The following is a 40,578-nucleotide window of genomic DNA, read 5'->3' on the forward strand; positions in this document are numbered from 1 at the left end:
GTGCAGCGTGCCGTCGTCCATCTTCAGCGCGATGACGCCGCGGCAGACGCCCTGATCGTCCATGATCAGGTCGATGGCGAAATATTCGATGAAGAACTCGGCGGCGTGACGCAGCGCCTGGCCATACATCGTGTGCAGCATGGCGTGACCGGTACGGTCGGCCGCGGCGCAGGTGCGCTGCGCCTGGCCCTTGCCGTAGTCCATGGTCATGCCGCCGAACGGACGCTGATAGATCTTGCCGTCTTCGGTGCGCGAGAACGGCACGCCCCAGTGTTCGAGCTCATAGACGGCGTCCGGCGCGTTGCGCACCATGTATTCGATGGAGTCCTGATCACCCAGCCAGTCCGACCCCTTCACGGTGTCGTACATGTGCCAGCGCCAGTTGTCCTCGTGCATGTTGCCGAGCGAGGCCGAGATGCCGCCCTGCGCCGCAACCGTGTGCGAGCGGGTCGGGAACACCTTGGTGATGCAGGCGGTGCGGAGGCCCGCTTCGCCGCAGCCGACGGTCGCGCGCAGGCCGGCGCCGCCGGCGCCCACGACAACGACGTCATAGGTGTGATCTTCGATGGGATAGGCGTAGCCGTTGGTGGCGGGGCCGCCAACGCCGTTCGCGCCATTGCCGTTCACGGCCATGCGCTACACTCCAGATGAAAGTTTGAAAATGGCGTAGATCGCGGCAAGCGCCACGGAGACCGAGAAGAAGTTGTTGCCGATCACGGCAAGCAGCTTCAGCTTCTCGTCATGCACATAGTCTTCGATGGCGATCTGCACGCCGATCTTCATGTGCACCGTGCTGGCGACGATGAAGAGCAGCATGATGATGGCAACCAGCGGCGAGCCGAGGATCTGCGCAGCGCCGGCCTGGTTGCGGCCCATGACCGACATCACGACGAAGATGACCGGAATCATCAGCAGCAGCATCGCCACCGCGGTGATGCGCTGGCGCCAGTGATCCGAGGTACCCGAATGGGACGAACCGTGATTGCGGACGCGGCCGAGCGGCGTGCGCATGGATTTCGGGGACAGGCTCATCGGCCACCTCCGATCGCGTAAGCGATGATCCAGAGGACGATGGTGATGACGATGCCGCCGATCAAGGCGGCCCAGGTCAGCCATTCACGCTCGGACGGTTTGAAGCCGTAACCGAGATCCCAGACCAGGTAGCGGACACCGCTGAGCGCGTGATGAACCAGTGCCCAGGTGTAGCCGAACGCGATCAGGCGCCCGATGATGCTGCCGGAAAAGGCCTGCACATGGGCATAGGCCGCGGGGCCCGAAGCGGCGGCGATCAGCCACCAGACGAGGAGGAGTGTGCCAAAATACAAGGCAATGCCGGTAGCGCGATGCACGATGGACAGCGCCATCGTCAACGTCCAGCGATAGACTTGCAAATGCGGCGAAAGGGGGCGTTCGATCCTGGCGGCCATTCAACAACTTTGACAGGTTAATGGGCAATCTCTGCCCGATATGGGATCGCGTAGAGCAATTCTATTTACGAAGTCGATACGACGAGTGCAATCGCGAAATGACATAAACGGAATTCGCATTCAAAACTTGAAACCAGCATTGCGCGCGGCGGGATTGACTGTTGGCATGCCACGGCGCACAGCCGATGAAGCGCGATTCAGGCAAACTTTATGGCGCAATAGCAAATACTGATCGGGGCGGGAATGGCGGGGCTGGATATCACCGAGGTTGTCGAACTGGCAGTCCTCCTGGTGGCGGTGGGTGGACTGAGCGGTTTCCTTGCGGGCGTGTTCGGGATCGGCGGCGGGGCTATCCTAGTGCCCGTATTTTACGAGTGTTTTCGGATTGCCGGCGTGCCGCTGGAGGTACGGATGCCGCTCTGCATCGGCACTTCGCTGGCCATTATCATCCCGACGTCGCTGCGCTCGTTCCGCGCCCACCTGGCGCGCGGTGCGGTGGACATGGAGATCCTCCGCAAGTGGTGGCTGCCGATCCTGATCGGTGTCGCCGTCGGCAGCGTGACCGCCCGTTTCGCCCCGGAAAAGCTGTTCAAGATCGTCTTCGTGCTGGTGGCCTGGTCCGCTGCTGCACGGCTGCTATTCGCCCGTGAGGGGTGGAAACTGGGGAATGATCTTCCCGACGGCCCCCTGATGAAGCTCTATGGCTTCTTTGTCGGCCTGCTCTCGACCCTGATGGGCATCGGCGGCGGGCTGTTCTCGAATCTGCTGATGACCTTCTACGGCCGCCCGATCCATCAGGCGGTGGCGACGTCATCGGCGCTGGCGGTGCTGATCTCCATCCCCGGCGCGCTCGGCTATATCTATGCCGGATGGCCGGCAGCCGCGACCTATCCCGACGTCGCGCCACTGCAGCTGCCGTTTGCACTCGGTTACGTCTCGCTGATCGGCGCGCTGCTGGTGATGCCGACGAGTTTGCTCACCGCGCCGCTCGGCGTGAGGGCGGCGCATGCTATGTCGAAGCGCACGCTGGAAATCGCGTTCGGCGCCTATCTGTTCATCGTCGGAAGCAGGTTCGTGGTGGCGCTGCTGTGAGCTACAGGCCCGCGTAATACTATCCGTAATAGTATCCAGACGCAGGCTTGCTATGGATCACAGATGGCTCACGCTCATCACCACGATCATGCGCATGATCACGACGACCACGCCGGACACGCACATGGCCCGGGCGGACACGTCCATGCGCCCGCCGATTTCGGCAAGGCCTTTGCCATCGGCATCACGCTCAACACCGTCTTCGTCGTGGTCGAAGCGGTTTATGGCTATGCGGCCGGCTCGATGGCGCTGGTCGCGGACGCCGGTCACAATCTCTCCGACGTCCTCGGCCTGATCGCCGCATGGGTTGCGGCAGTGCTGACCAAGCGCGCCGCCACGCCGCGCTATACTTACGGCCTCAAGGGCTCCTCGATCCTTGCAGCCCTGTTCAACGCCGTCTTCCTGCTGGTCGCCGTCGGCGCCATCGCCTGGGAAGCCGTGCACCGGCTGTTCAATCCGGAGCCGGTGACCGAAATCACGGTCATCGTGGTCGCTACCATCGGGATCCTCATCAATGGCATCACTGCCTGGCTGTTCGCCTCCGGCCGCAACAGCGATCTCAATATCCGCGGCGCCTATCTGCACATGGTTGCGGATGCCGCCGTCTCCGTCGGCGTCGTCATCGCGGCGATCGTTATCATGTTCACCGGCTGGCTATGGATCGATGCGGTCACCAGTCTCGTGATCTGCGTACTGATCGTCTGGGGCACCTGGAGCCTGTTGCGCGACTCCACCGCCATGTCCCTCGCCGCGGTTCCGCGTGGCATCGATCCGGCTGCCGTGCGGGCTTGTCTGGAGAAATTCCCGGGCGTCGCCGACGTGCATGACCTGCACATCTGGCCGATGAGCACGACGGAGGTGGCGCTGACCTGCCATCTCGTCATTCCATCAGGCGCGCCCGGCGATGCCTATCTGATGGACATCTGCGAGCTGCTGAAACGGGATTTCGGGATCGAACATGCGACGATCCAGATCGAGACCGATCCGAATGTGGCCTGTGCGCTCGCGACGGCGCATTAGAACATGGTGTCATCCCGGCGAACGCCGGGATCTATAGACACCGGAATAAAGAGGCGGACAGGTCGAGAGACTTTCGCGTCGCCACGCGCTCGGAGGCTATGGGTCCCGGCGTTCGCCGGGACGACAAGAGATCGGAAGCCGCATGCAGCGAGATCTTACTTCGCGTAAATATCCTTATACGTCTCGCGCAGTACGTTCTTCTGCACCTTGCCCATCGTGTTGCGCGGCAGGTCGTCCACGAAGATCACGCGCTTCGGCATCTTGAATTTTGCGATCTGGCCATCGAGTGCCTTGATCACCGCAGCCTCGTCGATCGCCGTCTTCTTGTCGGACACCACCACCGCCGTGACGCCTTCGCCAAAATCTGCATGCGGCACGCCGATCACGGCGCTTTCCACCACGCCAGGCATGGCGTCGATCTCGCTCTCGATTTCTTTGGGGTACACATTGAAACCGCCGGAGATCACCAAGTCCTTGCCGCGGCCGAGGATGTGGACATAGCCCTTGGCGTCGATCTTGCCGAGATCGCCGGTGATGAAGAAACCATCGTCGCGGAATTCCGACTTGGTTTTCTCCGGCATGCGCCAATAGCCCTTGAACACGTTCGGGCCCTTCACCTCGATCATGCCGATGGTGTCGCGCTCGAATTCCTTGCCGGTCTCGGGATCGGTGACGCGCACGGAGACGCCGGGCAGCGGAAAGCCGACCGCGCCGGGCACGCGCTCGCCATCATAGGGATTCGAGGTGTTCATGTTGGTTTCGGTCATGCCGTAACGCTCGAGCACCGCATGGCCGGTGCGCGCGAACCATTCGCGATGCGTGTCGGCGAGCAGCGGCGCCGAACCGGAGATGAACAGCCGCATGTGGCTGCACGTATCTTTCGACAGGTTCGGCGACTGCAAGAGGCGCGTGTAGAAAGTCGGCACGCCCATCAGCACGGTCGCGCGCGCCATCAGCTGGATGATGCGCTCGGGATCGAGCTTCGGCAGGAAGATCATCGCCGCGCGCGAGAACAGCGTGACATTGCTCGCCACGAACAGGCCATGCGTGTGATAGATCGGCAGCGCGTGGATCAGCACGTCGTCCTTGCTGAAGCGCCAGTAGTCGACGAGCGACAGCGAATTCGATGCGAGATTGTCATGGCTCAGCATCGCGCCCTTGGAGCGGCCGGTCGTGCCCGACGTGTAGAGGATCGCAGCGAGATCGTCATTGCCGCGCGCGACGGTCGCGAAGTCCGCCTTCTCCTTTTCGGCCGCATCCGTGAGCGAGCCCTTGCCATCAGCGCCGAGCGTCTCGACCTTCGCGCCGACCTTGGCGGCGATCGCTTCGATGCCGTCCTTCTTCGACGGATCGCAAACGATCAGCGACGGCTCGGCATCGGTGATGAAGTAATCGAGCTCGTTCAGCGTATAGGCCGTGTTTAGCGGCAAATAGACCGCACCGGCGCGCACGGTGGCAAGATACAGAACGAGGCCCGGCACCGACTTCTCGGTCTGTGCTGCAACGCGGTCGCCGGGCTTGACGCCGCGCGCCACCAGCACATTCGCCATCTGCCCCGCCAGGCCGACCAGATCACCGTAGCTGATGTGCTTGCCTTCCGGGGTCTCGATGGCGAGACGCGACGGATCTTCAAGCTTGTCGAACAGGCGGGAAAACAGATTCATGGCATTCACACAGTGATTTGGAGGAGCCAGACAATCGCACCGATAGCGCCTGCGCGATTGCGTCAAATTGTCTGCTGTCTTTAGCAAGAACCCGCTACCCAAGGCAACGCGCGCACGAACGCAGCGCGTGCCGGAAAGTTTCAGGATCGACGAAAAATATAGGCTGAAACTGCCTCCGAGACCTCGCGTAGCTCGGCCATCGACGACGGACACAGCCATGCGGGCGACGGCGTCGAGAGCCTTTCAGCGCACCGGTGCAGATGCACCGGCCATCAATGAACTCGGGAGACGATCCATGTCCAAGCGTATTGCCCTTCTGTCCGCTGCCGCCATCGGCGCCTTCGCCCTCACCTCGACGGCACTCGTCCCGGCCTATGCCAAGGACAAGATGGTGAAGTCGGAAATGTCCGGCGAGAAAACCGTGATGGTCGGCGGCGCCGCGATGTATCCCTCGAAGAACATCGTCGAGAATGCCGTCAATTCGAAGGATCACACCACGCTCGTCGCTGCCGTGAAGGCCGCCGGTCTCGTCGATACGCTCGCCGGCCCCGGCCCGTTCACCGTGTTCGCGCCAACCAATGCCGCCTTCGGCAAGCTGCCGAAGGGCACCGTCGACAACCTGGTGAAGCCGGAGAACAAGGCGACCCTCACCAAGATCCTCACCTATCACGTGGTGCCCGGCAAGCTGAACGCCGCCGACCTGAAGGATGGCCAGAAGCTCACCACCGTGGAAGGCGAGCAGCTGACGGTGAAGAAGTCCGGCGGCAAGGCGATGATCGTCGATGCCAAGGGCGGTTCGTCCACCATCACGATCCCCGACGTGAACCAGTCGAACGGCGTCATTCACGTCATCGACACCGTCGTGATGCCGAAGGCCTAAGGCGCTCGGATAGCGCCAAAGCGCCGCATCCCGCTTCCCCTTCGGGATGCGCGTGACGAGAGCGAGCCGGGGCAACCCGGCTCGCTTTTTTGTGATCGCAGGGATAAATGCAGATACCCGGTGGTTTATGTGACCAACGTAACGATTGCCCGTTCCGCCCGTAAGGCTGATAAGGGCCAGACCACGGATCATGCCATGACCAGCGTTTCCATGAGCGACACGCAACGCACCGCCAGCAAGAGCAAAGTCATCCAGCCCGCCTGGGTGCGCGTGCTGCACTGGATCAACGCCGTCGCCATGGTCATCATGATCATGTCGGGCTGGCAGATCTACAACGCCTCGCCGCTGTTCGGCTTCGTGTTCCCGCCCAGCGTCACGCTTGGCGGCTGGCTCGGCGGCGGCATCATGTGGCATCTCGCCGGCATGTGGCTGCTGGTGATCAATGGCCTGCTCTATGTCACGCTCGGCTTCATCACCGGACGCTTTCGCAAAAAGCTGCTGCCGATCTCCGCATCGGGCGTGATCGGCGACACCAAGGCCGCGCTCACCGGCAAGCTCTCGCATGCGGATCTCTCCACCTATAACCAGGTGCAGAAGCTGCTTTATGCCGGCATCCTCATTGTCGGCGTGCTCATCGTGCTGTCCGGCCTTGCGATCTGGAAGCCGGTCCAGTTCCAGTATCTCACCGCCATCTTCGGCGGCTACGACACGGCGCGCTATGTTCATTTCGTGATGATGGCATCCATTGTCGGCTTCCTCGTCATCCATGTCGCGCTGGCGCTGCTCGTACCGAAGAGCCTGCGCGCGATGATCATCGGTCGCTGAGGAGCACGTCATGCTGAAGAAAATGCGCTCGCTCATCATTCCCGGCGTCGACAAGCAGTTGCTGGTGAAGGACGCCGTCAAGCTGATGCCCGATCTGTCGCGCCGCCGCTTCATCGCTTCGGGCGCGAGTTTTGGCGCGCTGACGCTGCTGACCGGCTGCAACGTGTCGGACAGCGTCTCTGCCGAGAGCCTGCTCACACAGATCTCCAAGTTCAACGACATGGTGCAGGCGAAGATCTTCAATCCGAACGTCTTGGCACCGACCTATTCGGAAAAGGACATCAAGCGCCCGTTCCCGTTCAACGGCTTCTACTCGGAAGACGAAGCGCCGGTCATCGACGGCAAGGAATGGAAACTGGAAGTGTCCGGCCTCGTCGACAACAAGAAGTCGTGGACGCTGGAAGAACTGCACAAGCTGCCTGAGGTGTCGCAAATCACGCGCCATATCTGCGTCGAGGGCTGGAGCGCCATCGGCTCATGGCAGGGCACGCCGCTGCGCGATTTCCTGAAACTGGTCGGCGCGGATACCAATGCCAAATGGGTGTATTTCCGCTGCGCCGAGGATTATTCGTCATCGCTCGACATGCCGACCGCTCTGCATGCGCAGACGCAGATGACGTTCAAGTTCGATAACCAGATCCTGCCGCAGGCCTATGGTTTCCCGATGAAGATCCGGGTGCCTACGAAGCTCGGCTTCAAGAACCCGAAATATGTGACGTCGCTGGAAGTAACCAATGACTACAAAGGCGGCTACTGGGAAGATCAGGGCTATAATGACTTCAGCGGGAGCTGATACTCGCGACCGTAGCGGCGGATGAGGCGAAGCCGTAATCCGCCGCGGAGTCTCAGTTTTGAACTCGGCCGGCGGATTACGCTTCGCTCATCCGCCCTACGCTCGGAGCTCCTTCTGAAACGCCGACAACACCGCACCGACACCCAGCGTCGCGGCTGACACCACCAGCGCCGACGTCAAACTTCCCGTCGCATCTGATATCGCACCCACCGCGATCGGTCCCATCGTCTGGCCGATGCCGAACACGATGGTCACCACGGCGATCGCCTTCGGCCAGGCTTCCTTCGGATAGTTGAACCGCACGAAGGCAGTCGTCGCCGCGACCACCGCAAAGAAGGCGACGCCGAACACCGCGGCCGATATGCCGAGAATGATCGGCGAATGGCCAAGCAGCGGCATTGCTGCGCCGACGGCATTGGTGCCGAGAATGATCGCCATCGCGCGCCCAGTCTGCCCGCGCGCCAGCACGCCGCGCCATGCCCAGGGCGAGGCGAAGGAGCTGACACCGATCACGCACCAGAACGCACTCTGAGCAATCGCGCTGCCGCCGCCGTCGCGCACATAGGCGATCATGAAGGTCATATAGGCGATGTAGCCGGCGCCGAACATGAAATAGCCGACCAGGAAGATGGTCATCGGCCAGATGGCGATCGACGGCACCGGCGCATTCGACGTGTGATCGGCGGCATCGATCAGACGCCGCAACAGCGGCAGGCCCATCACCACCGAGACCGCACCCAGCACCAGCCAGACGATCCACCACGAGCCCGGACCAAAGCCCTGCAGCACAAAGGGCGCGATCAGGCCCGACAGCAGGATGCCCATGCCCGGGCCCGCATAGAACAGGCTGAGCAGATAGGCGGAGCGTTCGGGATGCGTGAGGCCGATACTGGCCGCGAGCGCGCCGCCCGCCACGAAGGAGATGGCGGCGCCAAAACCGGTGACGAAGCGGGCGATGCTGAGCAGCGTGAAATCCGTCGTGACGCCGCAGAGGAGCAGCGAGGCGATGCAAGCTACCGTGCCGATCTGGATCACCGCAAACAGGCCATAGCGCTTGCCGAGGCTGGACGCGGCCAGCGCGCCGAGCAGGTAGCCAGCGGCATTGACGGTATTCATGAAGCCTGCGGACGAATAGGACCATTGCAGGCTGTCGCGCATGTCCGGCAGGACCAGCGAATAGGCGAAGCGGCCGATGCCAAGCCCGATCGCCGGCGCGAGCGACAAAATGAGAATGAGCAACGCCGGATTGCGGCGCATCAGCGAAGTGTCAGGCAAGGTCAGGCGTCTCCCGCCTGCACTGTCGCAGCTTTCGCAGCGCATGCAATCGACACGTGCAGCAGGGCTGTCTTGCCAATACAGCAATGACGGCTTAGCACTCGGCCGAAATTCGGCTTTCAGAGAAGGAAACGATCATGGCGGCGCATAAACTGCTGGTTCTCCCCGGCGACGGTATCGGCCCGGAAGTGATGGCGGAGGTGACGCGACTGATCGACTGGATCGACGCGGCTGGCATCGCCAAGTTCGACACCGAGACCGGCCTTGTCGGCGGCGCCTCCATCGATGCGGACGGCGTGCCGATTACCGACGCGACCATGGCCAAGGCCGATGCCGCCGACGCCATCATTTTCGGCGCCATCGGCGGACCGAAGTGGGATGGCGTGGCCTATGAGAACCGCCCGGAAGCCGGCCTGCTGCGCCTGCGCAAGGATCTCGGCCTGTTTGCCAATCTGCGCCCGGCGGTCTGCTATCCCGCGCTGGCGGATTCCTCGAGCCTGAAGCGCGAGGTGGTCGAGGGCCTCGACATCATGATCGTGCGCGAGCTCACCGGCGGCGTCTATTTCGGCGAGCCGAAGACCATCACCGATCTCGGCAACGGCCAGAAGCGCGCCATCGATACCCAGGTCTACGACACCTACGAGATCGAGCGCATTGCCCGCGTCGCCTTCGATCTGGCCCGCAAGCGCCAGAACAAGGTGACGTCGATGGAGAAGCGCAACGTCATGAAGTCGGGCGTGCTCTGGAACGAGGTCGTCACCCAGGTGCATGGCCGCGAATACAAGGACGTCACGCTGGATCACCAGCTCGCCGATTCCGGCGGCATGAATCTGGTGAAGTGGCCGAAGCAGTTCGACGTCATCGTCACCGACAACCTGTTCGGCGACATGCTGTCGGATATCGCGGCGATGCTCACCGGTTCGCTCGGCATGCTGCCGTCGGCCTCGCTCGGCGAGGTCGATGCCAAGACCGGCAAGCGCAAGGCGATGTATGAACCGGTGCATGGTTCAGCGCCGGACATTGCCGGCCAGGGCAAGGCCAACCCGCTGGCGATGATCGCCTCCTTCGGCATGGCGCTGCGCTATTCGCTCGATCTCGGCGATCTCGCCGACAAGATCGACCAGGCGATTGCCGCCGTGCTGGCGAAGGGTTTGCGTACCGCCGATCTGAAGTCGGAAGGTGCGACGATCATCTCGACGGCGCAGATGGGCGAAGCGGTGCTGGCGAAGCTGCAGGCGCTTTGTAAGTGAGGTTGTCGTCCCGGCGAACGCCGGGACCCATAGCCTCCGACGAGGTCAGGAAGCTGGATCGTCACAACTAGCTCGCTCTCACTAATTTGACAGCGTGTATGGATCCCGGCGTTCGCCGGGATGACAAAAAAATGCCCGGCGCGAGCCGGGCATTTTCGTATCTGTCGCTGACGCGCTGGTTCAGTAGTACGAATAGGGCGGCAGCGGAATGCGGTTCGGGTAACCGCCGAGATCGTAGTCGCTATACAGCGGCTGGCGGTCGATCGGGCGGTTCAGGTTTTCGCGGCTGAACGACTGGCCGGGCGGATAGGCGTAATCGGTGAACTTGCGGTCGCCGGGCAGCACTTCGGTGCCGGCATCGAGCCACGAGCGGCGCGAGATGTAGACGCGGGTGCGCGGACCCTGCTGATAGGACACGTTCGGGCCACGGGCACCGTAATTGAAGCGGCCGTTGTCGGCGGTGACCTGCTTGCGCTTGGTCTGCTGGGCTTCCGCCGGGGTGGCGACGCCGATGGTGATGACGGCAGCCGCCGCGAGCAGTGCACCGGTCAGTTTGGCGGCGGAGAATTTCAAGGTCATCGAGTCCTCATGGCAGTCTGATTCTTGTTGCAAGAATCGCAAATTCCGAGTTCCCGGCAATTTAGCTGGCCGGGTGGCAGCCCTACAAGGTCAAACCGGTCACACCTTCGGAGAATAATGCGCGGTGTGGCCGAATGTTGCATGCATTCCAAGGTCTTGGTCGTCGGAGCGTCACAGGCTGCCCCGCAAGGACGGGTTCTGGGCGCCGGTGACCCAGTCTGAACCGGCCGCCGACAGTGCCGGGCCGCTTGCACAGCCGGTCCGCTTCAATTCGGCATGGGCGAACAGTTCTGCAAGCTTGGGCTCGCCGCCGGCGGTCAAAAGAACGAGACGGTCGAGCATGCAGGCAACCGCCGCGCGGCGCGCCGGCAGACCGTCGCCCTGGCATGAAAAGCCGGAAATGCGCAGATTTGCCGCATCCAGATTGCGGGTGAAGCCGAGGCAGCGCTTGGTGTCCTGACGACGATCCGCAAAGCCGAACAGCGCCACCGGGCCGAACTTGCTGTCGATGATGCCCTCGCCGACCGTCTCGCGCGGACCGCTCGGGTCCATCCTCAGGGCAATGTCGGCGACAGCGGCGTCTTCGAGTGCTTCGCCGCCGAGCCGATACAGTTCGAGCTCGGCCACCGGACGACCTTCCGCCGGCAGCCAGCGCAGAACGTCCTTGCGGCCAGCCGCCGGATGCCGCTGGATTTCATAAGCCGCTGTAATTCCAGCCGTATCCGGCTGCCTCACGGCGAAGGCGGGATAGGAGCGATCGGCCACGGTCCAGCCGGGCTTCGAAGCCGCAGCCGGCGTCCAGTCGAGTTCCAGATGGTTGAACGCCGCCACCGCTGCCATGGCAAGCAGGGCCAGACAGCCCATATAGGCAAGCATGCGCCCTGCCACCGCCGTGCATTCGTCGGCGAAGCTGTACACCGCCGGACGGAAATCGAATTCCCGCTCGCGGTTGTAGGGTGCAGGTCTTGAACGCATCAAAGTACGGAAAACGCTTATGACGTTGTGTTTGCGGCGTTTCTCGCATAGAAGCGCTCGCGCTTCGGTTTCCGCGGACGGCGGATCGAAGGCATTTTTCTTCGGAGAGTGAACGATGGGTTACAAAGTCGCGCTGGTCGGAGCGACCGGCAATGTCGGGCGTGAAATGCTCAGCATTCTGGACGAACGTAAATTCCCTGCTGACGAGGTCGTGGCGCTTGCGTCCCGCCGCAGCATGGGCGTTGAGGTTTCCTTCGGCGACAAAACCCTGAAATGCAAAGACCTCGAGACCTACGACTTCAGCGACGTCGATATCTGCCTGATGTCGGCCGGCGGAGCCGTGTCCAAGGAATGGTCGCCGAAGATCGGCGCAGCCGGTGCCGTGGTCATCGACAATTCGTCGACCTGGCGCATGGATCCGGACGTGCCGCTGGTCGTGCCGGAAGTGAATGCGGCTGCGGTCGATGGCTTCACCAAGAAGATGATCATCGCAAACCCGAACTGCTCCACGGCGCAGCTCGTGGTGGCGCTGAAGCCGCTGCATGACAAGGCGACCATCAAGCGCGTCGTCGTGGCGACCTATCAGTCGGTGTCGGGCGCCGGCAAGGATGCGATGGACGAGTTGTTCTCGCAGACCAAGGCCGTCTACACCAACAGCGAGATCGTCAACACCAAGTTCCCGAAGCGCATCGCCTTCAACGCGATCCCCCATATCGATGTCTTCATGGAGGATGGCTACACGAAGGAAGAGTGGAAGATGATGGCGGAGACCAAGAAGATTCTTGATCCCAAGATCAAACTTTCCGCCACGGCCGTGCGCATTCCGGTGTTTGTCAGCCACTCGGAAGCGGTCAATGTCGAATTCGAGAATCCGATCTCGGCCGACGAAGCCCGCGACATCCTGCGCAATGCGCCGGGTTGCCTGGTGATCGACAAGCGCGAACCCGGTGGCTACGTCACGCCGTATGAAGCGGCCGGCGAAGACGCGACCTATATCAGCCGTATCCGCGAGGATGCGACGGTGGAGAACGGTCTCGCCTTCTGGTGCGTGTCGGACAATCTGCGCAAGGGCGCGGCCCTCAATGCCGTGCAGATCGCGGAATGCCTGATCAATCGCAAGCTGATCACCGCCAAGAAGAAGGCGGCCTAAGAGACTGATGTCGGAGCCGGATCAAAACGAGACTGAACCGGCTCCGCGTCGCCCGCACCCGATCCTGAAGGGTGTCGAGCTGATCATCGAGCATGTGCTGTTCAACAGCCGCTGGCTGATGGCGCCGTTCTATCTCGGCCTCGTCATCGCGCTGGTCGCGTTGCTCTACAAATTCGGCGTCACGCTCGTCGAATTCATCATCTACACCCCGACCGCCAAAGAGACCGACACGATCCTCGGCGTACTCAGCCTGATCGACCTGTCACTCACCGGCAACCTGATCCTCATCGTGGTGTTTTCCGGCTACGAGAATTTCGTCTCGCGCATCGATCCGCGCAACCATCCGGACTGGCCGGAATGGATGACCAAGGTCGACTTCGCTGGACTGAAGCAGAAGCTGCTGGCCTCCATTGTCGCCATCTCGGCGATCCAGGTGCTGAAGGCCTTCATGAATCTGGATGGCGTGTTCGAGCCGCAGAAACTCGGCTGGCTCGCGGGGATTCATCTGCTGTTCGTGGTGTCAGCACTGCTGCTGGCGCTGTCCGATCGCTGGAACACGGACGATCACGACGGCAAGGCGGATAACAAGAAGCATTAAAACCGTAGCCCGCATAGAGCGAAGCGTCATGCGGGGACTATAGAGACAGTTGAAACGTCGGTCCCCGGATTGCGCTGCGCTCCATCCGGGCTACGACGAGCTCAATCCGCCGACTTCGCCTGCCCGACCGGCTTGAACACCTTCTCAACCTTGTCCAGCACCGACAGCGATCCCACCGCCACGCCGAAATAGGCGCCGTGCAGCAGCAGATCGCCGGCATCGACGCGCTTCTTCACGAAGGGGAAGGTCATCAGGTTCTCGAGGCTGCGGAACACCGCCGCCTTCTCGATGCGGGTAACGAAATCCTGCATCGTCTCGTGGTCGCGGATCTCGACGGTCTCGCCGGGCTTGGTGAACATCGACATCCAGCGGCCGATGAAATCACCCGGCGACAGCGGCGCGGCCTTGTCGACGAAAGCGCGGATGCCGCCGCATTGCGCGTGGCCGAGAATGACGATGTGCTTCACCTTCAGCACCTGCACCGCATATTCCAGCGCGGCAGAGACGCCGTGTGCGTTGCCGTCGGGCTGATAGGGCGGCACCAGATTGGCGATGTTGCGCACCACGAACAATTCGCCGGGCGACGCGTCGAAGATGACCTCCGGCGACACGCGCGAGTCGCAGCAGCCGATCACCATCACTTCGGGGAACTGGCCCTTTTCCGACAGCTCGCGAAAGCGCGCCTGCTCGGTCGGCAAGCGATCGGACGAAAACGTCTGGTAGCCGGTGATGAGTTGCTGCGGAAATGTTGCGGTCATGATGTTTGCCTCTTGGGTCCTCACGGATAACCATAGCTCGCCAGCGCCGACAAGCCTTCCGGGCGCCTGAGCAAGATGCTAGTGCGGCATGGAACCCATAAGTAGACACCTACCCCGAGGAAATGACGCCATGACCACCCGTCCGCGCCGCAGCCACCTGTTCATGCCCGGCTCCAATCCGCGTGCGCTGGAAAAGGCGCGCACGGTGGCCGCCGACGGTATCATCCTCGATCTCGAAGACGCCGTGGCGCCGGATTCCAAGGGCACCGCGCGCGACGCCATCGCCGAGACGCTCGGCAAAGGCGGCTTCGGCAAGCGCGAAATGCTGATCCGCATCAACGCGCTGGATTCGCCGTGGTGGATCGACGACGTCGCCATGGCGGCCAAGGCCAAGCCCGATGGCATTCTGGTGCCGAAAATCTCCAGCGTCGAAGACCTCAATGCGGTGGCCGATCGCCTCGCCGATCTCAATGCCGACGTATCGATCAAAGTCTGGGCGATGATCGAGACCTCGCGCGCAATCCTGCATGCGGAAGAACTCGCCGCCTGTGCGAAGGATGCGGAGATCCGACTGGCCGGTTTCGTCTGGGGACCGAACGACATCGCCCGCGAGACGCGCATCCGCATGACGCCGGGCCGCGCATCGATGCTCGGCATGATCACCCATTGCGTGCTCGCGGCACGCATGTATGGCCTCGACATCCTCGACGGGCCCTACAGCAATTTCAACGACAATGACGGCTTCATCGCCGAGGCCGAACAGGGCCGCGACATCGGCTTCGACGGCAAGACGCTGATCCATCCCGCGCAGATCGAAGCCAGCAACAAGGTATTCACGCCGCCGGCCGAGGATGTCGCACAGGCCCGCCGCATCATCGCGGCCTTCGAGCAGCCGGAGAATGCGAGCCGCGGCGCGATCCAGATGGATGGCAAGATGGTCGAGCGCCTGCATGCGGAAATGGCGAAGCGGACCATCGCGATTGCGGATGCGATCGCGGCGATGGGCTGAGGCGTTCTTCCTTATCCCTCCCCCAAGCGGCGAAGCCGCGCCGTGGGGCGGGTGGCGTGCGCGAAGCGCATGACGGGTGGGGTGTTTCCCCAAACTCCGACGTCACGTGGGGAGAGACCCCACCCGGCGCTACGCGCCACCCTCCCCATTCGCTGCGCTCCGGGGAGGGACACCACGCGCTTCTGCGCGTCATTGCCTGATCGACCTGTCAAACAGCCCCGTCATTGATGCGCTCATGAGTATTCTCTCTCGCGGCGCCCGAGGCGTCCGAGGTGTGAGCATTCCTCCCTCCAGACATGAGGGGAGGTGGCACGCCGCAAGGCGCACTTGAGTGGACTTGACGCTGTCCGTTCAACGCTGGATCGCCAGCGAGCCCAAACAGCGCAACGCCTTACGGCGCGCCACCGCGACGTTTTTCCAGTCGAAGGACCGTTCTTCCGGGTACTGGCAATCCCTCCTTGGTTCGCTCGCGAACCCTGGAGGGATTCATCCAACGGATTTCTCCGCCTTCGCCCGCACCACGTCCAGCCGCGCAATAGCGGCAGAGCCCCGTAGTGGGCCCGGACGGTGACCCCCGACCACCCGAGTGCGAGGGATACGTCCTCCCCCACCCGCAGGCGCCGCATCCTGCTCCGCTCAAAGACGCCTCATGAGAGCGCCCCTCGCGAACAAGACGGGAGGGAGTATGGCGACGATGGGAATTTTGTCAAGAACAAAACAGGAACAAGCGCTCAGTCTGTCATCCCTGCGAAAGCGGGGATCCAGTATGCGCCGACCGAGCGGCTGAAGCCGGGATGCCAGCGTCTACTGGGTTGCCCGGTCAAGCCGGGCAATGACAGGAAGAGCCAGAGGCGCACTATCGCGCCCATAACGACAACGACCAGCCGGAGCGTGGGCGCAGCGCCCGGCTCACGCCCAGGCGCGTTCGGCCTTCAGCTTATCTTCATAGCTATCGATGGAGGTCTTCTTCTCCATGGTCAGGCCGATATCGTCGAGACCGTTGATCAGGCAGTGCTTGCGGAACGGATCGATCTCGAATTTCACGGTGCCGCCATCGGGGCCACGGATCTCCTGGTTCGGCAGATCGATGGTGACGGTGGCATTGGCGCCGCGCTCGGCATCGTCGAACAGCGCGTCGAGATCCTTCTGCGAGACGCGGATCGGCAGCACGCCGTTCTTGAAGCAGTTGTTGTAGAAAATGTCGCCGAACGAGGTCGAGATCACGCAGCGGATGCCGAAATCCAGCAGCGCCCAGGGCGCGTGCTCGCGCGACGAGCCGCAGCCGAAATTGTCGCCGGCGACCATGATTTTCGCCTGGCGATAGGCCGGCTTGTTGAGCACGAAATCCGGATTCTCGCTGCCATCGTCATTGTAGCGGGCATCCGCGAAGAGACCCTTGCCAAGGCCGGTGCGCTTGATGGTCTTCAGATACTGCTTCGGGATGATCATGTCGGTGTCGACATTGATCACCTTCATCGGAGCTGCGACGCCTTCCAGCGTGGTGAACTTGTCCATGGCGAGTCCTCGGCAATTGAGCGCGCTTTTTAGCGCGGGAGGGCGAAGGGTCCAAGGGGCATTTCTGCAGTGCTGGGATCAGCTTAACCCGGCCAACTCATGGTTCGAGACGGCGCTTCGCGCCTCCTCATCATGAGGGACGGTGTTCAATCCTTCACCTGCGCCTCTATCGCCTCCATGTCGTCGTCCGACAGGCCGAAATGGTGGCCGATCTCGTGGACCAGGACGTGGCGAACGATATGGCCGAGGGTTTCGTCATGCTCGGCCCAGTAATCCAGGATCGGGCGGCGATACAGCCAGATCATGTTGGGCATCTGGCCGGACACCTCCCCCGACTGGAACGGCAGGCCGACGCCCTGAAACAGGCCAAGCAGGTCGAATTCGGTCTCGGCCTGCATCTCCTCCAACACCTCATTGATGGGGAAGTCGTCGACCCGGATGATCACGCCCTCGCAGAGCTTGCGAAAGCCCTCGGGCAGCAGCGCAAGCATCTCATGCGCCATGGCTTCCATGTCTGCGAGGTCGGGAGCTTTTGCCTGATGCCACATCACGTTCGGTCCGGTTGGGTTCCTGTCTAGACGATCCCGCCTTGTTGGCAAGGCGTCCACGGCGGTTGACGCGACCGCCTCAATCGGAGACTTTGCGGCGAGAAAACGACGGTGGTTTGGGGCGTAACATGCGGATCATGACAGCGACACTGGCAGTGGCGACACTGGCTCTCGGCAGCCTGTCCATGGACAGCGCCATCGCGCAGACCGCGCCTTCCGCCAAGCGCTCGACCGACATCTCCGCCCAGAGCAGCGGCCGCCCGCGCGTGCGCATCTATCGCGACGACGACACCCGCGGCGTCTATCCGCGCTACAATCCGGGCCCCAATGCGGTGCGCGATTGCACGGCCAATCTCGTGCAGGAATATCGCCCGAGCGGCACCGTGATCGTGCCGCGTATGAACTGCTACTGGCGCCGCGGCTGAACAGCCACGCCGCCTGACGTCGCACGGACATCGCACCACAACCACGCGCGTCACACTTCGACATCGACGTCTTCGTTCCCTCGCTGCGACCAAAAACCGTGCGACATATCGCACGCCGCATATTCATTTCGCGTTCACCTCACGAAACCTAGCCTTCTCGCATGGGCAATGAACCCATGCAGCGTGCATGTTCAGATGCCCGCGGAATCAGGAGAGAACAGTGAACTTGAAAAAGCTTTTCGGCCTCGCCGCCATTGCAGGCCTGATGTTCGTGGCTGCGCCGACGCAGCAGGCGAACGCGGTCTCGCTCAACAATCCCGGCGTTGCCGCAACCGTGCAAGGCGCAGGTGAAGGCCTGAAGACCGACGTGCAATATCGTCGTCATCATCATCACCGCGGCTATCGTCACCATCACATGCGCCGCCACCATCACTGGCATCGTCCGCATTACGTGCGTCGCCACCACGGCTGGCACCGCCCGCACTTCCATCATCACCGTCGCCACCATCACTGGCGCTAACGGAAACGCCCTGGCGTGACAGCCGATATGAATCGCGCTGTCACGCAGGGCACCGAGGAGCGCATTTCACCGCGTCTCCTTGTCGCGGGAAATTGGATCGATCGAACGCGTTGACTGATCAAGGCGACAAACAGATTTCAACGAGGACAATCATGAGAACATGGGTTGGCGCAGCTCTGATGGCTGCAACTGTTTCACTCGGTGGCGCATTCGCAGCCGCGCCTGCGCTGGCTGCATCGCCTGCGAAGGCTGCCGTCCAGGACAAGGCGCGCGTGACTGACTTCAGCTCACAGCACCGTCATCACGGTCACCGGCATCATCGACACTTCGGTCATCGCCATCACTTCCACGGCCATCGCCACTGGGGCCATCATCGTCATTGGGGGCACCGCCACTATGGCTACCGCCCTTATTACGGACCGCGTTATGGCTACGGCTATCGGCCGGTCTATCGCTCCTATTATGGCCCGGCCTATTACGGCGGCGGCTACGGGTATCGTCCCTACGGCTATCGGCCCTATGGTGCCTATGGCTACGGCCCGCGTGTCGGCTTCGGCGGCGGCCCGATCAGCGTCGGCTTCTCGTTCGGCCGCTGGTAAGAGCACACATCGCAAAACGAACATCGCGGGCGCCTTCACGGCGCCCGTTTCATTTTGACGCGTCCATTCATGGCGCGTTCAGATCATTGCTCCTAGCCTTCGCTTCAAGGGCGCACAATTCACGCACGGCCACCGCGCGCAGATCGATCGTGATTTGCGGCAGCGATGTCGGTCGCGTGAGGGAGGTGGTTCAATGAAAATCCATCGAGCTTCTGCGATCCGGCGTGCGATGACACGCATGGTCGGCATCGCTGCGACGGCGACTGCAATCTTCTCGCTCACACCCGCCGCGCAGGCGCTGTCGCTGAGCAATCCCGCCACGGCGCCGGCAGCCAGGCAGGCGCGTGATGCGCTCACCACGCAGGTTCAGCATCGCGGCGGCGGTGGCTTTCGGGGCGGTGGCGGATTCCGCGGCGGCGGTGGCTTCCACGGCGGAGGTTTTCGCGGCGGAGGATTTCGGGCCGCTGCGCCGGCCTTCCGTGGTGGCGGCTTACATCGCCCCGCCTTTGCAGGCGGCGGGTTCAGGCGCGGACCAGGCTTTTACGGCGGCGGCATCCGTTATGGCGGGCCGGCCTTCGCGCGGCGCGGCTTCTATGCGCCGGCCTATTACGGCCACCGCCGACACTTCTACCGTCACCGCTATTTTGGGCCGCGCTATCACGGCTATTACGGTCCCCGCTACTACGGACCGAGCTACTATTATGGTCCCCGCCGCTTCTGCCGTATCGTGATGACCTATTACGGCCCGCGAAAAATCTGCCGCTATCGCCCTTGGCATCATCGCCACTGGCATTATCGGCGCCATTTCAACGTCTATTGGTGAACTGCAGGGTTGGCACGGCGCTTCGCGCCTTTGCCCACCCTGCGCCTCCAGCTACTCTCCGAGCTGAAATGCCTCGAAGCGGTGCAGCTCCTCTTCGATGCGCCGCTTCCATTCCTTGCGCGGCGCCTTCCTGTCTGCGCCATCGCCGATCCAGCTCCATTGCTGCATCAGCAGCTTGCGGTTCTGCCGGTCGGTCTTGAGATCGATCGCCGCAACGATCCTGTCATCCACCAGCACCGGCAGCGCGAAATAGCCGAGCTTGCGCTTTTCCTTCGGCACATAGGCCTCGAAGCGATGGTCGTGCCCGAACACAAGATGCGTGCGCTTGCGCTGGATGATCAGGGGATCGAATGGCGACAGGATATGCACGAGCCCGTGCGGCTCGTTCTCGGTCGCCTCGATGATCTCCGGCGTTGCCCAATGCGCGACCTTGCCGGCGCCCTCGATGGCCACCGGCAGCAGCTCGCCGCGCCGCATCCGCGCCTCGATCAGTTTTCGCACGCCGGCCTTTGACGGTGCATCGAGATGGCAGATCGAATCGAGGCTGACAAAACCCTGGGCGCGCAACGCGCGGTCGAGCAGATAGGCGAATGTCTCGTTGTCGGTGGCCGGCTTCGGCAACTTGTCCCAGCCGAAGTGCCGGAGCAGCAGGTCATAGGTCTTCAGCATCCCCGTGCGCTCGGAGACGGTGAGATGCCCCTCGAAGAATGCCAGCTGCAGCGCCCGCTTCGACGGCTTGCGGCTGGCCCATTCGTGATCCTTCTCGCGCAGCACGTCGTCCTCGATATCGCGGATCGACAGCGGCCCGGCTTTCGCCAGCCGCATCACCTTGCGCTTGTCCGCCGGCGTCACGGCCCTGAACCAGCCATGGCCTTCGCGGCGATAATATTTCATGTCCGGCACGAAGAAGCGGAGATCCGCCGTCGGTACATAGGCGAGTGCATGGGTCCAGTATTCGAACACGCTCTTGTCGAAGCTCTGCGCCTGCTTGAGATCGCTTCGCTTGTAGTTCGGCAGTCGCGCGAACAGGATGTGATGATGGCTGCGCTCGATCACATGAATCGTATCGATCTGCACATAGCCGAGATGCGCGACAGCCCGCGCCACGGCATCGGGGCCTTCGCCGAATGGCGCACGCTCATCCAGCCGCTGGGCGCGAAGCCAGATTCGGCGGGCGGCGGCGGTGGAGATGGCGACGGGCTTGGCGGGGGCGCGGGGCATGAGGCAGGCAGGATGACATAGTCAAATGGTCGGCGTCACGTCCAGGCGACCTTGTCCATTGAAGATTCGGGTGTATGCTACCTTCGCTTCCATCAACCGGCTGATCAGCGAGGATGGGATGACATTGCATATACGCGACGACCGAGCCGCCGAACTCGCGCGCCTATTGGCAGAACGAAAAGGCGTTAGCGTGACCGAAGCCATCGTGCATGCGTTGGAGGCCGCTTTGGCGCAGGACAACCGCCCGCTAAGGGAGCGGATTCGCGAGATAGCAGCAGAAGCGCAGCGCCGGGGCGACAAGACGAAACGACGTCAAGTGACCAAAGAGGAAATCGACGAACTTTGGGGTCACGAATAGTGTTTGTCGATACGTCAGCCATCGTCGCCATGATAGCGTCGGAGCCGGACGCAGATACTTTTAGTTCTAAGCTTGAAACAACGACTGCCTCGAAGATCACCGGTGCTCATGTGCTTCTCGAAGCGACCATGCGGCTCTCCTCTCTGCTTGGTCTATCGCCTGCGACCGCCGACGAAATCGTGACGCACCTCTTGCGTGAAGCACAAGTCGATATCGTTCCCATCTCGGAAGACATCGCTCATCTGGCCGTGGCCGCATTCGAGCGCTACGGCAAAGGACGCGGCCATCCCGCCAAGCTCAATTTCGGCGATTGCCTGAGCTACGCTTGCGCAGCGTCGCGCGGCGCTACCATCCTATTCAAAGGCAACGATTTCGCGCACACGGACGCCCGTCAGGCATAAAAAAGCGCCCCGCCGTTTCCAGCGGGGCGTTTTCAAACACTCGCTTCGGCTTATGCCAGCGAGAGGTTCTCGGCGCTGACCTTGCCGCGCATCTTGTCGGTCTTCAGTTCGAAATTGACCTGCTGACCATCATTGAGGCTGGTCAGACCAGCGCGCTCGACGGCGCTGATGTGCACGAACACATCCTTGCTGCCATCGTTCGGCTGAATGAAGCCGTAGCCCTTTTCACTGTTGAACCACTTAACGGTACCTGTCGCCATCTTACTTCTCCAAGAGGCAGCCTCTGTCGCGAATCGTGCATCCAACTTGATGCGATAACGCGGCTGCAGTTGTCCCGCACGACCTCCGTGCAGGACTATTCAATCTCAGCGAAGTCTTGGGCGAGGGGGCTGTGAGCCGCAATCGGCAAAGTCAGAGCCGCCAAATCGAATATGCGGGGATTGTAGAAGATCACACGCAGAACGCAAGCTGCGGGCTAGCTGCAAAAACTTGCAGCGCGCAGGTTGCACGCCGCGGCATCTGCATCGGGGACCACCAACGAAAACGGCCCGCATCTGCGGGCCGTTTGATGGGTTATCGACGCGACAGGGTTCAGTGCCACTCGCGGATATCGACGAAGTGGCCTGCGATCGCGGCGGCTGCGGCCATCGCCGGCGACACCAGATGGGTGCGGCCCTTGTGGCCCTGACGGCCTTCGAAATTGCGGTTCGAGGTGGCAGCGCAGCGCTCTTCCGGCTTCAGCTTGTCCGGGTTCATGGCCAGGCACATGGAACAGCCGGGCTCACGCCATTCGAAACCGGCCTTGATGAAGATCTTGTCCAGACCTTCGGCTTCCGCCTGTTCCTTCACCAGGCCAGAGCCCGGCACGATCATGCCCGACACATTGCCGTTGATGGTCTTGCCGTCGACCATCTTGGCCGCGGCGCGCATGTCCTCGATGCGGCCATTGGTGCAGGAACCGATGAAGACGCGATCGATCTTGATGTCCGTGATCCTGGTGCCGGCGGTGAGGCCCATATAGGCCAGCGCGCGTTCCTTGGAGAGACGCTTGGCTTCGTCGGCAATGTCAGCCGGGTTCGGCACCTTGCCGGCGATGGAGATGACGTCCTCGGGCGAGGTGCCCCAGGTGACGATGGGCGGCAGCTTGGCGGCGTCGAGACGGATCTCGTGATCGAAATGTGCGCCTTCATCGGTGCGCAGCGTATTCCAGTAGGCGACGGCCTTGTCCCACAGCTCGCCTTTCGGCGACATCGGGCGGCCCTTGAGGAATTCGTAGGCCACTTCGTCCGGCGCGATCAGGCCGGCGCGGGCGCCGCCTTCGATGGACATGTTGCAGACCGTCATGCGGCCTTCCATGGACAGCGAACGGATCGCCTCGCCGGCATATTCCAGCACATAGCCGGTGCCGCCGGCGGTGCCGATCTCGCCGATGATGGCCAGGATGATGTCCTTGGCAGTGACGCCGTCGGGCAGCTTGCCATCGACGATGGCACGCATGTTCTTCGCCTTCTTCTGGATCAGCGTCTGCGTGGCGAGCACATGCTCGACTTCCGACGTGCCGATGCCATGCGCCAGCGCGCCGAACGCACCATGCGTCGAGGTGTGGCTGTCGCCGCAGACCACCGTGGTGCCGGGCAGCGTAAAACCCTGCTCGGGGCCGATGACATGGACGATGCCCTGGCGCTTGTCGAACTCGTTGTAATATTCGATGCCGAATTCGCGGACGTTCTCTTCCAGCGTCCTGATCTGCTCGGCGCTTTCCGGATCGGGATTGGGCAGCGAGCGATCGGTGGTCGGCACGTTGTGATCCACTACGGCAAGCGTCTTCGAGGGCGCGTGCACCTTGCGGCCGGCAGCGCGCAGACCTTCGAAGGCCTGCGGCGAAGTCACTTCATGCACCAGATGGCGATCGATATAGAGCAAACAGGTGCCGTCATCGGCTTCTTCGACGACGTGGTCGTTCCAGATCTTGTCGTACAGGGTGGTCGGCTTGGATGTTGTCATTTTGCTTGAGCCTGACTTGGAAATTTTCGGACCTGTTGCTGCTGCCGGGTTTGCCGCATCGGCGGCGAAGGCGCGCAACGAGAAGAAGGCTTAACGCGTGAGATTGCTCACGCGCTTCTAAGCGCACCCACGATCGAGGTCGTGAAGCGACCGAAGAAGCGACCGGGCAAGCGGCTGTGATCGTCGATGACGATGCGCAAGGCGTGCTGGTGCAGGTCTAGAAACATTCCAGTCATATAGCATCGAGGGAACGCAACGCCAATGCGACGGATGTATGCCGCACGGGCCGCAAATGCAGCACAACAAAAAAGCGCGGCTTGCGCCGCGCTTTTCCGAAATCACAAATCCGCGCGGAGGGCGCGAGATTACTCGGCGGCAGCCGCGACCTTGGCCTTGGCCGGACGCTCGGTCTTCTTCTCGGTGATGCGGGCCGACTTGCCGCGCAGATCGCGCAGGTAATACAGCTTGGCGCGACGCACCTTGCCGCGACGCACGACCTTGATCGAGTCGATCATCGGGGAGAGCAGCGGGAACACGCGCTCGACACCCTCGCCATACGAAATCTTGCGAACGGTGAAGCTCTCATTGATGCCACCGCCGTTGCGGCCGATGCAGACGCCTTCATAGGCCTGCACGCGGGTGCGCTCGCCTTCGACAACCTTCACGTTGACGATGACGGTGTCGCCCGGACCGAATTCCGGAATCGACTTGGTTGCGGAAAGGCGGTCGAACTGCTCTTTTTCGAGCGTCTGAATGAGGTTCATCGAAATCTCCATCGGCGGCGCGCCCAGACGTCGGCGCGGGCTGCGCGCGAAACTCTTACCCTGCCATTGCACGGATGTGGCGCGTCTCTACAGCAAAGCGAAGCGGTTGTCACCCGTCCGTCGTGAATTTTGGCGATTTTCGCTTCCTGCCTGATTCCGGGGCTTTCGGCCGCGTTGCCCACAGATCGGGCCGCCGTTTTTCCGTCAAAGCCTCGGATTCCGCGAGCCGCCAGGCCGCGACCTTGGCGTGATCGCCGGATAAAAGAACCTCCGGGATCGGTTGGCCCTCAAACATCTGCGGACGGGTGTACTGAGGGTATTCAAGTAGTCCATGCGAGAAGCTTTCGTCCGACCCGGACTCCAGCTTGCCCATGACGCCCGGCAGCAGCCGCACGCAGGCGTCGATCAGCGTCAGCGCGGCGATTTCGCCGCCGGACAGGATGTAATCGCCGATCGAGACCTCCTCGAGCGCACGCCCGTCGATCACGCGCTGGTCGATGCCCTCGAAACGGCCGCAGACGATCAGCGGCCCCGGCCCGGCGGCGAGTTCCGCCACCCGCGCCTGGGTCAGTGGCCGACCGCGCGGGCTCATCATCAGCTTCGGGCGTTCGTTTGCGGCATCGACCGCATCGATGGCAGCGGCCAGCACGTCGGCGCGCAGCACCATGCCCGGCCCGCCGCCAGCCGGCGTGTCATCGACGCTGCGGTGCTTGTCGGTGGCCGAGGCGCGGATGTCGCGCGCTTCGAGCGACCACAGGCCGGACGCCAGCGCACGGCCGGCAAGGCTCACGCCGAGCGGCCCAGGAAACATCTCGGGAAACAGCGTCAGAACAGTCGCGCGCCATGGTGTTGGTAAAGCAGTCATGGCTCTCCATCGCGCAACGCGCGCGGGGCGTCAAACGATCACGCCGCCGAAATTTATTCGCTGGTGTCAGCCGCATCGAAGGCCGCGCGGGAGGCCTTGATCTCGGCGAAGCTGCGCTCGGCCCAGTCGATCAGGCCCGCCAGCGGCAACATCGCTGACTGGCCGAGCGGCGACAGGCGATATTCGACCGAGGGCGGCTTGGTCGGGAAGACATGGCGGGTGATCAGCCCGTCACGCTGCAGGTCGCGCAGCGACTGGGTCAGCATCCGCTTGGAGATATCAGGCACGGCCCGGTGCAGCTCGCTGAAGCGGCGCGGTTTTGCGGCTAGCGCCACCAGCAGCAGTGAGGTCCATTTGTCGCCGATGCGATCCAGCACGTTGCGGACCGGGCAGGCCTCGGCGTCAAAACCCTGCGCCTGCCATTCGTCGAAACGGGTCGCCAGGGGCGCATCATTCGGCATCGGGGGCTCCTTCGGGCCGGTGGGGTTACTTCCAGATAACCTGGCGAGAAAAACCTGCCTCCTTACGGAAGCGGGATGCGGTCTCTATTCAAGACCTACTGTCCATCAGAGACCATACAGGGATCCCGCATGTCGAACCACCGTATTCTCGTCACCGCCGCCGGCGGCCAGCTCGGTCGCCTCACCATCGATGCGCTGCTGAAGCTGGTTCCGGCCAGCCGGATCGTCGCCGGACTGCGCGATCCGGCCAAGGGGGCGGATCTCGCCTCAAAGGGCATCACCGTCGTCGCGACCAACTACAGCAAGCCGGGCACGCTGGACGCCACCCTTGAGGGCATCGACCGCGTGCTGCTGATCTCGTCGAACGAACTCGGCCAGCGCGTGGCGCAGCATCGCAATGTGATCGACGCGGCGAAACGCGCCGGCGTGAAACTGCTCGCCTATACGAGCGTGCTGCGTGCGGATACATCCAAGCTCTCGGTCGCGCAGGAGCATCTGCCGACGGAAGAGCTGATCCGCGCATCCGGCGTGCCCTTCGTGCTGCTGCGCAATGGCTGGTACACGGAGAACTACACGGCCTCGATCCCGGCCGCGCTGGCGCATCATGCGCTGGTGAGCAGCGCCAGGGATGGCCGTATCGCATCGGCCTCGCGTGAGGATTACGCCGCTGCGGCAGCGACCGTACTTGCGGGCGAGGGCCACGCAGGCAAGGTCTATGAACTGGCAGGCGACACGGCCTTTACACTGGATGATTTCGCAGCGGAGATCAGCAAGCAATCCGGCAAGGCGATCCCTTACGTCCGTCTGCCGGAAGCGGAGTTCAAGGCGATCATGCTGGGCGCAGGATTGCCGGAAGAACTGGCGGAGCTGATCGCAACGTCCAACACGGCCGCAGCGGATGGTGCGCTGTTCGATGACGGGCACGCGCTCAGCAAGCTGATCGGGCGACCGACCACGCCATTCGCCGATACGATTGCGGAAGCTCTGAAAGCCTAGTCGTCAGCTGCGGCGGGATCGTCACCAACGATCTCGCCGGGCATCTCGATGATCACCTTGCCGGCCGCGATATCGACTGTCGGCACCACCGCATCCGTGAACGGCAGCAGCAGCGTCGGCCCCGAGGGCGGCGCGATCTCGATGATGTCGCCGGCGCCAAAGTCATGCATGGCGACGACACGGCCGATCGCCTCGCCCACAGCATTCACCGCAGCGAGTCCGATCAGGTCGGCGTGGTAGTATTCACCGTCTTCGGTGTCGGGCAGCACATCGCGCGCCACATAAAGCTCGACGCCATTGAGGCGGGCGGCGGCATCGCGGTCGGTGACGCCTTTCAGCGTCGCCACCAGATGGCCCTTGGCCTCACGCACATTGTCGACCTCGATGGTCCGCTTGCCGTCCTTGGTGGCAAGCGGGCCGTAATCGAGCACGGCATACGGATCTTCCGTAAAGGTCCATAGCCGGACCTGCCCGCGCACCCCATGCGGCGCGCCGATGCGCGCGACGCAGATTTGCGCGGAGGTCACGTCTTACTTGCCAGCTTCGGCGGCCTTGCGCTCCTTGCGCGGCACGGCCTTCTCCGGATTGTTGCGCGGCTCGCGCTTCTTGACGCCGGCGGCATCGAGGAAGCGGGACACGCGGTCCGACGGCTGGGCGCCCTTGGCGAGCCAGGACTTTACCTTCTCCATGTCGAGCTTCAGGCGCAGCTCGTTATCCTTGGCGAGCAGCGGGTTGAAGTAGCCGAGACGCTCGATGAAGCGGCCATCGCGCGGGAAGCGCGAGTCGGCGACGACGACGTGATAGACGGGACGCTTCTTGGTGCCTGCGCGGGCAAGGCGGATAACGACGGACATGGGTAGCTCCTGGGTATTCGTTCGAATGTGATGTGAAGTTCGTTATTTCTTTTTCCCGAAACCGGGAAAGCCGCCGAGACCCGGCAGCGTCGGTTTGCCCAGACCTTGCAGGCCCGGGAAATTCTTCGGCAATTCAGGCAAGGCGCCCGGCCCTTGCGGCAGCTTCTCGGCCATCGCCTTGACCTGCTCGGGCGACGGCATGCCGCCACCACCGCCAAAACCCATGGCCTGGGCGAGGCCGGCCATCGGGCCGCGCTTGCCGGAGCCCATGGCCTTCATCATGTCGGCCATGTTCCGGTGCATCTTCAGCACCTTGTTGACTTCCTCGACCTTCAGGCCGGCGCCGGCGGCGATGCGCTTCTTGCGGCTGGCCTTGAGGATGTCGGGCGACTTGCGCTCCTGACGGGTCATGGAATCGATGACGGCGATCTGGCGCTTGACGATCTTGTCGTCGAGACCGGCGGCAGCGATCTGGTTCTTCATCTTGGCGATGCCGGGCATCATGCCCATGAGGCCGGACAGACCGCCCATATTGGTCATCTGTATCAGCTGTTCGCGCATGTCGTTCAGGTCGAACTGACCTTTTCGCATGCGCTCGGCAGTGCGAGCTGCTTTCTCCGCATCGATCGAGGCGGCGGCCTTCTCGACCAGCGAGACGACGTCACCCATGCCGAGAATGCGGCCGGCGATGCGGCTCGGATGGAAATCTTCCAGCGCATCGGTCTTTTCACCGGTGCCGATCAGCTTGATCGGCTTGCCGGTGACGGCGCGCATCGACAGCGCGGCGCCGCCGCGGCCGTCGCCGTCCACGCGGGTGAGAACGATGCCGGTGAGGCCGACGCGCTCGTTGAAGGAGCGGGCGAGATTGACGGCGTCCTGACCGGTCAGCGAATCCGCGACCAGCAGCACTTCATGCGGATTGGCAGTCGACTTGATCGCCGCCGCTTCCGCCATCATGTCTTCGTCGAGCGTGGTGCGGCCGGCAGTGTCGAGCAACACGACATCGTAACCGCCGAATTTGGCGGCTTCGATCGCGCGCTTGGCGATGTCGGCGGGCTTCTGGCCGGCGACGATCGGCAGGGTGGGTACGTCGAGATCGCGGCCGAGCACCGCGAGCTGCTCCATGGCGGCCGGGCGATAGACGTCGAGCGAGGCCATCAGCACCTTGCGCTTGTCGCGCTGGGTGAGGCGACGGGCGAGCTTTGCGGTGGTGGTGGTCTTACCGGAGCCCTGCAGACCAACCATCATGATGGCGACCGGCGGCACGGCATTGAAATCGAGACCGCCCTCGCCTTCGCCACCCAGGGTGGCGACCAGCTCGTCATGGACGATCTTGACGACCATCTGGCCGGGCTTGACCGACTTGACGATGGTGGCGCCGACGGCTTGTTCACGGACGCGGTCGGTGAAGGAGCGGACCACTTCGAGGGCGACGTCGGCTTCGAGCAGCGCCCGGCGCACTTCGCGCATGGCGGAATCGACATCGGCCTCCGACAGCGCACCGCGTCCGGTGAGCTTATCGAGAATTCCGCCAAGCCGTTCCGACAGATTGTCGAACATCGCGTACCGCTTCCGAATGCCGTTCCCGTGGGAATGGCGATGAACAAAACACTTCCGCGCCCGAGGGCGCATCGCGCTGTCGGGCGTTGACCTCCAGCCTCATGGACCGGTCGGCGGGTCGAAAAGAACACTTTCCGAGAATTTGGGAAGGACTTACGGCCGGAGGGGGGTGGAGTCAAGGAAATTTGGCCCTGCGGCACGGCCTATAACGAACAAGCTATTGTTCGAAAAAGACTTTCTCAAGATTGGCCCGCTCGCGTCTTTGGCATTTGGCAAATGGCCGCGCTGGAACTACATGTGAGCAACCACTCACCTCATTGTCCCACCCCATGATCTCCCGCCGCAAGCTCCTCGCCTCCATCGGCGCCGTCGCCGCCACGGCCGGCGTTTCCGCCTTCTGGATTTCCCGCATGCCCAATTACACCGGCCCCGTCTCCGATCACTTTGACGGCAAGCTGTTCTTCGATCCGGACGGCACGCCACCGAAATCGCTCGGCGAGGTGCTGCGCTGGCAGTTCGGCGGCGGGCGCAAGCGGGCGGTGTGGCCGGACTGGGTGGAGAACGAATTTGCGGATACGCCGCCGGCCAGGGTCGAGACCGGGGTGCGGCTGTCCTATGTCGGCCATGCCTCCTGGCTGATCCAGACGGCCGGGCTCAACATCCTGTTTGACCCGGTGTGGTCGGATCGCGTCTCGCCCTTCTCCTTTGCCGGGCCGCACCGCCACAATGCACCCGGCATCGCCTTCGAGAAACTGCCGAAGATCGATGTCGTGCTGGTCTCGCACGGGCACTACGATCATCTCGATATTCCGACGCTGTCGAAGCTGCAGGCGACATTCGCGCCGCGGGTGATCACGCCGCTCGGCAATGACGTCACCATGACAAGTGGCGACAGCGCCATCAGGGCCGAGGCCTATGACTGGAAGGATCGCGTCGAGCTCGGCAACGGCCTCGCCGTGACACTGGTGCCGACGCGGCACTGGACGGCGCGCGGCCTGTGGGATCGCAACCGCTGCCTGTGGGCGAGCTTCGTGCTGGAGACGCCGAGCGGCAAGCTCTACATCGTCGGCGACAGCGGCTATGGCGACGGCGGGCACTTTCGCCGCGTGCGGGAGGCGCATGGCGACCTCAGGCTCGCGATCCTGCCGATCGGCGCCTATGAGCCGCGCTGGTTCATGAAGGACCAGCACATGAACCCCGAAGATGCGGTGAAGGCGCTGAAGGATTGCGGCGCGCAGCAGGCGCTGGCGAGTCATCATTCGACGTTCCAGCTCACCGATGAGGCGATCGACGGGCCGGTGAACGGGCTGGCAGACGCGCTGGCAGCGGCAGAGATGCCGAAGGACAGCTTCGTGGCGCTGAAGCCGGGACAGGTGTTCGAGATTTGAGCCGAACCTCTCCACGTCGTGGCCGGGCTTGACCCGGCCATCCATCTTCAATTGCTTACGTCCAGAGAGATGGATCCCCGGGTCAGGCCCGGGGATGATAGTCGCGAGCGAAGGTGCCTTTTACGGACTCACTGCTTCGCCTTGATCTCCCAGCTCACGCTCACATTCACGCGCAACGTCTCCTCGCCCTGCGCCACCGGCGCCGAGGCGAAATCCGCGGCGGCCTTGCGCAACATCATCGGAGCCGGCGGTGCGTTGGCGCCTTCCTCGGAAATGCTGATCGGCGCGCCCAGCGTCACACCGGCCGCCTTCGCATAAAGCTCGGCCTTGCGACGTGCATCGGCAACGGCCTGATTGCGGGCATCATCGAGCAACTCGGACGCCTTGGTGACAACGAAATTGATGCCACCGACCTCATTCGCACCGGAGGTCACCAGCGTGTCGATGGTGGCCGCAACCTTCTTCACATCGCGCACACGGACGGTCACGCGATTGCTGGCGCGATAGCCGGTGATGACATTCGGGCCGCCATTCTGGCGGTTCTGCTGCGCATATTGCGGCATCAGCGACAGCCGGGAGGTCTGCAGGTCCTTGTCGTCGATGCCAGCGCCTTTCAGCGCCGCCAGCACCTTGGCCATGGCGGCATTGTTCGCCTCCGATGCCTCGCGCGCCGTCTTGGCTTCCGAGGTGACGCCGCCATCGACCAGCGCAAGATCCGGCGGCACCGAGACGGTGCCCTCACCGGATACGGTGATCATGGGCGGGGTTGGCGCCTGGGCGAAGGCAGGCGTGGCGATGAGCGCAATGCCGAGAGCGGCAACTGTCAGATGATTTTTCATGCTGGACTTGTCGGAACCGTCCGCGGCTTCTTTATGGCCGGACTATTTCAGCGGCACGAAGACATTGATGACCAGCTTGTCTTCCGCCGTCTTCAGCGGATCGGTCATGTATTCCTCGATGAACGTATCTTTCGCTTCCAGCTTCTTGTCGTCGAGGTGATTGGTGATCGCCTCATAGGTGTTGTCCATATTGTCGTAGGAGCCGCGATGGACGAATTTCAGCGCGCGCCCCTCCGGTGACTTGCCCATGCTCATGTTCTTCGGAAGGTTCTTGAGCTCCTGATCGACGGGCATTTCGGCGAAGAAGGTGAAGCCGGTGTCATCGGTGGAGGTGTAGACGATCAGCGGATTGCCGGATGACTTGACCTTCTGCTTGTCCAGGAAGGTCGTCAGCTGCTTGAACGCATCCATCAGCGTGTCGAAGGCGGAGTCCCAGTTGGCCTTGCCGGTGAACATCAGCACCTGCTTCGGCGTCAGCGTGTTTTCCTCGCCGAACGGATCGGCAGTCTGGACCGGGGCCGGTGTCGCCGCCGTAGCCGGGGGAGCTGGCGTCGCGGGTGTCGCTGGCGCGGCAGGCGTCGCCGGCGCCTCGGCGGCAGCGGGCGGCGTGGCCGGGGTCGCAGGCGCAGCCGGCGTTGCGGGAGCAGCCGGGGTCGGCGCCGGAGCGGATGGCGTCGGCGTGGTTTCGGCGGGTTTTGTCTCGGCCGGCGGGGTGGCGGGTGGCGACTGTGCCCAGGCTGCCGTGTTCAGCGACAGCGCGGCAGCCGAGGTCAGCGCGGCGGCGGTGGCGAAACGGGACAAAGAGCGGAACATGCAGAACGTCTCCAAATGGCAGCCGGCACGGCGAACAGATCCCGATGGTACCATGCGTCGCCCATGGCCGCACTGGCCATTGATACCCGTCTCGCCATATAAAGCGGGCAACATCAGGACAAGACATGAGCGCGCTGGCCAACCATTCCTTCGCCAAGATGAACGGCATCGGTAACGAGATCGTCGTGATCGACATGCGGGACACCCCCGCGCCGATCACCCCGGCCGATGCACGCGCCGTGGCCGGCCCCGCGGGCATCGCCTACGACCAGCTGATGGTGCTGCAAAAGCCCCGCCTGCCCGGCACCGAGGCCTTCGTCTCGATCTACAACAATGACGGCTCGGAAGCCGGCGCCTGCGGCAACGGCATGCGCTGCGTGGCGCGGCAGACCTTTGTCGGCAGCGACAAGACCGGGCTCACTTTCGAGACCCGGGCGGGCCTGATCAATTGCTGGCGCGGGACGGATGGCGAGACCTTCACGGTGGATATGGGCATCCCGAAGTTCGGCTGGCAGGACATCCCGCTCGCCGAGGAATTTCGCGACACCCGCGGCATCGAGCTGCAGATCGGCCCGATTGATGCGCCGATCCTGCACACCCCATCGGTGGCCAGCATGGGCAATCCGCATGCGATCTTCTGGGTCGATGACATCCATGCCTACGACCTCGAACGCTTCGGGCCGCTCCTGGAAAATCACCCGATCTTCCCGGAACGCGCCAATATCACCCTCGCCCATGTCGTGGACCGCGAGCATATCGTGATGCGGACCTGGGAACGCGGCGCCGGCCTCACCAAGGCCTGCGGCACGGCAGCCTGCGCGACGGCTGTCTCGGCAGCCCGCCTGCGCCGCACCGAGCGCAAGGTGCACATGACCCTGCCCGGCGGCGAACTCGTGATCGACTGGCGCGAGAGCGACGACCACGTGCTCATGACCGGCGGCGCGAGTTTCGAATATGAGGGGACGTTCGACCCGGCGCTGTTTGCGTCGGTGGCGTAAATGCACGTGTTGTAGGGTGGGTAAAGCGAAGCGTGCCCACCATCAAGTGCACGGACGGGGAAGGTGGGCACGCTTCGCTTTGCCCACCCTACGCGTTCAATCCAGCTTCTCGCCCGATGCATACGCCTCGGCGGTCTTGAAAGCCGGTCGCGCGGCGCAGCGATCGAGATAACGATCGAAGGCCGGGCGCGGCGGCACCATCTTGAACAGGCGGATGGCAAAGTTCAGGCTGGAGCCGATGGCGATGTCGGCGGCCGAGAACTGCTCGCCGAGAATCCACGGCCCTTCTTCCAGCGCGGCTTCGAGCACGTCGAACACGCGCTGCGCATCGCCCCAGCCGGCAGCCATCGTGCTCATTTCCATCTTGGTGGCGATCTGCGCGATGGCCGGCTCGATGCAGCTCGGCGCAAAGAACAGCCAGTAGAGAAACTTGGCACGATGGGAGTCGCCGAGATCAGGCGACAGCTTCGCTTCCGGATAACGCTCGGCCACATAGGCGCAGATCGCCGCCGCTTCCGCCATGGTCGCTTCGCCGTCCTGCAGCGCCGGCACCTTGCCCATCGGATTGACTTCGAGGAATTCCAGCGTGCGCTGCGAGCCCTTCTGGATGTCGATCAGCACGCGCTCATAGGGAACGCCGGTCTCTTCCATCAGCCACAGAGCAGTGAACGATCGCGAACGCGGCGACCAGTAGAGCTTCATCATCGGAGACCTCCCGTTTTGGAGGAGATAGTTCTGCGAGGATTCGATGACGGGTGCAAGGCACCCTCGGCTGTCGTCACCCGGCTCGACCGGGTGACCCAGTAGACACTGACATTTGCGATTGATCTGGAAAGCTTGTGTTTACTGGATCGCCCGGTCGAGCCGGGCGATGACAAGAGTGTCGGTTGTACAAAGAGAAAAAGCCCCCGCGACATGGTCGCGAGGGCTCAATGTTCGTCCGGTAGTCGCCGCTTACTCGGCGGCCTGCAGCAGCTTCGGCTTGTCCGCGAGATCGAAGCGATCCGCGTTCATCACCTTGGTCCAGGCCTTGACGAAGTCCTTCACGAACTTCTCCTTGGCGTCGCCCGAGCCATAGACTTCGGCAATGGCACGCAGCTGCGCATGCGAGCCGAAGATCAGATCGACGCGGGTCGCAGTCCACTTCACCGCATTGGTCTTGCGGTCGCGACCCTCATAGGTGTTCTCGCCATTCGGCGCCCACACCGTGCCCATGTCGAGCAGATTGACGAAGAAGTCGTTGGTCAGCGTGCCCGGCTTGGACGTGAACACGCCGTGCTTGCTGTCGCCGGCATTGGCGCCGAGGACGCGCAGGCCACCGAGCAACACCGTCATTTCCGGCGCGGTGAGCGTGAGCAGCTGCGCACGATCGACCAATGCTTCTTCCAGCTTCATGAACTGCGTCTTCTTGCCGTTGACGTAGTTGCGGAAGCCGTCGGCGCGCGGCTCGAGCGGAGCAAACGACTGCACGTCGGTCTGGTCCTGGGTCGCGTCGCCGCGGCCCGGCAGGAACGGCACGGTCACCGATACGCCCGCATCCTTCGCGGCCTTCTCGACGGCGGCCGAGCCGGCGAGCACGATCAGGTCGGCGAGCGAGATCTTGCCGCTCTCCTTCTGGATCGCTTCGAGCTTGCCCAGCACCTTGCCGAGCTGCGCCGGCTGGTTCACGTCCCAATCCTTCTGCGGAGCGAGGCGGATGCGCGCGCCATTGGCGCCGCCGCGCTTGTCCGAACCGCGGAACGTCGAGGCCGACGCCCAGGCCGTGCTGATGAGTTCGGAGACCGACAGACCGGAGGCGAGGATCTTCGCCTTGAGATCGGCGATGTCCTTGTCACCAAGGGCAGGCTTGTCATTGGCCGGCACGCGATCCTGCCAGATCAATTCTTCCTTCGGCACCAGCTTGCCGCGATAGCGCACGAACGGGCCCATGTCGCGATGGGTCAGCTTGAACCAGGCGCGAGCGAAGGCGTCCGCGAACTGATCGGGATTCTCGTAGAAGCGGCGCGAGATCTTTTCGTAGATCGGATCGAAGCGAAGCGCGAGGTCCGAGGTCAGCATGGTCGGCAGCAGCTTCTTGGACGGATCATGGGCATGCGGGATATTGGCTTCCGCATTCTTCGCCACCCACTGCTGGGCGCCGCCCGGGCTTTTGGTCAGTTCCCACTCGTACTTGAACAGGTTGTCGAAGAAGAGATTGCTCCACTCGGTCGGCTTCTGGGTCCAGGTGACTTCGAGGCCGCTGCCGATGGCGTCGCCACCGATGCCGGTGCCGAACTTGCTCTTCCAGCCGAGACCCTGCGCTTCCAGCTGCTCGCCTTCCGGGTCGACGCCGACCAGCGACGGATCGCCGGCACCATGGGTCTTGCCGAAGGTGTGGCCGCCGGCGATCAGCGCCACGGTCTCTTCGTCATTCATCGCCATGCGGAAGAAGGTCTCGCGGATGTCGCGGGCCGAGGCCTTCGGATCCGGATTGGCGTTCGGACCTTCCGGGTTCACATAGATGAGGCCCATCTGCACGGCGCCGAGCGGCTCCGACAGTTCGCGCTCGCCGCTGTAACGCTCGTCGCCGAGCCAGGTGCCCTCCGGACCCCAATAGAGCTCTTCCGGTTCCCAGGTATCAGCACGGCCGCCGGCGAAGCCGAAGGTCTTGAAGCCCATGGACTCCAGCGCGACGTTGCCGGTGAGGATCATCAGGTCGGCCCAGGAGATCTTGTTGCCGTATTTCTGCTTGATCGGCCACAGCAGACGGCGGGCCTTGTCGAGATTGACGTTGTCGGGCCACGAATTCAGCGGCGCGAAACGCTGCTGGCCCTGGCCGGCGCCGCCGCGGCCGTCGGTGATGCGATAGGTGCCGGCCGAGTGCCAGGCCATGCGGATGAACAGGCCGCCGTAGTGACCGAAATCCGCCGGCCACCAGTCCTGCGAATCGGTCATCAGCGCGGTCAGATCCTTGATGACGGCGTCGAGATCGAGCTTTTCGAATTCCTTGGCGTAATCGAAGGCGTCGCCCATCGGATCGGCCGAGGGATGGTTGGTGTGAAGAATGCCGACATCGAGATGCTCCGGCCACCAGCCGCGATTGTTCTGGCCCTTGCTTCCGTGAACCACCGGGCACTTGCCGGTGCCATTGCTCTTATCGTTCATCACATTCTCCTTCGGCCGTTGGAGGCTGAGAGCGGCCCGCAGCGATCCCGATCGCCGCGTCAAAACCGCTCATTTTTCCAAAAGCTTTATCTTTTCAATTGCCTGACGAATTTCGGCGGCAGGCAAGCGCCCACCATGGCGGAAATTCGTGACGACAGATTGGAAGCTTTCTTAGATCAGGTCCAGTCGAATTGTCTTAGGCCATCGATCAGTTTATCTGATTGACAATGATTACCCTGCGCCAGCTCCGCTATCTCTCCGCCCTCGCCCGGCACGGCCATTTCGGCCGCGCCGCGGAGGCCTGCGCCGTCACCCAGCCGGCGCTGTCGATGCAGATCCGCGACCTCGAACGGACGCTGGGCGTGCAGGTGGTGGAGCGGCGGCCGGGCGAGGTGATCCTCACCGATGTCGGCCGCGAGGTGGCGCGGCGCGGCGAGGACGTGCTGGCGGCTTCGCGCGATCTCGTGGATTTCGCGCGCCACCGCGGCGGCGTGCTGACGGGACGACTGACGCTGGGCGTGATCCCCTCGCTCGCGCCCTATCTGCTGCCGCGGATTTTGCCGGCGTTGCAAAAACAGTTTCCTGAATTGCGGCTGGAGCTGCGCGAGACGCAGACGCGACAGCTGATTGACGATGTGAAGAGCGGCACGCTGGATGCAGCGATGCTGGCGCTGCCGCTCGCGGAGACCGAGATCGAGACGCTCAAACTGTTCGACGATACGTTCCTGCTCGCGGTGCCGGCGAATGATACACGGCCCATCGACCAGCGCATCAAGGCGTCCGAGATCGACCAGAGCCGGCTGATCCTGCTGGAAGACGGCCACTGCCTGCGCGACCAGGCGCTCGCCTTCTGCGCCACCGCCCGCGGCGGCATCACGGCCGCGGGCACGGCCTTTGCTGCGTCGTCGCTGTCCACGGTGATCCAGATGGTGGCGAGCGGCTATGGCGTGACGCTGATTCCGCAGATCGCTGCCGATGTCGAGCAGCGCGACAGCCGGGTGAAATTCCTGCGGCTCGAAAATCCGCAGCCCGGCCGCACCATCGGCCTCGCCTTTCGCAAGACGTCGCCGCGCAAGGCGGATTTCGCGGCGCTTGGTGATGCGGTGAAGGACTGCGTGCTCGACGGTTAGAGGTCACTCGGCCGTCATTGCGAGGAGCGGAGCGACGAAGCAATCCAGAGCAAAGTGAAGAAAGACTGGATTGCTTCGCTGCGCTCGCAATGACGGCGATGATGAGCGACGCGCTTAGCTCTTCTGCTTCGCGATCACCTTGTCCTTGATGCCGTCATAGGTCTTTTCCGGCACGATCTTCTTCTGCACCAGTTCGTCCTTGCCCTTATACGGCCGGCCTTTGACGATGGCGGCCGAATAGGCCTTGCCGATGCCGGGCAATGCTTCCAGCGCTTCAGGCGTCGCCGTGTTGATATCGACGAGATCGGTCTTCGCCGATGCAGCTCCGGTGGTTGCAGCGGGCGCTGCGGCCTTCGGGGCGGCGACGGGCGCCATCTTGCTGGCAGGTGTCGCTGGCTGCACCGTCTGCGCCATCGATGGCGCGGTGGCGAGCACGGCAAGCGAGAGAGCGGCGGCAGTCAGAGTAGCAAACTTGAAGGTGCGCATCGGTTTGTCCCTCCAGGACAGTTAAGTAACAAACCGATTGAGATGCGCATTCATGGCGGAGCCGTGGCGCCAAAATGAACCGCAGATAAAAGCTGAAATTTATTTTTGTGTAGTTGCCGTCATCCCGGCGCATGCCGGGATCCATACACGCTGGAGAGATAGTTGAAGTGAGATCGGGGTTACTCTGCAGCTTGCAACCGCGCTGACGGAGGTTATGGATCCCGGCTTTCGCCGGGATGACAATGGAGTTTAACTCCCCGCCTTCAGCGCCTTCTCGATCTCGGGCATCAGTACCTTGCCGAGATTGTCCTGATTGATACCCCCCACCAGCTTGTAGGCGATCTTCCCGTCACGTCCGACGACGAAAGTCTCGGGCACGCCATAGACGCCCCATTCGATCGAGCCGCGGCCATTGCCGTCGACGCCGACAATGCCGAACGGATTGCCATAGCGGCCGAGGAAGCGACGGGCGTTGTCGGCATTGTCCTTGTAGTTGATGCCGACCAGTTGCAGCCGCGTGTCCTTGCCGAGTTCGGTGAGGATCGGCGCCTCGTCGTGACACGGCACGCACCACGATGCCCAGACATTGACGACGCTGACCTTGCCGATGAAGGCCGCAGGGTCGAGGCCAGGAATCGCCACGCCCTTTTCATTCAACCCTTGCAGCGCAGGCAAGGTAGTCTGCGGCGCCTGCCGCCCGATCAAGGCCGATGGCAGGCGTTGCGGATCGGCGCCGAGGCGAAACCAGAACAGCGCGGCCAACGCAGCGAAGATCACCAGCGGCAAGGCGAGCACCCAGCGGCGTTTCGGAGCTGTGGTGGTCACCTCGCTCATTTCAGATCCGTGGTGCCGCGGCCGGAGCGGCGGCCCATGCCGGCCTGTTCCAGCGCATGCAGGCGCGCGCGGACGCGGCGGTGATCGATGGCGATCCAGATGATGAGCAGCAGCACGACGGCTGCGACCAGCACATAGGAGGCGATGATGAAGGAGGCGTAGGGACCGAGCGACATCATGGCAGCGCCACCGGCTTCGAGGCCTGCAGCATCTGCAGCGACCGCAGGCGGCGGCGCAGGATCTCGTTGCGCATCGCCGCGAGATGCAGCGTGACGAACAGCAGCGAGAACGCCACCGCCATGATCAGCAGTGGATACAGGAACGACTTGTCGAGGGCAGAGCCGCCCATGCGGATCACCGAGGCCGGCTGATGCAGCGTATTCCACCAGTCGACCGAGAACTTGATGATCGGGATATTGATGGCGCCGACCAGCGTGAGAACCGCAGCAGCGCGGGCGGCACGCGACGGATCCTCGACGGCGCGCCACAGCGCGATCAGGCCGAGATACATCAGGAACAGGATCAGCACCGAGGTGAGCCGGGCGTCCCATTCCCAGTACGTCCCCCACATCGGACGGCCCCACAGCGAGCCGGTGACGAGGGCGAGGAAGGTGAACGCCGCCCCGATCGGCGCGGCGGCCTTGGCGGCGACATCGGCGAGCGGATGGCGCCAGACCAGCGTGCCCAGCGAGGCCACGCTCATGACACCCCAGACGAACATGGCCAGCCAGGCATTCGGCACATGGATGAACATGATCTTGACCGTCGCGCCCTGCTGATAGTCATCCGGCGCCAGCGCAGCCTGATACAGGCCGATGACGAGCAGCAGGCCGGTGAGCATGGCCAGCCATGGCAGGATGCGGGTGGCGAGGGACAGGAACCGGGTCGGATTGGCAAGTTCGGTCAGCGTCATGTCATTTCCACTAGCCGCGGCCCTGTCCGCGATCAATGCAACTTATTCTCATTCATTTTTTGTTGCCACGGATTGACGCAGGTCAATCCATGCCGTGACGCAAGCTCGCTGCCGCGGCGAATGGTCCGATCACCAGGCTGGCGAGCGAAATCGCGCAGAGAATCGAGAATGGCGTCGAGAACGACATCGTGCCCTGCTCGACAATGGCCGCATTCGAGGCCGCGACGCCAAAGATCAGCACCGGGATCGACAGCGGCAGCACCAGAACGGCAAGCAGCAGCCCACCACGCTGCAGCGTGACTGCCAGCGCGGCACCGATCATGCCGGTGAAGGTCAATGCCGGGGTGCCGACCAGCAGGGTCAGCGCCACGGCTGATGTCGCGGAGGCATCGAGATTGAGCAGCAGGCCGAGCACCGGCGTCGCCACCACCAGCGGCACTCCGGCGGCCAGCCAATGGGCGAGCGCCTTGGCGGCGCAGGTGAATTCCAGCGGTGTGCGGCTCATCAGGATGAGGTCGAGCGAGCCGTCGTCGTGGTCGGCCATGAACAGGCGATCGAGGGTCAGGAGGCTGGCCAGCAGGGCGCCGAGCCAGAGGATGGCGGGGCCGAGCCGGGCGAGCAGGTTGAGATCGGGTCCGATGGCAAAGGGCATCAGCACCACGACGGTGAGGAAGAACAGCACGCCGATCAGCGCCCCGCCGCCAACGCGCAGCGCGATGCGGATGTCGCGGCGGATGAGAGAGAAGAGTGCGGTCATGGGAGGCACTCCCGGTGCCGCAAACGCTGTCGATTCCCTCCCCCCTTGTGGGGGAGGGTTAGGGTGG

At 63.1% G+C, this 40,578-nt stretch carries 47 protein-coding genes; 19 read left to right on the forward strand and 28 right to left on the reverse strand.

Annotation, left to right across the window (positions count from 1 at the left end; all coding sequences use genetic code 11):
• From ACIQ17_RS07065 to sdhC, 3 genes are all read right to left on the reverse strand, one after another.
• The coding region (locus tag ACIQ17_RS07065) for an FAD-binding protein (protein WP_398466841.1) at positions 1-633 on the reverse strand (633 nt) is incomplete at its 3' end.
• Positions 634-636: 3 nt separating this feature from the next.
• Positions 637-1,032 (reverse strand): succinate dehydrogenase, hydrophobic membrane anchor protein, encoded by a 396-nt coding sequence (gene sdhD / locus ACIQ17_RS07070; protein WP_398466843.1) that lies wholly within the window; start codon positions 1,030-1,032, stop codon positions 637-639.
• Positions 1,029-1,427 (reverse strand): succinate dehydrogenase, cytochrome b556 subunit, encoded by a 399-nt coding sequence (sdhC, locus tag ACIQ17_RS07075; protein ID WP_398466845.1) that lies wholly within the window; start codon positions 1,425-1,427, stop codon positions 1,029-1,031. The genes sdhD and sdhC overlap by 4 nt, the downstream gene beginning before the upstream one ends.
• A 243-nt stretch (positions 1,428-1,670) precedes the next feature.
• On the opposite strand from sdhC, the gene ACIQ17_RS07080 reads away from it, so the two are divergent.
• Positions 1,671-2,519 carry a sulfite exporter TauE/SafE family protein gene (locus ACIQ17_RS07080; RefSeq protein ID WP_398466847.1) on the forward strand — a complete coding sequence of 283 codons (849 nt, stop codon included), beginning with the start codon at positions 1,671-1,673 and terminating at the stop codon, positions 2,517-2,519.
• Between the two features lie 63 nt (positions 2,520-2,582).
• The gene (locus tag ACIQ17_RS07085) at positions 2,583-3,539 is read left to right on the forward strand and encodes a cation diffusion facilitator family transporter (RefSeq protein WP_398466849.1); all 957 of its coding nucleotides are present in this window, start codon (positions 2,583-2,585) and stop codon (positions 3,537-3,539) included.
• Between the two features lie 155 nt (positions 3,540-3,694).
• Here ACIQ17_RS07085 and ACIQ17_RS07090 read toward each other — a convergent pair whose 3' ends face one another.
• On the reverse strand, positions 3,695-5,203 hold the full coding sequence (locus ACIQ17_RS07090; protein ID WP_398466851.1) for a malonyl-CoA synthase: 1,509 nt from the start codon (positions 5,201-5,203) through the stop codon (positions 3,695-3,697).
• Between the two features lie 295 nt (positions 5,204-5,498).
• Between ACIQ17_RS07090 and ACIQ17_RS07095 the strand changes: the two genes are divergently transcribed.
• From ACIQ17_RS07095 to ACIQ17_RS07105, 3 genes are all read left to right on the forward strand, one after another.
• Positions 5,499-6,083, forward strand: coding sequence for a fasciclin domain-containing protein (locus tag ACIQ17_RS07095; RefSeq protein ID WP_398466853.1), 585 nt, complete (start codon positions 5,499-5,501; stop codon positions 6,081-6,083).
• Positions 6,084-6,278: 195 nt separating this feature from the next.
• Positions 6,279-6,908 carry a cytochrome b/b6 domain-containing protein gene (locus ACIQ17_RS07100; RefSeq protein ID WP_398466855.1) on the forward strand — a complete coding sequence of 210 codons (630 nt, stop codon included), beginning with the start codon at positions 6,279-6,281 and terminating at the stop codon, positions 6,906-6,908.
• A gap of 10 nt (positions 6,909-6,918) precedes the next feature.
• Entirely contained in the window at positions 6,919-7,701 is a 783-nt protein-coding gene (locus ACIQ17_RS07105; RefSeq protein ID WP_398466857.1) for a molybdopterin-dependent oxidoreductase, read from the forward strand.
• 96 nt (positions 7,702-7,797) lie between these two features.
• On the opposite strand, the gene ACIQ17_RS07110 is transcribed toward ACIQ17_RS07105, so the two are convergent.
• On the reverse strand, positions 7,798-8,982 hold the full coding sequence (locus ACIQ17_RS07110; RefSeq protein ID WP_398466931.1) for a YbfB/YjiJ family MFS transporter: 1,185 nt from the start codon (positions 8,980-8,982) through the stop codon (positions 7,798-7,800).
• 131 nt (positions 8,983-9,113) lie between these two features.
• Here ACIQ17_RS07110 and leuB point away from each other — a divergent pair, with 131 nt between their 5' ends.
• Positions 9,114-10,226 carry a 3-isopropylmalate dehydrogenase gene (gene leuB, locus ACIQ17_RS07115; RefSeq protein ID WP_398466859.1) on the forward strand — a complete coding sequence of 371 codons (1,113 nt, stop codon included), beginning with the start codon at positions 9,114-9,116 and terminating at the stop codon, positions 10,224-10,226.
• Between the two features lie 180 nt (positions 10,227-10,406).
• Here leuB and ACIQ17_RS07120 read toward each other — a convergent pair whose 3' ends face one another.
• Both ACIQ17_RS07120 and ACIQ17_RS07125 read right to left on the reverse strand, forming a co-directional pair.
• Entirely contained in the window at positions 10,407-10,805 is a 399-nt protein-coding gene (locus tag ACIQ17_RS07120; protein ID WP_398466861.1) for a hypothetical protein, read from the reverse strand.
• Positions 10,806-10,976: 171 nt separating this feature from the next.
• Positions 10,977-11,780 carry a hypothetical protein gene (locus tag ACIQ17_RS07125; protein ID WP_398466863.1) on the reverse strand — a complete coding sequence of 268 codons (804 nt, stop codon included), beginning with the start codon at positions 11,778-11,780 and terminating at the stop codon, positions 10,977-10,979.
• Positions 11,781-11,895: 115 nt separating this feature from the next.
• Between ACIQ17_RS07125 and ACIQ17_RS07130 the strand changes: the two genes are divergently transcribed.
• Entirely contained in the window at positions 11,896-12,930 is a 1,035-nt protein-coding gene (locus ACIQ17_RS07130) for an aspartate-semialdehyde dehydrogenase (RefSeq protein WP_398466865.1), read from the forward strand.
• A 7-nt stretch (positions 12,931-12,937) separates the two neighbouring features.
• Positions 12,938-13,528, forward strand: coding sequence for a TIGR00645 family protein (locus ACIQ17_RS07135; RefSeq protein ID WP_398466867.1), 591 nt, complete (start codon positions 12,938-12,940; stop codon positions 13,526-13,528).
• 101 nt (positions 13,529-13,629) lie between these two features.
• On the opposite strand, the gene ACIQ17_RS07140 is transcribed toward ACIQ17_RS07135, so the two are convergent.
• Positions 13,630-14,286 (reverse strand): carbonic anhydrase, encoded by a 657-nt coding sequence (locus ACIQ17_RS07140; protein ID WP_398466869.1) that lies wholly within the window; start codon positions 14,284-14,286, stop codon positions 13,630-13,632.
• Positions 14,287-14,416: 130 nt separating this feature from the next.
• Here ACIQ17_RS07140 and ACIQ17_RS07145 point away from each other — a divergent pair, with 130 nt between their 5' ends.
• On the forward strand, positions 14,417-15,295 hold the full coding sequence (locus ACIQ17_RS07145) for an HpcH/HpaI aldolase/citrate lyase family protein (protein WP_398466871.1): 879 nt from the start codon (positions 14,417-14,419) through the stop codon (positions 15,293-15,295).
• Positions 15,296-16,204: 909 nt separating this feature from the next.
• Here the strand turns inward: ACIQ17_RS07145 and leuD are convergent.
• Positions 16,205-16,810, reverse strand: coding sequence for a 3-isopropylmalate dehydratase small subunit (leuD, locus tag ACIQ17_RS07150; protein WP_398466873.1), 606 nt, complete (start codon positions 16,808-16,810; stop codon positions 16,205-16,207).
• A gap of 146 nt (positions 16,811-16,956) precedes the next feature.
• On the reverse strand, positions 16,957-17,358 hold the full coding sequence (locus tag ACIQ17_RS07155; protein WP_398466933.1) for a metallopeptidase family protein: 402 nt from the start codon (positions 17,356-17,358) through the stop codon (positions 16,957-16,959).
• A gap of 128 nt (positions 17,359-17,486) precedes the next feature.
• Between ACIQ17_RS07155 and ACIQ17_RS07160 the strand changes: the two genes are divergently transcribed.
• From ACIQ17_RS07160 to ACIQ17_RS07175, 4 genes are all read left to right on the forward strand, one after another.
• Complete coding sequence (locus ACIQ17_RS07160) at positions 17,487-17,783, forward strand: hypothetical protein (protein ID WP_398466875.1); 297 nt, start codon at positions 17,487-17,489, stop codon at positions 17,781-17,783.
• Between the two features lie 220 nt (positions 17,784-18,003).
• Positions 18,004-18,303, forward strand: a complete 300-nt coding sequence (locus tag ACIQ17_RS07165) for a hypothetical protein (protein WP_398466877.1) — start codon at positions 18,004-18,006, stop codon at positions 18,301-18,303.
• 152 nt (positions 18,304-18,455) lie between these two features.
• Positions 18,456-18,902 carry a hypothetical protein gene (locus tag ACIQ17_RS07170; protein WP_398466879.1) on the forward strand — a complete coding sequence of 149 codons (447 nt, stop codon included), beginning with the start codon at positions 18,456-18,458 and terminating at the stop codon, positions 18,900-18,902.
• Positions 18,903-19,095: 193 nt separating this feature from the next.
• Entirely contained in the window at positions 19,096-19,725 is a 630-nt protein-coding gene (locus ACIQ17_RS07175; protein WP_398466881.1) for a hypothetical protein, read from the forward strand.
• A 51-nt stretch (positions 19,726-19,776) separates the two neighbouring features.
• On the opposite strand, the gene ACIQ17_RS07180 is transcribed toward ACIQ17_RS07175, so the two are convergent.
• Complete coding sequence (locus ACIQ17_RS07180) at positions 19,777-20,946, reverse strand: winged helix-turn-helix domain-containing protein (RefSeq protein WP_398466883.1); 1,170 nt, start codon at positions 20,944-20,946, stop codon at positions 19,777-19,779.
• A 25-nt stretch (positions 20,947-20,971) separates the two neighbouring features.
• Between ACIQ17_RS07180 and ACIQ17_RS07185 the strand changes: the two genes are divergently transcribed.
• Together ACIQ17_RS07185 and ACIQ17_RS07190 are read left to right on the forward strand one after the other, a co-directional pair.
• Entirely contained in the window at positions 20,972-21,304 is a 333-nt protein-coding gene (locus tag ACIQ17_RS07185) for a type II toxin-antitoxin system VapB family antitoxin (RefSeq protein ID WP_398466885.1), read from the forward strand.
• Entirely contained in the window at positions 21,304-21,705 is a 402-nt protein-coding gene (locus ACIQ17_RS07190) for a type II toxin-antitoxin system VapC family toxin (RefSeq protein ID WP_398466887.1), read from the forward strand. Before ACIQ17_RS07185 ends, ACIQ17_RS07190 begins: the two co-directional genes overlap by 1 nt.
• Before the next feature lie 50 nt (positions 21,706-21,755).
• Here ACIQ17_RS07190 and ACIQ17_RS07195 read toward each other — a convergent pair whose 3' ends face one another.
• The 5 genes from ACIQ17_RS07195 to ACIQ17_RS07215 all read right to left on the reverse strand — a co-directional run bounded on the left by ACIQ17_RS07195 (position 21,756) and on the right by ACIQ17_RS07215 (position 25,799).
• Entirely contained in the window at positions 21,756-21,965 is a 210-nt protein-coding gene (locus ACIQ17_RS07195) for a cold-shock protein (RefSeq protein WP_398466889.1), read from the reverse strand.
• Positions 21,966-22,296: 331 nt separating this feature from the next.
• On the reverse strand, positions 22,297-23,709 hold the full coding sequence (gene leuC / locus ACIQ17_RS07200; protein WP_398466891.1) for a 3-isopropylmalate dehydratase large subunit: 1,413 nt from the start codon (positions 23,707-23,709) through the stop codon (positions 22,297-22,299).
• Positions 23,710-24,074: 365 nt separating this feature from the next.
• Positions 24,075-24,473 carry a 50S ribosomal protein L19 gene (gene rplS, locus ACIQ17_RS07205; RefSeq protein ID WP_211911229.1) on the reverse strand — a complete coding sequence of 133 codons (399 nt, stop codon included), beginning with the start codon at positions 24,471-24,473 and terminating at the stop codon, positions 24,075-24,077.
• A 109-nt stretch (positions 24,474-24,582) separates the two neighbouring features.
• The gene (trmD, locus tag ACIQ17_RS07210) at positions 24,583-25,338 is read right to left on the reverse strand and encodes a tRNA (guanosine(37)-N1)-methyltransferase TrmD (protein WP_398466894.1); all 756 of its coding nucleotides are present in this window, start codon (positions 25,336-25,338) and stop codon (positions 24,583-24,585) included.
• Between the two features lie 53 nt (positions 25,339-25,391).
• The gene (locus ACIQ17_RS07215; protein ID WP_398466896.1) at positions 25,392-25,799 is read right to left on the reverse strand and encodes a winged helix-turn-helix transcriptional regulator; all 408 of its coding nucleotides are present in this window, start codon (positions 25,797-25,799) and stop codon (positions 25,392-25,394) included.
• 129 nt (positions 25,800-25,928) lie between these two features.
• Between ACIQ17_RS07215 and ACIQ17_RS07220 the strand changes: the two genes are divergently transcribed.
• Positions 25,929-26,795 (forward strand): SDR family oxidoreductase, encoded by an 867-nt coding sequence (locus ACIQ17_RS07220; protein WP_398466898.1) that lies wholly within the window; start codon positions 25,929-25,931, stop codon positions 26,793-26,795.
• Here the strand turns inward: ACIQ17_RS07220 and rimM are convergent.
• From rimM to ffh, 3 genes are read right to left on the reverse strand one after another with little or no spacing between them, the layout of a single operon-like run.
• Entirely contained in the window at positions 26,792-27,322 is a 531-nt protein-coding gene (gene rimM, locus ACIQ17_RS07225; RefSeq protein WP_398466900.1) for a ribosome maturation factor RimM, read from the reverse strand. The two genes, ACIQ17_RS07220 and rimM, sit on opposite strands and share 4 nt — an antisense overlap.
• A 3-nt stretch (positions 27,323-27,325) precedes the next feature.
• Positions 27,326-27,649 carry a 30S ribosomal protein S16 gene (gene rpsP / locus ACIQ17_RS07230; RefSeq protein WP_398466902.1) on the reverse strand — a complete coding sequence of 108 codons (324 nt, stop codon included), beginning with the start codon at positions 27,647-27,649 and terminating at the stop codon, positions 27,326-27,328.
• 42 nt (positions 27,650-27,691) lie between these two features.
• Entirely contained in the window at positions 27,692-29,209 is a 1,518-nt protein-coding gene (gene ffh, locus ACIQ17_RS07235; protein WP_398466904.1) for a signal recognition particle protein, read from the reverse strand.
• 329 nt (positions 29,210-29,538) lie between these two features.
• On the opposite strand from ffh, the gene ACIQ17_RS07240 reads away from it, so the two are divergent.
• Positions 29,539-30,597 carry an MBL fold metallo-hydrolase gene (locus ACIQ17_RS07240; protein ID WP_398466906.1) on the forward strand — a complete coding sequence of 353 codons (1,059 nt, stop codon included), beginning with the start codon at positions 29,539-29,541 and terminating at the stop codon, positions 30,595-30,597.
• Between the two features lie 128 nt (positions 30,598-30,725).
• Here ACIQ17_RS07240 and ACIQ17_RS07245 read toward each other — a convergent pair whose 3' ends face one another.
• Together ACIQ17_RS07245 and ACIQ17_RS07250 are read right to left on the reverse strand one after the other, a co-directional pair.
• Positions 30,726-31,436 (reverse strand): SIMPL domain-containing protein, encoded by a 711-nt coding sequence (locus ACIQ17_RS07245; RefSeq protein ID WP_398466908.1) that lies wholly within the window; start codon positions 31,434-31,436, stop codon positions 30,726-30,728.
• A 42-nt stretch (positions 31,437-31,478) separates the two neighbouring features.
• The gene (locus ACIQ17_RS07250; RefSeq protein WP_398466911.1) at positions 31,479-32,249 is read right to left on the reverse strand and encodes a GyrI-like domain-containing protein; all 771 of its coding nucleotides are present in this window, start codon (positions 32,247-32,249) and stop codon (positions 31,479-31,481) included.
• Positions 32,250-32,374: 125 nt separating this feature from the next.
• Between ACIQ17_RS07250 and dapF the strand changes: the two genes are divergently transcribed.
• Positions 32,375-33,247, forward strand: a complete 873-nt coding sequence (gene dapF / locus ACIQ17_RS07255) for a diaminopimelate epimerase (protein WP_398466913.1) — start codon at positions 32,375-32,377, stop codon at positions 33,245-33,247.
• Between the two features lie 96 nt (positions 33,248-33,343).
• Here dapF and ACIQ17_RS07260 read toward each other — a convergent pair whose 3' ends face one another.
• Positions 33,344-33,952 (reverse strand): glutathione S-transferase family protein, encoded by a 609-nt coding sequence (locus tag ACIQ17_RS07260; protein ID WP_398466915.1) that lies wholly within the window; start codon positions 33,950-33,952, stop codon positions 33,344-33,346.
• A 249-nt stretch (positions 33,953-34,201) separates the two neighbouring features.
• A complete protein-coding gene (katG, locus tag ACIQ17_RS07265; RefSeq protein WP_398466917.1) occupies positions 34,202-36,391 on the reverse strand; it encodes a catalase/peroxidase HPI in 2,190 nt (729 codons plus the stop codon).
• A 227-nt stretch (positions 36,392-36,618) separates the two neighbouring features.
• Between katG and ACIQ17_RS07270 the strand changes: the two genes are divergently transcribed.
• Positions 36,619-37,521, forward strand: a complete 903-nt coding sequence (locus tag ACIQ17_RS07270) for a LysR substrate-binding domain-containing protein (protein ID WP_398466919.1) — start codon at positions 36,619-36,621, stop codon at positions 37,519-37,521.
• 114 nt (positions 37,522-37,635) lie between these two features.
• Here the strand turns inward: ACIQ17_RS07270 and ACIQ17_RS07275 are convergent, their stop codons facing one another.
• The 5 genes from ACIQ17_RS07275 to ccmB all read right to left on the reverse strand — a co-directional run bounded on the left by ACIQ17_RS07275 (position 37,636) and on the right by ccmB (position 40,511).
• Positions 37,636-38,007 carry a ComEA family DNA-binding protein gene (locus tag ACIQ17_RS07275; RefSeq protein WP_398466921.1) on the reverse strand — a complete coding sequence of 124 codons (372 nt, stop codon included), beginning with the start codon at positions 38,005-38,007 and terminating at the stop codon, positions 37,636-37,638.
• A gap of 249 nt (positions 38,008-38,256) precedes the next feature.
• Positions 38,257-38,841: a DsbE family thiol:disulfide interchange protein gene (locus ACIQ17_RS07280; RefSeq protein ID WP_398466923.1), complete on the reverse strand. Its 585-nt coding sequence runs from the start codon at positions 38,839-38,841 to the stop codon at positions 38,257-38,259.
• Entirely contained in the window at positions 38,838-39,020 is a 183-nt protein-coding gene (ccmD, locus tag ACIQ17_RS07285; protein WP_398466925.1) for a heme exporter protein CcmD, read from the reverse strand. The genes ACIQ17_RS07280 and ccmD overlap by 4 nt, the downstream gene beginning before the upstream one ends.
• Positions 39,017-39,754, reverse strand: coding sequence for a heme ABC transporter permease (locus ACIQ17_RS07290; protein WP_398466927.1), 738 nt, complete (start codon positions 39,752-39,754; stop codon positions 39,017-39,019). The genes ccmD and ACIQ17_RS07290 overlap by 4 nt, the downstream gene beginning before the upstream one ends.
• A gap of 82 nt (positions 39,755-39,836) precedes the next feature.
• Positions 39,837-40,511, reverse strand: coding sequence for a heme exporter protein CcmB (ccmB, locus tag ACIQ17_RS07295; protein WP_398466929.1), 675 nt, complete (start codon positions 40,509-40,511; stop codon positions 39,837-39,839).
• Positions 40,512-40,578 lie beyond the last annotated feature (67 nt).

The sequence above is a fragment of the Tardiphaga sp. genome (assembly GCF_044340795.1).
In the GTDB taxonomy this organism is placed as follows: domain Bacteria; phylum Pseudomonadota; class Alphaproteobacteria; order Rhizobiales; family Xanthobacteraceae; genus Tardiphaga.

Excerpts from the sequence above, each read along its gene's own strand:
- sdhD (WP_398466843.1), bottom strand. The coding sequence starts at position 1,032 with ATGAGCCTGTCCCCGAAATCCATGCGCACGCCGCTCGGCCGCGTCCGC.
- sdhC (WP_398466845.1), bottom strand. The coding sequence starts at position 1,427 with ATGGCCGCCAGGATCGAACGCCCCCTTTCGCCGCATTTGCAAGTCTAT.
- ACIQ17_RS07080 (WP_398466847.1), top strand. The coding sequence starts at position 1,671 with ATGGCGGGGCTGGATATCACCGAGGTTGTCGAACTGGCAGTCCTCCTG.
- ACIQ17_RS07085 (WP_398466849.1), top strand. The coding sequence starts at position 2,583 with ATGGCTCACGCTCATCACCACGATCATGCGCATGATCACGACGACCAC.
- ACIQ17_RS07090 (WP_398466851.1), bottom strand. The coding sequence starts at position 5,203 with ATGAATCTGTTTTCCCGCCTGTTCGACAAGCTTGAAGATCCGTCGCGT.
- ACIQ17_RS07095 (WP_398466853.1), top strand. The coding sequence starts at position 5,499 with ATGTCCAAGCGTATTGCCCTTCTGTCCGCTGCCGCCATCGGCGCCTTC.
- ACIQ17_RS07100 (WP_398466855.1), top strand. The coding sequence starts at position 6,279 with ATGACCAGCGTTTCCATGAGCGACACGCAACGCACCGCCAGCAAGAGC.
- ACIQ17_RS07105 (WP_398466857.1), top strand. The coding sequence starts at position 6,919 with ATGCTGAAGAAAATGCGCTCGCTCATCATTCCCGGCGTCGACAAGCAG.
- leuB (WP_398466859.1), top strand. The coding sequence starts at position 9,114 with ATGGCGGCGCATAAACTGCTGGTTCTCCCCGGCGACGGTATCGGCCCG.
- ACIQ17_RS07120 (WP_398466861.1), bottom strand. The coding sequence starts at position 10,805 with ATGACCTTGAAATTCTCCGCCGCCAAACTGACCGGTGCACTGCTCGCG.
- ACIQ17_RS07125 (WP_398466863.1), bottom strand. The coding sequence starts at position 11,780 with ATGCGTTCAAGACCTGCACCCTACAACCGCGAGCGGGAATTCGATTTC.
- ACIQ17_RS07130 (WP_398466865.1), top strand. The coding sequence starts at position 11,896 with ATGGGTTACAAAGTCGCGCTGGTCGGAGCGACCGGCAATGTCGGGCGT.
- ACIQ17_RS07135 (WP_398466867.1), top strand. The coding sequence starts at position 12,938 with ATGTCGGAGCCGGATCAAAACGAGACTGAACCGGCTCCGCGTCGCCCG.
- ACIQ17_RS07140 (WP_398466869.1), bottom strand. The coding sequence starts at position 14,286 with ATGACCGCAACATTTCCGCAGCAACTCATCACCGGCTACCAGACGTTT.
- ACIQ17_RS07145 (WP_398466871.1), top strand. The coding sequence starts at position 14,417 with ATGACCACCCGTCCGCGCCGCAGCCACCTGTTCATGCCCGGCTCCAAT.
- leuD (WP_398466873.1), bottom strand. The coding sequence starts at position 16,810 with ATGGACAAGTTCACCACGCTGGAAGGCGTCGCAGCTCCGATGAAGGTG.
- ACIQ17_RS07155 (WP_398466933.1), bottom strand. The coding sequence starts at position 17,358 with ATGTGGCATCAGGCAAAAGCTCCCGACCTCGCAGACATGGAAGCCATG.
- ACIQ17_RS07160 (WP_398466875.1), top strand. The coding sequence starts at position 17,487 with ATGCGGATCATGACAGCGACACTGGCAGTGGCGACACTGGCTCTCGGC.
- ACIQ17_RS07170 (WP_398466879.1), top strand. The coding sequence starts at position 18,456 with ATGAGAACATGGGTTGGCGCAGCTCTGATGGCTGCAACTGTTTCACTC.
- ACIQ17_RS07175 (WP_398466881.1), top strand. The coding sequence starts at position 19,096 with ATGAAAATCCATCGAGCTTCTGCGATCCGGCGTGCGATGACACGCATG.
- ACIQ17_RS07180 (WP_398466883.1), bottom strand. The coding sequence starts at position 20,946 with ATGCCCCGCGCCCCCGCCAAGCCCGTCGCCATCTCCACCGCCGCCGCC.
- ACIQ17_RS07185 (WP_398466885.1), top strand. The coding sequence starts at position 20,972 with ATGGTCGGCGTCACGTCCAGGCGACCTTGTCCATTGAAGATTCGGGTG.
- ACIQ17_RS07195 (WP_398466889.1), bottom strand. The coding sequence starts at position 21,965 with ATGGCGACAGGTACCGTTAAGTGGTTCAACAGTGAAAAGGGCTACGGC.
- leuC (WP_398466891.1), bottom strand. The coding sequence starts at position 23,709 with ATGACAACATCCAAGCCGACCACCCTGTACGACAAGATCTGGAACGAC.
- rplS (WP_211911229.1), bottom strand. The coding sequence starts at position 24,473 with ATGAACCTCATTCAGACGCTCGAAAAAGAGCAGTTCGACCGCCTTTCC.
- trmD (WP_398466894.1), bottom strand. The coding sequence starts at position 25,338 with ATGACTGCTTTACCAACACCATGGCGCGCGACTGTTCTGACGCTGTTT.
- ACIQ17_RS07215 (WP_398466896.1), bottom strand. The coding sequence starts at position 25,799 with ATGCCGAATGATGCGCCCCTGGCGACCCGTTTCGACGAATGGCAGGCG.
- ACIQ17_RS07220 (WP_398466898.1), top strand. The coding sequence starts at position 25,929 with ATGTCGAACCACCGTATTCTCGTCACCGCCGCCGGCGGCCAGCTCGGT.
- rpsP (WP_398466902.1), bottom strand. The coding sequence starts at position 27,649 with ATGTCCGTCGTTATCCGCCTTGCCCGCGCAGGCACCAAGAAGCGTCCC.
- ffh (WP_398466904.1), bottom strand. The coding sequence starts at position 29,209 with ATGTTCGACAATCTGTCGGAACGGCTTGGCGGAATTCTCGATAAGCTC.
- ACIQ17_RS07240 (WP_398466906.1), top strand. The coding sequence starts at position 29,539 with ATGATCTCCCGCCGCAAGCTCCTCGCCTCCATCGGCGCCGTCGCCGCC.
- ACIQ17_RS07245 (WP_398466908.1), bottom strand. The coding sequence starts at position 31,436 with ATGAAAAATCATCTGACAGTTGCCGCTCTCGGCATTGCGCTCATCGCC.
- ACIQ17_RS07250 (WP_398466911.1), bottom strand. The coding sequence starts at position 32,249 with ATGTTCCGCTCTTTGTCCCGTTTCGCCACCGCCGCCGCGCTGACCTCG.
- dapF (WP_398466913.1), top strand. The coding sequence starts at position 32,375 with ATGAGCGCGCTGGCCAACCATTCCTTCGCCAAGATGAACGGCATCGGT.
- ACIQ17_RS07260 (WP_398466915.1), bottom strand. The coding sequence starts at position 33,952 with ATGATGAAGCTCTACTGGTCGCCGCGTTCGCGATCGTTCACTGCTCTG.
- katG (WP_398466917.1), bottom strand. The coding sequence starts at position 36,391 with ATGAACGATAAGAGCAATGGCACCGGCAAGTGCCCGGTGGTTCACGGA.
- ACIQ17_RS07270 (WP_398466919.1), top strand. The coding sequence starts at position 36,619 with ATGATTACCCTGCGCCAGCTCCGCTATCTCTCCGCCCTCGCCCGGCAC.
- ACIQ17_RS07275 (WP_398466921.1), bottom strand. The coding sequence starts at position 38,007 with ATGCGCACCTTCAAGTTTGCTACTCTGACTGCCGCCGCTCTCTCGCTT.
- ACIQ17_RS07280 (WP_398466923.1), bottom strand. The coding sequence starts at position 38,841 with ATGAGCGAGGTGACCACCACAGCTCCGAAACGCCGCTGGGTGCTCGCC.
- ccmD (WP_398466925.1), bottom strand. The coding sequence starts at position 39,020 with ATGATGTCGCTCGGTCCCTACGCCTCCTTCATCATCGCCTCCTATGTG.
- ACIQ17_RS07290 (WP_398466927.1), bottom strand. The coding sequence starts at position 39,754 with ATGACGCTGACCGAACTTGCCAATCCGACCCGGTTCCTGTCCCTCGCC.
- ccmB (WP_398466929.1), bottom strand. The coding sequence starts at position 40,511 with ATGACCGCACTCTTCTCTCTCATCCGCCGCGACATCCGCATCGCGCTG.